The sequence below is a fragment of the Tenacibaculum sp. TB-53 genome (assembly GCF_059716285.2).
The window spans coordinates 1,731,885-1,789,555 of sequence record NZ_CM202790.1 but is presented as its reverse complement, the minus strand read 5'-3'; the positions used below and the strand labels follow the sequence as shown (position 1 = coordinate 1,789,555).

General features: G+C 33.5%; 57 protein-coding genes and 1 riboswitch (2 of these 58 cut by a window edge). Of the genes, 53 read left to right on the top strand and 4 right to left on the bottom strand.

Going from position 1 to position 57,671, the window contains the following annotated elements; translation table 11 throughout:
• From AC3VJB_RS08165 to AC3VJB_RS08155, 3 genes are all read right to left on the bottom strand, one after another.
• Nucleotides 1-845, bottom strand: partial view of a SusC/RagA family TonB-linked outer membrane protein gene (locus AC3VJB_RS08165; protein ID WP_281979671.1) — the 5' portion only. 2,437 nt of this gene lie to the left of the window's left edge; the window shows 845 of its 3,282 coding nt (coding positions 1-845); its start codon is at nucleotides 843-845; its stop codon lies off the left edge, out of view.
• A 130-nt stretch (nucleotides 846-975) separates the two neighbouring features.
• Entirely contained in the window at nucleotides 976-2,478 is a 1,503-nt protein-coding gene (locus AC3VJB_RS08160) for a SusD/RagB family nutrient-binding outer membrane lipoprotein (protein ID WP_073181433.1), read from the bottom strand.
• A gap of 12 nt (nucleotides 2,479-2,490) precedes the next feature.
• Complete coding sequence (locus AC3VJB_RS08155; protein ID WP_073181431.1) at nucleotides 2,491-5,718, bottom strand: SusC/RagA family TonB-linked outer membrane protein; 3,228 nt, start codon at nucleotides 5,716-5,718, stop codon at nucleotides 2,491-2,493.
• Nucleotides 5,719-6,059: 341 nt separating this feature from the next.
• Between AC3VJB_RS08155 and rpsL the strand changes: the two genes are divergently transcribed.
• From rpsL to AC3VJB_RS07975, 36 genes are all read left to right on the top strand, one after another.
• Complete coding sequence (gene rpsL / locus AC3VJB_RS08150) at nucleotides 6,060-6,440, top strand: 30S ribosomal protein S12 (protein ID WP_028890722.1); 381 nt, start codon at nucleotides 6,060-6,062, stop codon at nucleotides 6,438-6,440.
• Between the two features lie 32 nt (nucleotides 6,441-6,472).
• Nucleotides 6,473-6,949, top strand: coding sequence for a 30S ribosomal protein S7 (gene rpsG, locus AC3VJB_RS08145; protein ID WP_028890723.1), 477 nt, complete (start codon nucleotides 6,473-6,475; stop codon nucleotides 6,947-6,949).
• Between the two features lie 6 nt (nucleotides 6,950-6,955).
• Nucleotides 6,956-9,073 (top strand): elongation factor G, encoded by a 2,118-nt coding sequence (gene fusA / locus AC3VJB_RS08140; RefSeq protein WP_497667015.1) that lies wholly within the window; start codon nucleotides 6,956-6,958, stop codon nucleotides 9,071-9,073.
• A 5-nt stretch (nucleotides 9,074-9,078) separates the two neighbouring features.
• A complete protein-coding gene (rpsJ, locus tag AC3VJB_RS08135) occupies nucleotides 9,079-9,384 on the top strand; it encodes a 30S ribosomal protein S10 (RefSeq protein ID WP_024740605.1) in 306 nt (101 codons plus the stop codon).
• A 290-nt stretch (nucleotides 9,385-9,674) separates the two neighbouring features.
• Nucleotides 9,675-10,292, top strand: a complete 618-nt coding sequence (gene rplC, locus AC3VJB_RS08130; protein ID WP_047789835.1) for a 50S ribosomal protein L3 — start codon at nucleotides 9,675-9,677, stop codon at nucleotides 10,290-10,292.
• Nucleotides 10,292-10,921: a 50S ribosomal protein L4 gene (gene rplD, locus AC3VJB_RS08125; RefSeq protein WP_047789834.1), complete on the top strand. Its 630-nt coding sequence runs from the start codon at nucleotides 10,292-10,294 to the stop codon at nucleotides 10,919-10,921. Before rplC ends, rplD begins: the two co-directional genes overlap by 1 nt.
• Before the next feature lie 8 nt (nucleotides 10,922-10,929).
• The gene (gene rplW, locus AC3VJB_RS08120) at nucleotides 10,930-11,220 is read left to right on the top strand and encodes a 50S ribosomal protein L23 (RefSeq protein ID WP_125343660.1); all 291 of its coding nucleotides are present in this window, start codon (nucleotides 10,930-10,932) and stop codon (nucleotides 11,218-11,220) included.
• 11 nt (nucleotides 11,221-11,231) lie between these two features.
• A complete protein-coding gene (gene rplB, locus AC3VJB_RS08115; RefSeq protein WP_047789832.1) occupies nucleotides 11,232-12,056 on the top strand; it encodes a 50S ribosomal protein L2 in 825 nt (274 codons plus the stop codon).
• A 6-nt stretch (nucleotides 12,057-12,062) separates the two neighbouring features.
• The gene (rpsS, locus tag AC3VJB_RS08110) at nucleotides 12,063-12,341 is read left to right on the top strand and encodes a 30S ribosomal protein S19 (RefSeq protein WP_028890729.1); all 279 of its coding nucleotides are present in this window, start codon (nucleotides 12,063-12,065) and stop codon (nucleotides 12,339-12,341) included.
• 9 nt (nucleotides 12,342-12,350) lie between these two features.
• Nucleotides 12,351-12,755 carry a 50S ribosomal protein L22 gene (gene rplV, locus AC3VJB_RS08105; RefSeq protein ID WP_028890730.1) on the top strand — a complete coding sequence of 135 codons (405 nt, stop codon included), beginning with the start codon at nucleotides 12,351-12,353 and terminating at the stop codon, nucleotides 12,753-12,755.
• Between the two features lie 11 nt (nucleotides 12,756-12,766).
• A complete protein-coding gene (gene rpsC, locus AC3VJB_RS08100) occupies nucleotides 12,767-13,483 on the top strand; it encodes a 30S ribosomal protein S3 (RefSeq protein WP_047789831.1) in 717 nt (238 codons plus the stop codon).
• 19 nt (nucleotides 13,484-13,502) lie between these two features.
• Entirely contained in the window at nucleotides 13,503-13,934 is a 432-nt protein-coding gene (gene rplP / locus AC3VJB_RS08095; protein WP_047789830.1) for a 50S ribosomal protein L16, read from the top strand.
• Nucleotides 13,935-13,946: 12 nt separating this feature from the next.
• The gene (gene rpmC, locus AC3VJB_RS08090) at nucleotides 13,947-14,138 is read left to right on the top strand and encodes a 50S ribosomal protein L29 (protein WP_028890733.1); all 192 of its coding nucleotides are present in this window, start codon (nucleotides 13,947-13,949) and stop codon (nucleotides 14,136-14,138) included.
• A gap of 18 nt (nucleotides 14,139-14,156) precedes the next feature.
• Nucleotides 14,157-14,414, top strand: a complete 258-nt coding sequence (gene rpsQ / locus AC3VJB_RS08085; RefSeq protein ID WP_028890734.1) for a 30S ribosomal protein S17 — start codon at nucleotides 14,157-14,159, stop codon at nucleotides 14,412-14,414.
• Nucleotide 14,415: 1 nt separating this feature from the next.
• Nucleotides 14,416-14,784, top strand: a complete 369-nt coding sequence (gene rplN / locus AC3VJB_RS08080) for a 50S ribosomal protein L14 (RefSeq protein ID WP_047789829.1) — start codon at nucleotides 14,416-14,418, stop codon at nucleotides 14,782-14,784.
• Between the two features lie 14 nt (nucleotides 14,785-14,798).
• Nucleotides 14,799-15,113: a 50S ribosomal protein L24 gene (rplX, locus tag AC3VJB_RS08075; RefSeq protein ID WP_047789828.1), complete on the top strand. Its 315-nt coding sequence runs from the start codon at nucleotides 14,799-14,801 to the stop codon at nucleotides 15,111-15,113.
• Between the two features lie 2 nt (nucleotides 15,114-15,115).
• Entirely contained in the window at nucleotides 15,116-15,667 is a 552-nt protein-coding gene (gene rplE, locus AC3VJB_RS08070) for a 50S ribosomal protein L5 (RefSeq protein WP_047789827.1), read from the top strand.
• Nucleotides 15,668-15,671: 4 nt separating this feature from the next.
• Nucleotides 15,672-15,941, top strand: coding sequence for a 30S ribosomal protein S14 (rpsN, locus tag AC3VJB_RS08065; RefSeq protein WP_028890738.1), 270 nt, complete (start codon nucleotides 15,672-15,674; stop codon nucleotides 15,939-15,941).
• 367 nt (nucleotides 15,942-16,308) lie between these two features.
• On the top strand, nucleotides 16,309-16,707 hold the full coding sequence (gene rpsH / locus AC3VJB_RS08060; RefSeq protein ID WP_047789826.1) for a 30S ribosomal protein S8: 399 nt from the start codon (nucleotides 16,309-16,311) through the stop codon (nucleotides 16,705-16,707).
• A 15-nt stretch (nucleotides 16,708-16,722) separates the two neighbouring features.
• Complete coding sequence (gene rplF, locus AC3VJB_RS08055) at nucleotides 16,723-17,268, top strand: 50S ribosomal protein L6 (protein ID WP_047789825.1); 546 nt, start codon at nucleotides 16,723-16,725, stop codon at nucleotides 17,266-17,268.
• Nucleotides 17,269-17,286: 18 nt separating this feature from the next.
• On the top strand, nucleotides 17,287-17,637 hold the full coding sequence (gene rplR / locus AC3VJB_RS08050) for a 50S ribosomal protein L18 (protein ID WP_047789824.1): 351 nt from the start codon (nucleotides 17,287-17,289) through the stop codon (nucleotides 17,635-17,637).
• Nucleotides 17,638-17,645: 8 nt separating this feature from the next.
• Nucleotides 17,646-18,170 carry a 30S ribosomal protein S5 gene (rpsE, locus tag AC3VJB_RS08045; protein ID WP_125064354.1) on the top strand — a complete coding sequence of 175 codons (525 nt, stop codon included), beginning with the start codon at nucleotides 17,646-17,648 and terminating at the stop codon, nucleotides 18,168-18,170.
• Nucleotides 18,171-18,181: 11 nt separating this feature from the next.
• Complete coding sequence (rpmD, locus tag AC3VJB_RS08040) at nucleotides 18,182-18,364, top strand: 50S ribosomal protein L30 (RefSeq protein ID WP_047789822.1); 183 nt, start codon at nucleotides 18,182-18,184, stop codon at nucleotides 18,362-18,364.
• 12 nt (nucleotides 18,365-18,376) lie between these two features.
• Nucleotides 18,377-18,826 (top strand): 50S ribosomal protein L15, encoded by a 450-nt coding sequence (gene rplO / locus AC3VJB_RS08035; RefSeq protein WP_047789821.1) that lies wholly within the window; start codon nucleotides 18,377-18,379, stop codon nucleotides 18,824-18,826.
• A gap of 12 nt (nucleotides 18,827-18,838) precedes the next feature.
• A complete protein-coding gene (secY, locus tag AC3VJB_RS08030; RefSeq protein ID WP_047789820.1) occupies nucleotides 18,839-20,158 on the top strand; it encodes a preprotein translocase subunit SecY in 1,320 nt (439 codons plus the stop codon).
• 1 nt (nucleotide 20,159) lies between these two features.
• Nucleotides 20,160-20,375 carry a translation initiation factor IF-1 gene (gene infA, locus AC3VJB_RS08025; protein WP_024740627.1) on the top strand — a complete coding sequence of 72 codons (216 nt, stop codon included), beginning with the start codon at nucleotides 20,160-20,162 and terminating at the stop codon, nucleotides 20,373-20,375.
• 12 nt (nucleotides 20,376-20,387) lie between these two features.
• Entirely contained in the window at nucleotides 20,388-20,504 is a 117-nt protein-coding gene (ykgO, locus tag AC3VJB_RS08020) for a type B 50S ribosomal protein L36 (RefSeq protein ID WP_010181906.1), read from the top strand.
• A 2-nt stretch (nucleotides 20,505-20,506) separates the two neighbouring features.
• Nucleotides 20,507-20,872 carry a 30S ribosomal protein S13 gene (gene rpsM / locus AC3VJB_RS08015; protein ID WP_047789819.1) on the top strand — a complete coding sequence of 122 codons (366 nt, stop codon included), beginning with the start codon at nucleotides 20,507-20,509 and terminating at the stop codon, nucleotides 20,870-20,872.
• Nucleotides 20,873-20,905: 33 nt separating this feature from the next.
• On the top strand, nucleotides 20,906-21,292 hold the full coding sequence (gene rpsK / locus AC3VJB_RS08010; protein WP_047789818.1) for a 30S ribosomal protein S11: 387 nt from the start codon (nucleotides 20,906-20,908) through the stop codon (nucleotides 21,290-21,292).
• A gap of 136 nt (nucleotides 21,293-21,428) precedes the next feature.
• Nucleotides 21,429-22,034 carry a 30S ribosomal protein S4 gene (gene rpsD / locus AC3VJB_RS08005; protein WP_047789817.1) on the top strand — a complete coding sequence of 202 codons (606 nt, stop codon included), beginning with the start codon at nucleotides 21,429-21,431 and terminating at the stop codon, nucleotides 22,032-22,034.
• A 99-nt stretch (nucleotides 22,035-22,133) separates the two neighbouring features.
• Nucleotides 22,134-23,126, top strand: coding sequence for a DNA-directed RNA polymerase subunit alpha (locus tag AC3VJB_RS08000; RefSeq protein ID WP_047789816.1), 993 nt, complete (start codon nucleotides 22,134-22,136; stop codon nucleotides 23,124-23,126).
• A gap of 62 nt (nucleotides 23,127-23,188) precedes the next feature.
• Nucleotides 23,189-23,665: a 50S ribosomal protein L17 gene (gene rplQ, locus AC3VJB_RS07995; protein ID WP_047789815.1), complete on the top strand. Its 477-nt coding sequence runs from the start codon at nucleotides 23,189-23,191 to the stop codon at nucleotides 23,663-23,665.
• 97 nt (nucleotides 23,666-23,762) lie between these two features.
• A complete protein-coding gene (gene carA, locus AC3VJB_RS07990) occupies nucleotides 23,763-24,872 on the top strand; it encodes a glutamine-hydrolyzing carbamoyl-phosphate synthase small subunit (RefSeq protein ID WP_253055976.1) in 1,110 nt (369 codons plus the stop codon).
• Nucleotides 24,873-24,945: 73 nt separating this feature from the next.
• The gene (eno, locus tag AC3VJB_RS07985; protein ID WP_159490047.1) at nucleotides 24,946-26,235 is read left to right on the top strand and encodes a phosphopyruvate hydratase; all 1,290 of its coding nucleotides are present in this window, start codon (nucleotides 24,946-24,948) and stop codon (nucleotides 26,233-26,235) included.
• A gap of 154 nt (nucleotides 26,236-26,389) precedes the next feature.
• On the top strand, nucleotides 26,390-26,815 hold the full coding sequence (locus AC3VJB_RS07980; protein WP_253679803.1) for a hypothetical protein: 426 nt from the start codon (nucleotides 26,390-26,392) through the stop codon (nucleotides 26,813-26,815).
• A gap of 122 nt (nucleotides 26,816-26,937) precedes the next feature.
• Nucleotides 26,938-27,531, top strand: a complete 594-nt coding sequence (locus tag AC3VJB_RS07975; RefSeq protein ID WP_156167073.1) for a hypothetical protein — start codon at nucleotides 26,938-26,940, stop codon at nucleotides 27,529-27,531.
• A gap of 80 nt (nucleotides 27,532-27,611) precedes the next feature.
• On the opposite strand, the gene AC3VJB_RS07970 is transcribed toward AC3VJB_RS07975, so the two are convergent.
• A complete protein-coding gene (locus tag AC3VJB_RS07970) occupies nucleotides 27,612-28,466 on the bottom strand; it encodes a neutral zinc metallopeptidase (RefSeq protein WP_497667014.1) in 855 nt (284 codons plus the stop codon).
• 384 nt (nucleotides 28,467-28,850) lie between these two features.
• On the opposite strand from AC3VJB_RS07970, the gene AC3VJB_RS07965 reads away from it, so the two are divergent.
• From AC3VJB_RS07965 to AC3VJB_RS07885, 17 genes are all read left to right on the top strand, one after another.
• A complete protein-coding gene (locus tag AC3VJB_RS07965; RefSeq protein ID WP_073181419.1) occupies nucleotides 28,851-30,137 on the top strand; it encodes a citrate synthase in 1,287 nt (428 codons plus the stop codon).
• 59 nt (nucleotides 30,138-30,196) lie between these two features.
• Nucleotides 30,197-31,153 (top strand): arginase, encoded by a 957-nt coding sequence (locus AC3VJB_RS07960; protein ID WP_047789809.1) that lies wholly within the window; start codon nucleotides 30,197-30,199, stop codon nucleotides 31,151-31,153.
• A 97-nt stretch (nucleotides 31,154-31,250) separates the two neighbouring features.
• Nucleotides 31,251-31,345, top strand: a riboswitch (TPP riboswitch).
• A gap of 67 nt (nucleotides 31,346-31,412) precedes the next feature.
• Nucleotides 31,413-31,616 (top strand): sulfur carrier protein ThiS, encoded by a 204-nt coding sequence (gene thiS, locus AC3VJB_RS07955; protein WP_047789808.1) that lies wholly within the window; start codon nucleotides 31,413-31,415, stop codon nucleotides 31,614-31,616.
• 45 nt (nucleotides 31,617-31,661) lie between these two features.
• Nucleotides 31,662-33,521: a phosphomethylpyrimidine synthase ThiC gene (gene thiC, locus AC3VJB_RS07950; RefSeq protein ID WP_497667013.1), complete on the top strand. Its 1,860-nt coding sequence runs from the start codon at nucleotides 31,662-31,664 to the stop codon at nucleotides 33,519-33,521.
• A gap of 73 nt (nucleotides 33,522-33,594) precedes the next feature.
• Nucleotides 33,595-34,197, top strand: coding sequence for a thiamine phosphate synthase (locus AC3VJB_RS07945; protein ID WP_073181415.1), 603 nt, complete (start codon nucleotides 33,595-33,597; stop codon nucleotides 34,195-34,197).
• 33 nt (nucleotides 34,198-34,230) lie between these two features.
• Nucleotides 34,231-34,986 (top strand): hydroxymethylpyrimidine/phosphomethylpyrimidine kinase, encoded by a 756-nt coding sequence (locus AC3VJB_RS07940; RefSeq protein WP_167713432.1) that lies wholly within the window; start codon nucleotides 34,231-34,233, stop codon nucleotides 34,984-34,986.
• Nucleotides 34,983-35,630 (top strand): thiamine phosphate synthase, encoded by a 648-nt coding sequence (thiE, locus tag AC3VJB_RS07935; protein ID WP_167713434.1) that lies wholly within the window; start codon nucleotides 34,983-34,985, stop codon nucleotides 35,628-35,630. The genes AC3VJB_RS07940 and thiE overlap by 4 nt, the downstream gene beginning before the upstream one ends.
• Before the next feature lie 10 nt (nucleotides 35,631-35,640).
• The gene (locus tag AC3VJB_RS07930) at nucleotides 35,641-36,411 is read left to right on the top strand and encodes a thiazole synthase (RefSeq protein ID WP_047789803.1); all 771 of its coding nucleotides are present in this window, start codon (nucleotides 35,641-35,643) and stop codon (nucleotides 36,409-36,411) included.
• 106 nt (nucleotides 36,412-36,517) lie between these two features.
• Nucleotides 36,518-37,642 (top strand): 2-iminoacetate synthase ThiH, encoded by a 1,125-nt coding sequence (gene thiH / locus AC3VJB_RS07925; protein WP_497667012.1) that lies wholly within the window; start codon nucleotides 36,518-36,520, stop codon nucleotides 37,640-37,642.
• A 58-nt stretch (nucleotides 37,643-37,700) separates the two neighbouring features.
• Nucleotides 37,701-38,054, top strand: a complete 354-nt coding sequence (locus AC3VJB_RS07920) for a four helix bundle protein (RefSeq protein WP_167713438.1) — start codon at nucleotides 37,701-37,703, stop codon at nucleotides 38,052-38,054.
• A gap of 48 nt (nucleotides 38,055-38,102) precedes the next feature.
• Nucleotides 38,103-39,152: a molybdopterin-synthase adenylyltransferase MoeB gene (moeB, locus tag AC3VJB_RS07915; RefSeq protein ID WP_167713440.1), complete on the top strand. Its 1,050-nt coding sequence runs from the start codon at nucleotides 38,103-38,105 to the stop codon at nucleotides 39,150-39,152.
• Nucleotides 39,153-39,451: 299 nt separating this feature from the next.
• Complete coding sequence (locus tag AC3VJB_RS07910; RefSeq protein ID WP_497667011.1) at nucleotides 39,452-41,644, top strand: hypothetical protein; 2,193 nt, start codon at nucleotides 39,452-39,454, stop codon at nucleotides 41,642-41,644.
• Nucleotides 41,641-44,253: a hypothetical protein gene (locus AC3VJB_RS07905; protein WP_497667010.1), complete on the top strand. Its 2,613-nt coding sequence runs from the start codon at nucleotides 41,641-41,643 to the stop codon at nucleotides 44,251-44,253. Before AC3VJB_RS07910 ends, AC3VJB_RS07905 begins: the two co-directional genes overlap by 4 nt.
• Before the next feature lie 44 nt (nucleotides 44,254-44,297).
• Nucleotides 44,298-46,403 carry a fibronectin type III domain-containing protein gene (locus AC3VJB_RS07900; RefSeq protein WP_167713441.1) on the top strand — a complete coding sequence of 702 codons (2,106 nt, stop codon included), beginning with the start codon at nucleotides 44,298-44,300 and terminating at the stop codon, nucleotides 46,401-46,403.
• Nucleotides 46,404-46,406: 3 nt separating this feature from the next.
• Nucleotides 46,407-51,668, top strand: coding sequence for a T9SS type A sorting domain-containing protein (locus AC3VJB_RS07895; protein ID WP_437822907.1), 5,262 nt, complete (start codon nucleotides 46,407-46,409; stop codon nucleotides 51,666-51,668).
• A 3-nt stretch (nucleotides 51,669-51,671) separates the two neighbouring features.
• Nucleotides 51,672-53,036, top strand: coding sequence for a PKD domain-containing protein (locus AC3VJB_RS07890; RefSeq protein ID WP_437822905.1), 1,365 nt, complete (start codon nucleotides 51,672-51,674; stop codon nucleotides 53,034-53,036).
• A gap of 1 nt (nucleotide 53,037) precedes the next feature.
• Nucleotides 53,038-57,671, top strand: partial view of a fibronectin type III domain-containing protein gene (locus tag AC3VJB_RS07885; RefSeq protein WP_497667009.1) — the 5' portion only. The gene runs 463 nt beyond the window's last position; 4,634 of the gene's 5,097 nt are visible here — the first part of the coding sequence; the start codon lies at nucleotides 53,038-53,040; the stop codon falls past the right edge of the window.

Here is a 57,671-nt window from a genome sequence, read left to right as displayed (position 1 = left end):
GTACTACTATCGAGAACGCCCTCATTATAAATACCTTCCCATGTATAACCGATATATTCTTCAGGAGATGTTAGAACATCATATCTAGGTATAAGCTGTGTGTTGATACCTGTTTTAACATCAACCTCTATAGAGCTTCTTTCAGAGTTGTTGCTACCACTTTTTGTAGTTATAAGAATAACTCCATTTGCACCTCTAGAACCATAAATAGCTGTTGCTGTAGCGTCTTTTAGTACCGTAGTGTTTTTGATATCAGAAGGGTTGATTGAGTTCAAATCAAAATTTCCAGCAAAAGGGATTCCATCGACCACATATAATGGACTACGATTACCTAAAGGAGAACCATAACCACGAATACGTACAGTACCAATAGAACCTGGTTGCCCTGAAGTGTTAATTACTGTTACACCCGAAACCTCACCAGCTAATGCTTGAGATACGTTAGAAAAAGATTTAGCCTCAATGTTTTCAGCTTTAACCACAGATGCTGTACCAGCATAAGATTTTTTTGTAGTGGTACCATAACCTACAACAACTACTTCTTCTAATAAATTATCTGTTTCTAACACAACGCTAATTTGGTTAGAAGCTCCAACAGTTTTTTCAGTAGTTTTCATACCAACAAAACTGAAAACTAAAACATCTCCTGTTTTAGCTTGAATAGAGTAATTTCCATCAAAATCAGTTTCAGTACCTTGTGCAGTACCTTTTTTTAAGATCGTAACTCCCGGTAATGGACCAGATTCATCTGAAACAGTACCTGAAATCGTTCTTTCTTGTGCAAAGGATATTTGCACAATCAACGCTAGGAATAGCGTTAAAATTCCATTAAACTTTGTTCTCATTATGTAATTATTTGAATTAATTAATCGCTAAAATCATAAATATATCTTAAATAAACAATTTTTTAACATAAAAAAACGCCCTGATATCAGGGCGTTTTAATAAAAAGTGTTTGTTTTAGGTCGTAGTATATTAATTTACATCCCAAAACAATTTAGATATCATGGTGTCTCCATCAGAAAGACCTTGCCTAGCAGCATCCCAATTAGAATTATTCAATAATTGTTCTTTCTGTGGGTAGTTAACTCTGTTAGGTATCGTGTTTAATCCAGGTACTAAGGTAGTAAAGGTAGCAGAACCAAAAGTATCTCCAGGCACAGATAAAGTATTAGGGTATCCAGTTCTTCTATACTCAGTCCAAGCTTCCAGCCCGTCCATATATAAAGCAATATATTTTTGAGTCAAGACATTTTCTTCATTAGCAACAGGTAGCATTGCTACATAGTTATCAGCATCTGATGAAGGAACTCCCCATGACTGCATTGAAGCCTTAACGCCATTTTCATAATTTGTTTGGTTCCATCCGTTGAATTCAGATCTAATAAATTCCATTTCCGCGTAAGACAATAAAATCTGATTATAGTCTGGTTTGATTATTTCAGAGCTAGGTATGCTTTCATTTTCCACAGCTCGTGCAACAGCGTTACCAAACCCATAAGGAATACCAATAATTTCAGTTGTACCTAAAGGATCAAAATATTTAGTAACCCTAGGGTCTTCTTCTGTGATTGAAGAGAATGGTCCAACACGATTATATAGTAAGTCTGTAAAAGATAGGGCAGGACCAAAGTCTTTACGAGCTCCAACAGTAAAAGCGTTATGCCAAGGGCCTCCAGTTATATCATCAGTACCATATTCAAAAGTAGCATTATCCGCATTAGAAGTAAAAGCTTTGGTATTAGATTCATTATAAACTGTCATAGCCAATGCGTTATCATATTTATTAATATGAGTTGCTAGTCTAAGTCTTATAGAGTGAGCAAATTTAACCCATAAAGCAGGCTCTCCATTGTAAATATTATCTCCTGATGTGAATACAGTTTTAGAGGTATTCATTTTGTTAGCGGCATCAAGTAATTCAGCTAATAAGTCTTCATAAATAGTTTCAGCACTAGTATAAGCAGGACTATTAATACCTTCTTCTAGACGTAAAGCTTCAAAAGCAGTATTATCTCTTTGTCCATAACTCCAATAAGGAACATCTCCAAAAACATCAACTAATTTAGAAAAAGTGAATGCCATCATTATTCTTGAAGCTTGTATTTGATTGTTATTGTCGCCATAAGCAGACATTAAATTAGCAGTTTCAGGATTTTCATTTAATTCGATGACTTTTTTTAAGTCAGTTAAAATTAAATAAGGTTCCTGCCATAAATCATCTACTTGCGAAACTCTTAAGGCGTATCTATTTTCGTCAGTATAAAATTCATCAGCCCAGAATTGAGCAAATGCTAATGTTGCTCTCGCGCCAGTCCACTGATCATTTAATTCGTAAGCTAAATTAAATTGAGCACTAGTTACTAACTGAGTAGAAGGTGCTGTTTCAGGGTTGTCAGGGTCATTAATGTAATCTGTATCACATGCTAAAAAAGAACTTAGCAAAAGTGAAGCGAATATATATTTTATTTTTTTCATCTTATATTAGTTTTAGAAAGATAAGTTTAAGTTCATACCAAAAGATCTAACAGAAGGTTGTAAACCTCCTTCTAAACCTTGAATGTTACCTGAACCTGTTGATACTGTTTCAGGGTCAATTCCGTCGTAATCAAGCCCCCAGGTGTATAAATTTCTACCAAATAAACTAACTCTAGCGTTATCAAAAACTTTTAAAAATTCTCCTTTAAAAGTATATCCTAGAGAAACCTCTCTTATTTTGTAAAAGTCAGCATCAAATACATTTTGAGCATCTGGAGTTCCAAAACCACCGTAGTGTGAAGTACCGTAAGTTTGACCAGATATTTTAGTTGTGTTAGGAGCGGTATTAGTAACAGTGTAGCTTCCATCGTCATTATAAGTTACAGTACCAGTTACTCCAGGTAATACGATACCATCTTCTCTTATGTTATTGTTAACTGTTTCTTGCAGCATACCAGAGTACATTCCCCACATGTGTGATGTAGAAAAATACTTACCTCCTTTACTCATTTCTAGTAAAATTCCTAAGTCAAAGTTCTTGTATTTAAAACTATTTCTTAAACCAGCACTGAAGTCAGGGTTAGCAGAACCTAAAGCAACTAAATCATTAGTCGCTGCATATGTACCATCACTAGTAATTACTTTATTTCCTTGATCATCATAAATAAAGTCAGTACCCATGATTGAACCATAAGCTTTACCAACTGTTGCAGCTAGTTGAGCTTGGAAAGGAGCGTTTGTTAAAAGAATAGAGTTTAGCCCTTCTTTTAATTCAACCAATTCATTTTCGTTTTTAGCGAAATTCACATCAATGTTCCATGTGAAGTTTTCATTAACTATTGGTTTTAAGCCTAGTTGTATTTCTACCCCTTTATTAGTCATTTTACCCGCATTTATCCATTGAGAGCCATAACCTGTTCCATAAGAAAGGTCAACAGGTATGATTTGATCTGTTGTTTCGTTGCTGTAATATGTAACATCTAAATTTACTCTTCTATTTAAAAAGTTTAACTCTGTTCCAACTTCCCATGTAGTAGTTGTTTCGTTAACTAAGTTAGAGTTTAATAGGCTTGAAGGAGATGTAACTCTACCATCACCTTTAAAAGGAGTGTCTAAAGTTAAAGTGCTTATAACTCTGTATGGATCTGTATCATTTCCTACTTGTGCCCACCCAAATCTTAATTTACCATAGTTAAACCAGTTTGATTCAGGAAATAAAACATCGTTGAATACCCATGCAACAGAAGCAGAAGGATAGAAGTATGAGTTATTATCTTCTGGTAAAGTAGAAGACCAGTCATTTCTACCTGTTAAGTCAATGAATAATTGATTAGCAAAAGATAAGCTAACGCTTCCAAATAAACTATTCACTACTTTATCTATATTATCAACATTTTTCTCTAAAGGTCCCTTACCATTGTTAATGTTATAAATATTAGGTACTGATAAGCCACCAGTAGTTTGGTTGAAGCGATAATTTAAGGTGTGATTTCTTTTGTTAGCCCCAAACAAAGCGGATAGTTTAAAGTTTTCTGAAAAATCTTTTTTATAATTAGCAGTAAACTCATAGTTGTATTCCTTAAAATTGTAGGCTCTTTCTAAGAATTCAGATTGAGCTTGAGAACCTATAGCTTTTTGTTCTGTGTTTCTAAAGTTATATGTGTCAGCATATACACTACCTTTAATACTTAAGTCATCTGTTATTTGATAATTTAAACTAGCATTTCCGTATACACGAGTTCTTCTGTCGGTAGGTAGATTTTCGTTAATTGTCCAGTAAGGGTTGTCAGAGTATTTAGGTTTAGGATTGTTCCATGAATTTCTATTCCAGGTTCTTTGGGTTCCGTCATCATTTTTATACTTCTGTAACCTTTTATAGTCTAGTTGTCTTTGTCCCCATTGAAAAAACTTTTGGGTAACACTATTGTCGTCATAGCCAATAACAGGTCTAGAACCAGATGTTTGAACATAATTTATACTACTAACAGCGGTTAAATCATCAGATAGTTTTTGATTGATGCTAAACTTTGCAAAATGACGATTAACCTCTGTGTTTGGTACTATACCACTATTTTCTTGAATACCAGCAGAAAATAATACGCTACCTTTATCACTAGCTGAAGTTAGAGTTAAGGTGTTGTTTGTAGAAATACCTGTTTTGAAAAATGAGTCTACGTCGTTTTCAGGTGCTACCCAAGCTCTTGGTTTTAAATAATCATTAGGAAAACTAGCTTGATCAAAAGCATCCCAGTGTAATACTTTTAAATTAGGGTTGTATTTAGGTCCCCAACTTTCATCAGTGTTATATTGAACTAACATGTATTCAGCTCCACCAATGTTTTGTATAGCAAAACCATTACGACCTATTCTGTTACCTTTGTCATCAAAATCTGGAATTATAGAACCTCCACCATATTCTCTTTGAAGGTCAGGTAAGATAGCAACTTCAGAAAAAGTAATAGAAGAGTTAATACTTACACCTAGTTTTTTTGAATTTTTACCTGTCTTGGTAGTGATTAACACAACACCATTAGAGGCTCTAGACCCATACAAAGCTGCTGCTGCTCCTTTTAAAACAGTAACAGTTTCAATATTACTAGGGTCAATATCATTAATAGTACTACCAAAATCAACACCACCAGCACCTCTTTGGGCGTTAGAGCTGTTAAAATTTGAGTTATCCATAGGTATTCCATCGATAACGAATAAAGGTTGATTTTCACCAGTAACAGAATTAGATCCTCTAATTAGGATTCTTTGAGATCCCCCTATATTACCAGAAGGAGAATTGATTTTTAAACCAGCTACTTTTCCTGATAAAGCACTTATGGCATTGTCGTTCTGAGCAGCATTTAATTCAGCAGCTTTTACTTTAGGAGCTGCAAAGGCTAAAGCTCTTTCACTTCTTGATTGTCCAAGTGCGGTAACAACAACTTCATCAAGTACATTGTCAGTAGTCATTGTTAAATTAATTGTGTTAGAGCTTGTAACTGTTCTTTCGATAGTTTTCATACCAACAAAACTAAAAACAAGAACATCTCCAGTTTTAGCATTAATAGTGTATTTTCCGTCAAAATCAGTTTCTACACCTATCGTCGTACCTTTCTTTAATACATTAACTCCAGGCAGAGGTCCGGTTTCGTCAGAAACTGTTCCTGAAATTACTTTTTCTTGTGCAAAGGATATTTGCACAATTAACGCTAAGATTAGCGTTAAAATTCCATTAAACTTTGTTTTCATTATGTAATTATTTGAATTAATTGAGCCAAAAATCATAAATAAAACTTAAAAAAACAAGGTATTTGTTAAATAATTCTAAAATAAAGTGTTTGTTTTGGTGTGGAATGTAAGATTGTTGTTTGTTTTTTGAAATTGTTTGTTTTTTTTAACATATTGTTTGTTTTTTTTTATGTTTTAGAGAAGGTGTAAGAGGCGCTGTGAGTTTGAGTTTTTGAAGTTTTTTTTGAGGTTTGTTAAAAATAACTACTTGATATTTGAATAAATAGAAAATTGTCGTACATTTGCACACTCTTAAAATTAGAGTAATTTAAGTACAAATTAAAAACAAGTAATAATTTAGTATGCCAACTATTCAACAATTAGTTCGTAAAGGAAGAGCCAAAATAACTAAGAAGAGTAAATCGGCTGCTTTACAAGCATGTCCACAAAGACGTGGAGTTTGTACGCGTGTGTATACCACTACACCTAAGAAACCTAACTCAGCGATGCGTAAGGTTGCAAGGGTGCGTTTAACAAATGGTAATGAAATCAACGCGTATATTCCAGGTGAGGGACACAACTTGCAGGAGCACTCGATAGTATTAGTTAGAGGTGGAAGGGTAAAAGATTTACCAGGTGTTAAATATCACGTGGTACGTGGAGCATTAGATACTGCTGGAGTTGAGGGTAGAACCCAACGTAGATCTAAGTACGGTGCAAAACGCCCAAAAGACAAAAAGTAAAAATTAATTAGTAACTTTTTTAATGTAAAGACATGAGGAAAAGAAGAGCTAAAAAAAGAGTTTTGTTACCGGATCCAAGATTCAATGATCAATTAGTTACACGTTTTGTGAATAACTTAATGTGGGACGGTAAAAAATCTGTAGCGTTCAAAGTGTTTTACGATGCAATGGATATCGTAAACGAAAAGAAAACTGACGAAGAAAAGTCGGCTTTAGAAGTGTGGAAAGATGGTTTATCTAATGTGATGCCTCACGTAGAAGTTCGTTCTCGCCGTGTTGGTGGTGCAACTTTCCAAATTCCAATGCAAATTCGTCCAGACCGTAAGGTTTCTATGGCGATTAAATGGATGATTTCTTATGCGCGTAAGCGTAATGAAAAAACAATGGCACAACGTTTAGCTGCTGAGATTTTAGCTGCTGCTAAAGAAGAAGGTGCTGCTGTTAAGAAAAGAGTTGATACTCATAAGATGGCTGAAGCAAACAAAGCATTCTCACACTTTAGATTTTAATAAGAAATGGCAAGAGATTTAAAATATACAAGAAATATCGGTATTGCTGCTCATATTGATGCTGGTAAAACAACAACAACTGAGCGTATCCTTTTCTATACAGGGGTGTCTCACAAAATTGGAGAGGTTCACGATGGTGCTTCTACAATGGACTGGATGGAGCAAGAAGCTGAAAGAGGTATTACAATTACTTCTGCAGCTACTACTTGTACTTGGCAATTTCCAACCGAAAATGGACAGCCTACCGCTGATGCTAAGGGATACCATTTTAATATTATTGATACTCCAGGTCACGTTGATTTTACCGTAGAGGTAAACCGTTCGTTACGTGTATTAGATGGGTTAGTGTTCTTATTCTCTGCAGTAGACGGAGTTGAGCCACAATCTGAAACTAACTGGCGTTTAGCTGATAACTATAAAGTGCCACGTATCGGTTTCGTTAACAAAATGGACCGTCAAGGAGCAAACTTCTTAGCTGTATGTCAGCAAGTAAAAGACATGTTAAAGTCTAATGCAGTGCCAATCGTATTAAACATTGGTGATGAAGCAGATTTTAAAGGAATTGTTGATTTAGTTAAAAACCGTGCTATTGTATGGCATGATGACAACTACGGGTTAACTTTTGATGTTGTAGAAATTCCAGAAGAATTAAAAGAAGAAGCTCGTGAGTTACGTGGTAAGTTAATCGAAGAGGTTGCTGCTTATGACGAAAACTTATTAGAGAAGTACATGGAAGATGAGGATTCAATTACAGAAGAAGAAGTGCACGCTGCATTAAGAGCTGCTGTAATGGATATGTCTATTATTCCAATGGTATGTGGTTCATCATTCAAAAATAAAGGTGTTCAGTTTTTATTAGATGCTGTATGTCGTTATTTACCTTCGCCAGTAGATAGAGATAATATAGTAGGAACTAATCCTGATACTGGTGAGGAAGAAACACGTAAGCCAGATGCAAAAGCACCATTTTCAGCTTTAGCATTTAAAATTGCTACAGATCCTTTCGTAGGGCGTTTAGCATTCTTCCGTGCTTATTCTGGTCGTTTAGATGCAGGTTCTTATGTGTTGAACAACCGTTCAGGTAAAAAAGAACGTATTTCACGTATTTACCAAATGCATTCTAACAAGCAAAATGCTATCGACTTTATTGAAGCTGGAGATATTGGAGCTGCTGTAGGATTTAAAGATATTAAAACAGGAGATACCTTATCTGATGAAAAGAATCCAATTGTTTTAGAATCAATGGATTTCCCAGATCCAGTAATCGGTATTGCTGTTGAACCAAAAACTAAGGCTGACGTTGATAAGTTAGGTATGGCTTTAGGTAAATTAGCAGAGGAAGATCCAACATTTACTGTAAAAACAGATGATGCTTCAGGTCAAACTGTAATTTCTGGAATGGGTGAGTTACACTTAGATATTATTGTTGACCGTTTAAAGCGTGAGTTTAAGGTTGAAGTAAATCAAGGACAACCACAAGTAGAGTACAAAGAAGCTTTAACAGCTACTGCAGATCACAGAGAGGTTTATAAGAAACAATCTGGTGGACGTGGTAAGTTTGCTGATATTGTATTTACTATGGAGCCTGCTGATGAAGGTGTTACAGGGTTACAATTTGAGTCTATTATTAAAGGTGGTAACGTTCCTAAGGAATTTGTACCTTCAGTAGAGAAAGGATTCAAAGAGGCAATGAAGAATGGTCCTTTAGCTGGTTACGAAATGGATTCGATGAAGATTACTTTAAAGGATGGATCTTTCCACCCTGTAGATTCTGATCAATTATCATTCGAATTAGCTGCTAAGTTAGGTTATAAAGCTGCTGCAAAAGCTGCAAGAGCTGTAATCATGGAACCAATGATGAAATTAGAAGTGTTAACTCCAGAGGAGAACATGGGAGATATCGTTGGAGACTTAAACAGAAGAAGAGGACAAGTAAACGATATGAGCGATCGTGCTGGATCTAAAGTAGTAAAAGCAATCGTTCCTTTATCAGAAATGTTTGGATATGTTACTTCTTTAAGAACATTATCTTCAGGTAGAGCAACTTCTACTATGGAATTCTCTCACTATGCAGAAACTCCAAGTAACATTTCAGAAGAAGTAATCGCAAACGCTAAAGGTTAATTAAGATGAGTCAAAAAATTAGAATAAAGTTAAAATCTTACGATTATAATTTAGTAGACAAGTCTGCTGAGAAAATCGTAAAAACAGTAAAGAGTACTGGTGCTGTAGTAAACGGACCAATTCCTTTACCAACAAATAAAAAGATTTTTACAGTGTTACGTTCACCACACGTAAACAAAAAATCAAGAGAACAATTTCAATTATCTGCTTACAAAAGATTATTAGACATTTATAGTTCTTCTTCAAAAACTATTGATGCACTAATGAAACTTGAGTTACCAAGTGGAGTTGAAGTTGAGATCAAAGTATAAGTAAATCAATAACTTTCGGTTTAATTTTGTTAAGCCGAAAGTTTTTTATACTTTTGCACACCGAAATTTTAGTTTTCGGAGTGTGGAAATTTCTGAAAAGTATTCAGAAATGACATGTCCTGAGGGTTTCGCGAAGGAAAAACGGTAAAACAAATTCAAAGAGTGAAGATGTTTTTCGCTCTTTTTTTTTGAGAAATTCGAAGGAAAACAAGAAACATTTGTTTCAAAAAATTATTTTATTAATAGACGCGCTGGATAAATTAAAATCTATCGTCTGAAAATTAACAAATATGTCTGGGTTAATAGGAAGAAAAGTAGGAATGACCAGCTTATTCGATGAAAACGGGAAAAATATTCCTTGTACTGTAATCGAAGCAGGTCCTTGCGTTGTTACCCAAGTCAGAACCGAAGAGGTTGACGGCTATAACGCGTTACAACTTGGTTTCGATGACAAAAAAGCAAAAAGCTCTAACAAGGCTTTAGATGGTCACTTTAAAAAAGCTGGTACATCTGCTAAAAGAAAGGTCGTTGAGTTCCAAGGATTCGAAGGTGAGTACAAATTAGGTGACTCAATTACTGTTGAACACTTTGCTGAAGGAGAATTCGTTGATGTATCAGGAGTTTCTAAAGGTAAAGGTTTTCAAGGTGTTGTTAAACGTCATGGTTTTGGCGGGGTTGGACAAGCAACTCACGGTCAACATAACCGTTTAAGAGCTCCAGGTTCAATTGGTGCAGCATCATACCCTGCAAGAGTATTCAAAGGAATGCGTATGGCAGGTCGTATGGGTGGAGACAAAGTAAAAGTTCAAAATTTAAGAGTTTTAAAAGTGGTTGCAGATAAGAATCTTATCGTTGTAAAAGGAGCAATTCCTGGTCACAAAAACTCTTATGTAACTATCGAGAAATAATGAAAGTAGCAGTATTAGATATTACAGGAAAAGATACTGGTAGAAAAGTTGAACTTTCTAACGAGGTATTCGGAATTGAGCCAAATGATCATGCAATTTATTTAGATGTAAAGCAGTATTTGGCTAATCAAAGACAAGGTACTCATAAATCGAAAGAAAGAGCTGAGATTGCTGGTAGTACAAGAAAGATAAAAAAACAAAAAGGAACTGGTACAGCTCGTGCGGGTAGTATCAAGTCTGGTGTTTTTAGAGGTGGTGGACGTATGTTTGGTCCAAGACCTAGAAACTATTCTTTTAAGTTAAATAAAAACTTAAAGCGTTTAGCACGTAAGTCAGCTTTAAGTATTCAAGCAAAAGAAAACAATTTAGTGGTTGTTGAAGATTTCAATTTTGAAGCTCCAAAAACTAAAGAGTTTATCAATGTATTAAAAGCTTTAGAATTAGACGCTAAAAAGTCTTTATTCGTATTAGGTGAAGAAAGTAAGAATGTTTACTTATCATCTCGTAACTTAAAAGGTTCTAAAGTAGTAGATGCTTCAGGTATTAACACGTATAGCGTTTTAAATGCTAATAAAGTGGTTATTTCAGAAAGCTCTCTAGAAGGAATTGAGTCTAATTTAAGTAAATAGGGAACAAGATGAGTATTTTAATTAAACCTATTATTACAGAAAAAGCTACAAATGATAGCGAGTTAAACAACCGTTATACATTTGTTGTAAATAAAAAAGCTAACAAATTAGAAATCAAAGGAGCTGTAGAAGCTGCTTATGGTGTAGCGATTGAGTCTGTAAAAACAATGAATTATCCAGTACAAAGAAAAACTAAATACACTAAAAAAGGTTTAGTTACTGGATTAACAGGTGGATACAAAAAGGCAATCGTTCAGTTAGCTGAAGGAGAAACTATTGATTTTTATAACAATCTTTAAGAAAAGACAGAATGTCAGTTAGAAAATTAAAACCAATAACACCAGGTCAGCGTTTTAGAGTTGTAAATGGGTTCGACACCATTACTACTGATAAGCCGGAGAAATCTTTATTAGCTCCGAAAAAACGATCTGGAGGTCGAAACAACCAGGGTAGAATGACTACACGTAACATCGGTGGAGGTCATAAACAAAAATACCGTATTATCGATTTTAAAAGAGATAAGCAAGGTATTCCTGCAACAGTAAAAACTATTGAGTACGATCCAAACCGTACTGCATTTATTGCATTAGTTAGTTATGCTGATGGTGAAAAACGTTATGTGATTGCACAAAACGGATTAAAAGTAGGTCAAACAATCATTTCAGGAAAGGAAGTAGCTCCAGAAGTAGGTAACGCTATGTATTTAAGTGAAATTCCTTTAGGAACTACAATTTCTTGTATTGAGTTACACCCAGGTCAAGGAGCTGTTATGGCTCGTTCTGCTGGAGCTTTTGCTCAGTTAGTTGCAAAAGAAGGTAAATATGCAACAGTTAAATTACCTTCTGGAGAAACAAGATTTATCTTATTAACTTGTATGGCTACAATTGGAGTAGTGTCTAACTCAGACCACCAATTATTAGTTTCAGGTAAAGCAGGTAGAAGTAGATGGTTAGGAAGAAGACCAAGAACAAATGCAGTAAGAATGAACCCAGTTGATCACCCAATGGGAGGTGGTGAAGGACGTTCTTCTGGAGGGCATCCAAGATCTAGAAACGGTATTCCTGCTAAAGGATTTAAGACTAGATCAAAGACCAAAGCTAGTAATAAGTATATCGTAGAACGTAGAAAGAAATAATAAACCATGGCAAGATCATTAAAAAAAGGACCTTACGTTCACTATAAGTTAGAGAAAAAAGTGTTAGCTAACGTAGAAGCAGGTAGTAAGTCAGTTATCAAAACTTGGTCTAGAGCAAGTATGATTACTCCTGATTTCGTAGGGCAAACAATTGCAGTTCACAACGGACGTCAGTTTGTACCAGTTTACGTTACTGAAAACATGGTAGGTCATAAATTAGGCGAATTTTCACCAACACGCTCATTTAGAGGACATGCTGGTGCAAAAAATAAAGGTAAAAAATAGTAGGAAATTATGGGAAGTCGTAAACATAACATGGCAACACAGTTAAAAGAAGCTAGAAAGTCTAGAGCTTTCGCTAAATTAACTAATTGTCCTACATCACCAAGAAAAATGCGCTTGGTAGCAGATTTAGTAAGAGGAGTAGAAGTTGAAAAAGCTTTACAAATCTTAAAGTTCAGTCCAAAAGAAGCATCACGTAACTTAGAAAAGTTATTATTATCAGCTATTGCTAACTGGCAAGCTAAAAATGAAGATGCAAGCATTGAAGATGCTGGATTATACGTAAAATCAATTTGTGTTGATAGCGCAGGTATGTTAAAAAGGTTAAGACCAGCTCCGCAAGGTCGTGCACATAGAATTCGTAAGCGTTCTAATCACGTAACTTTAGAGTTAGGAACTAAAAATAATAGTAATTAATCAAAGTAGAAATGGGACAAAAGACAAATCCAATAGGAAATCGTTTAGGAATTATCAGAGGATGGGAATCTAACTGGTATGGTGGAAATGACTACGGAGATAAGATTGCTGAAGATGATAAGATAAGAAAGTATTTATATGCTAGATTATCTAAAGCAAGTGTATCAAGAATTATTATTGAGCGTACCTTAAAACTTGTAACCGTTACTATCACTACTGCACGTCCAGGTATCATTATTGGTAAAGGAGGTCAAGAGGTAGACAAGTTAAAAGAAGAGCTTAAGAAAATTACTGGTAAAGAAGTTCAAATTAATATTTTCGAAATTAAGCGTCCAGAATTAGATGCAAAATTAGTTGCTGCTAGTATCGCACGTCAAATTGAAAATAGAATTTCTTACAAGCGAGCTACTAAAATGGCAATCGCTGCTGCAATGAGAATGAATGCAGAAGGAATTAAAGTTCAATTATCAGGTCGTTTAAACGGAGCTGAAATGGCACGTTCTGAGCATTACAAAGAAGGAAGAATTCCTCTTTCTACCTTCAGAGCAGACATCGATTATGCACTTGTTGAATCACATACTACATACGGAAGAATCGGTGTGAAAGTATGGATTATGAAAGGTGAGGTTTATGGAAAACGTGAATTATCTCCATTAGTTGGACTATCTAAGCAAAAAGGTAGTGGAAACAAAGGTGGTGGTAAACGTCAACCTCGCAGAAGAAAATAATTTTTAAAAGAAATTAACAATGTTACAGCCAAAAAGAGTAAAATACCGTAAGGTACAGAAGGCGAAAGGAAATATGAAAGGTAACTCTGGTAGAGGTACTCAACTTTCTAACGGAATGTTTGGTATCAAATCATTAGACCAGAACTTACTTACCTCTCGTCAAATTGAGGCAGCTCGTATTGCGGCAACTCGTTATATGAAAAGAGAGGGGCAACTTTGGATTAAGATTTTCCCAGATAAACCAATAACAAAGAAACCGTTAGAGGTACGTATGGGTAAAGGTAAAGGTGCACCAGATCACTTTGTAGCAGTTGTAAAACCAGGTAGAATTTTGTTCGAAATTGGTGGAGTACCAATGGAAGTAGCAAAAGAAGCTTTACGTTTAGCAGCGCAAAAACTTCCTGTAAAAACGAAGTTTGTAATAGCAAGAGATTTTGATTATAACGCTTAATTCTATTAGATCATGAAACAATCAGAAATTAAAGAATTATCAACAGCTGACTTACAAGAAAAGCTAGGGGCGTTGAAGAAAAATTATACTGATCTTAAGATGGCTCACGCCATAACTCCATTGGAAAACCCATTAGAGTTACGTAGCTTAAGAAAAACTGTAGCAAGAATTGCTACAGAGTTAACTAAAAGAGAATTACAATAATTCTAGTCAGTTTTAAAGATGGAAAAAAGAAATCTTAGAAAAGAGAGAATCGGTGTAGTATCTAGCAACAAAATGGAGAAATCTATCGTAGTTAGCGAGGTAAAAAGAGTAAAGCACCCAATGTACGGAAAGTTCGTATTGAAGACTAAGAAGTACGTTGCACATGACGAGAATAACGATTGCAACGAAGGTGATACTGTAAGGATCATGGAAACACGTCCTATGAGTAAATCTAAGCGTTGGAGATTAGTAGAAATCCTAGAAAGAGCTAAATAATATGTTACAGACAGAATCAAGATTAAAAGTCGCAGATAACACTGGAGCAAAAGAAGTTTTAGTGATTAGAGTTTTAGGAGGAACAAAAAAGCGTTACGCTAGCGTTGGAGATAAAATTGTAGTTTCAGTAAAATCTGCAACTCCAAACGGAACTGTAAAGAAAGGTCAAGTATCTCGTGCAGTTGTTGTTCGTACTAAGAAAGAAGTTAGACGTAAAGACGGATCATATATCAGATTTGATGATAATGCTTGTGTACTTTTAAATCCTTCAGAGGAAATGAGAGGTACTCGTGTATTCGGACCTGTGGCTCGTGAATTACGTGAGAAACAATTTATGAAAATAGTATCATTAGCACCTGAGGTGTTATAAAATCAGATTTTAAAATGAAAAAATTTAAAATTAAATCAGGAGATACTGTTAAAGTTATAGCAGGGGATCATAAAGGATCTGAAGGAAAAGTTTTACAAATCCTTAAAGATAAGGATAGAGTAGTAGTAGAAGGTGTAAATATGGTGTCTAAACACACTAAACCTAGTGCTGCTAACCCTCAAGGAGGAATTGTAAAAAAGGAAGCTCCATTACATATATCGAATGTAGCCTTAATCGAAAACGGTGAAGCTGTTAGAGTAGGGTATGATTTTGATAAGGAAAGTGGAAAAAAGTTCAGAGTTTCAAAAAAATCAGATAAAGCAATATAACAATGAGTTACGTACCAAGATTAAGAGAAGAGTACAAGAGCAGAGTTATCAAAGCTCTTACTGATGAATTTGGTTATAGCAATGTAATGCAAGTGCCTAAATTACAAAAGATAGTTGTAAGTAAAGGTGTTGGTGCAGCTATAGCAGATAAGAAATTAATAGAATACGCTATTGATGAGTTAACTACTATTACTGGTCAAAAAGCAGTACCTACAATTTCTAAGAAAGACGTTGCAAACTTCAAATTACGTAAAGGAATGCCTATTGGAGCAAAAGTTACGTTAAGAGGAGATAAAATGTACGAATTTTTAGATAGATTAGTTACAGCTTCTTTACCACGTGTAAGAGACTTTAACGGTATCAAAGCAAATGGTTTTGATGGTAGAGGTAATTACAATTTAGGAATTACTGAGCAAATCATCTACCCAGAGATTAATATTGATCAAGTGAAAAAAATTAGTGGTATGGATATTACTTTTGTAACATCAGCAAGCACTGATAAGGAAGCTAAATCATTATTAGGAGAATTAGGATTACCATTTAAAAAGAATTAATAAGATGGCTAAAGAATCAATGAAAGCGCGTGAGCGCAAAAGAGCTAAAATGGTTGCTAAATATGCAGAAAAGAGAAAAGCCTTAAAAGAAGCTGGAGACTATGAAGCATTACAAAAGTTGCCAAAAAACGCATCACCAATTAGAATGCACAATCGTTGTAAACTAACTGGACGTCCAAAAGGATATATGCGTCAGTTCGGAATTTCACGTGTTACTTTCCGTGAAATGGCTAACCAAGGATTAATTCCAGGAGTAAAGAAAGCAAGCTGGTAAGAAGCTCTTCCATACAAAATAAAGGTGTATAACTAAACAAAGTTGTACACCTTTTTGCTTAACAAAAGGGTGTAATTAATACATACTTTAATTTCATTTTAAAATAAAAATACTCTTACAAAAACGTAATATTTTGATACTAAAAATGATAATCATCAAAAAGGTTTGATTTTCAAAAAGTTTATGTATATTTGCACTCTGTTTTTATGGGGTAAATTACGCCTTGTAAGTAAATACCACTTAAATGGTATAATGCTTATGAGATTTTACTCAAAAAACAAATAAATAAGTATTAACTGGTTTCAGGTTTAGTATTTGCGTTGATAAGATAATAATGCTAAAAACCAAAACCGAAAATTAATTAACTATGTATACAGATCCAATCGCGGATTTTCTTACTCGAGTGAGAAATGCTATTGCAGCAAATCACAGAGTAGTTGAAGTTCCTGCTTCAAAGTTGAAGAAGGAAATGACGAAGATTTTGTTCGATCAAGGTTACATTTTAAGTTATCAGTTCAATGACGATAAGGTTCAAGGAACGATTAAGATAGCTTTAAAATACGATCGTGACACGAAAGAATCAGTAATCAGAAAGATTCAAAGAATTTCAACACCAGGTTTACGTAGATACGTTGGCGCTAAAGAAATGCCAAGAGTATTGAACGGATTAGGTATTGCTATTGTTTCTACATCAAAAGGTGTAATGACAAACAAAAAAGCAAGACAAGAGAACGTTGGTGGTGAAGTATTATGTTACGTTTACTAAAAAACATTTTGTAAGATGAGTAGAATAGGAAAGAATCCAATCGCATTGCCACAAGGTGTTGAAGTAAAAGTAGACGGAAATGTGGTTACAGTAAAAGGGAAATTAGGAGAGTTAACTCAAGAAATTAAGTCTGATATTACTGTAAAAGTTGAAGATGGTACCATTACTTTAGAAAGACCATCAGAAAGTAAAGATCATAGAGCAGCACATGGTTTATACCGTGCTTTAATCAATAACATGGTTGAAGGTGTTAGCAAAGGATTTACTAAAGAGTTAGAGTTAGTAGGTGTTGGTTATAGAGCATCTAACCAAGGACAAAAATTAGATTTAGCCTTAGGTTTCTCTCACAATATTGTAATAGATTTAGCTCCAGAAGTTAAGGTTGAAACAGTATCTGAAAAAGGTAAGAACCCAATCGTAAAATTAACTTCACATGACAAGCAATTAGTTGGTCAAGTTGCAGCAAAAATTCGTTCATTCCGTAAGCCAGAACCTTACAAAGGAAAAGGAATTAAGTTTGTAGGAGAAGTATTAAGAAGAAAAGCAGGTAAATCTGCATAATAAATAAGAGAAATTATTATGGCATTATCAAAGCTTGAAAGAAGACAACGAATTAAGCATAGAATTAGAAAGATTGTTACAGGTACAGCTGAAAAACCAAGGTTATCAGTTTTTAGAAGTAACAAAGAAATCTATGCTCAGTTAATTGATGACGTTGCTGGTGTTACATTAGCATCTGCATCATCAAGAGATAAAGAAATTACATCTAGTTCTAAAGCAGAAGCGGCTACAGCTGTAGGTAAAGCTATTGCTGAAAAAGCTGTAAAGGCTGGTGTTGATACTGTTGCTTTTGACCGTAACGGATATTTATACCACGGAAGAGTTAAAGTATTAGCAGACGCTGCAAGAGAAGCTGGTTTAAAATTTTAAGAAATTATATTATGTTAGGATATAAAAACGTAGAAAGAGTAAAACCAAGCGGATTAGAGCTTGTAGATAAATTAGTTGGTGTACAACGTGTTACCAAAGTAACTAAAGGAGGTAGAGCATTTGGTTTCTCTGCAATCGTAGTAGTTGGAGATGGTAATGGAGTTGTAGGTCACGGATTAGGGAAATCTAAAGATGTTTCTTCTGCAATTGCAAAAGCAGTTGAAGATGCAAAGAAAAATTTAGTACGTATTCCTATTTTAGATGGAACATTACCACACGAACAAAAAGGTAAATTTGGTGGTGCAAAAGTATTCATCAAGCCTGCTTCACACGGTACCGGGGTTATTGCCGGAGGTGCTGTACGTTTAGTATTAGAAGCTGTAGGTATTAAAGACGTATTATCAAAATCTCAAGGATCATCAAACCCTCACAACGTAGTAAAAGCAACTTTTGATGCTTTATTACAATTACGTAGTGCTGCTACAATTGCTAAGCAAAGAGGTATATCTTTAGAGAAAGTTTTTAACGGTTAAAATTTAAGACGATGAGTAAAATTAGAGTTACACAAGTAAAAAGTCAAATCGGTCGCCTTAAAAATCAAAAAAGAACGTTAGAGGCGTTAGGTTTACGTAAAATGAACCAAACTGTAGAGCATGAAGCATCAGCTACAATTTTGGGTATGGTAAGTAAAGTTTCACACTTAGTTTCTGTAGAAGAAATTAAATAAGACAATATAAAGATGAGTTTACACAACTTAAAACCAGCAGCAGGATCTACAAAAAGCGGTAAAAGAATCGCTCGTGGAGAAGGTTCTGGTCACGGAGGTACCTCTACAAGAGGACATAAAGGAGCTAAATCTCGTTCTGGTTATTCTCGTAAAATAGGATTTGAAGGAGGGCAAATGCCACTTCAAAGACGTGTACCTAAATTTGGTTTCACTAACATTAATCGTAAAGAATATGTTGGTGTAAATTTAGACAAGTTACAATCATTAGTAGATAACGGAAAGATAACAGATACAGTTAATTTAGACGTTTTAGTAGAAAACAGATTAGCTCGTAAAAACGACTTAGTTAAAATATTAGGTGGTGGAGAGTTAAAAGCTAAATTAAATATAACTGTACATAAATTTACAGCATCAGCTAAAGCAGCTATTGAAGCAGCAGGAGGTGAAGCAGTAACATTATAAGAATTGTAAATGATGAATTTTATAAATACTTTAAAAGACATTTGGAAGATTGAAGAGTTAAAAGAAAAATTACTTTTAACCTTAGGTTTAATCGCTGTTTACCGTTTTATGGCAGCAGTTCCATTACCAGGAATTGACCCTACTCAGTTATCAGCATTAAAAGACAGTACTGACGGTGGACTTTTAGGTTTATTAAACGCATTTACAGGTGGGGCATTTGCTAGAGCGTCAGTTATGGCACTTGGTATAATGCCTTATATTTCTGCATCAATCGTGGTTCAGTTAATGGGTATTGCAGTACCGTATTTACAGAAATTACAAAAAGATGGAGAAAGTGGACGTAAGAAGATTACGCAAATAACAAGATGGCTTACGATTGCTATTACGTTGTTTCAAGCACCAACCTACATTGGAGTAATCCAAAACCAAATGGGTTTACCGCAAGAAGCATTCTTAGTAACAGGAGCAACATTTTGGGTATCATCTATCATTCTTTTAAGTGCAGGAACAATTTTTGCAATGTGGCTAGGAGAGCGTATTACTGATAAAGGAGTTGGTAATGGAATTTCATTATTAATTACCGTTGGTATTATCGCAAATTTCCCAGCAGCATTTATTCAAGAATTAGTTTCTAAGCAAACTGCAGGTGCTGGAGGAATTATGATGATTTTAATCGAATTAATAGTTTGGTTTGTAGTAATCTTGTTAACCGTATTATTAGTTACAGCAGTACGTAAAGTAGCCGTTCAATACGCACGTCGTACAGCAGTTACAAACATTAAAGATGTTGATGGCGCAAGACAGTACATTCCTTTAAAATTGAATGCAGCTGGAGTAATGCCAATTATTTTTGCACAGGCTATTATGTTTTTACCAATAGCATTAGGTCAAAAATATCCAGCATTAAACAGTTTAACTGATATTAACGGTTTATGGTATAACGTTATATTTGCTTTATTAATTATTGTCTTTAGTTACTTTTATACTGCTATTACTATTCCAACGAATAAAATGGCAGAAGACTTAAAGAGAAGTAATGGTTTTGTTCCAGGTTATAAACCAGGTGAAGAAACAGCTAACTTTTTAGATTCAGTATTGTCGAAAATTACATTACCAGGATCTATCTTCTTAGCAGCTTTATCTATTTTACCAGCAATCATTGTAAAGTTTGGAGTTACTCAAAACTGGGCAATGTTTTATGGAGGAACATCATTAATCATTATGGTAGGAGTTGCAATAGACACTATTCAGCAAATAAACTCGTATTTATTAAACAGTCGTTATGATGGTTTAATGAAAACAGGTAACAGTAACAGAAAATCATTAAAATAATATGGCTAAACAACCAGCAATTCAACAAGACGGAACTATTACAGAAGCATTATCGAATGCAATGTTTCGAGTAGAATTAGAGAACGGACATATTGTTACGGCTCACATTTCAGGAAAAATGCGTATGCATTATATAAAACTATTACCAGGAGATAAGGTAAAGTTAGAAATGAGCCCGTATGATTTATCAAAGGCAAGAATTACTTACAGATATTAAAAACACACACTGATGAAAGTAAGAGCATCATTAAAGAAAAGAAGTGCCGACTGCAAAATTGTACGCAGAAAAGGCAGATTATATGTAATTAACAAAAAGAATCCTAGATTTAAACAAAGACAAGGGTAGTTATGGCAAGAATCGCAGGTATAGATATTCCAAAGAATAAAAGAGGTGTTATCGCTTTAACTTACATCTTTGGTATAGGAAGAAGCAGAGCTAAAGAAGTTTTAGCTGCTGCCAATATAGATGAAAGTATCAAAGTTCAAGATTGGACTGATGATCAAATTGCAGCAATTCGTGAGCAAGTTGGAACTTACACTATTGAAGGTGAGTTACGTTCTGAGGTTCAATTAAGCATTAAACGTTTAATGGATATCGGATGTCAAAGAGGTATTCGTCACAGACTTGGTTTACCATTACGTGGACAAAGAACAAAGAATAACTCTCGTACAAGAAAAGGTAAGAGAAAAACTGTAGCTAACAAGAAAAAATAATCATTGATTATTTTTTACTAATAGTAAAGAATTATGGCAAAGTCTAAAGTAACAAAAAAACGTAAAGTTGTAATAGAGTCAGTTGGTGAAGCTCACGTAACTGCATCTTTCAACAATATTATTATTTCTTTAACAAACAAAAAAGGTGACGTTATTTCTTGGTCATCTGCAGGGAAAATGGGCTTCAGAGGTTCTAAAAAGAACACTCCTTACGCAGCTCAGTTAGCAGCAGAAGATTGTGCAAACGTTGCTAAAGAAGCAGGTTTACGTAAAGTAAAAGTGTATGTTAAAGGACCAGGTAACGGTAGAGAATCTGCAATCAGATCTATTCACAATTCAGGTATTGAGGTAACAGAAATTATTGATGTTACTCCGATTCCTCACAACGGATGTCGTCCACCTAAAAGAAGAAGAGTATAAGTTGAATTAATTTTCAACTTATACTTTATTTAGCGTACTTTTGTGCGTGAAAAATTAAGTATTTTAACACAGTAGGATTAAAAAGATTATCGAAGGAGTACGCCTTAATTCATAATCCCTACTAAACTAATTAGAAATGGCAAGATATACAGGACCAAAAACTAAGATTGCTCGTAAGTTTGGCGAAGCAATTTTCGGAGACGATAAAAACTTCGAAAAAAGAAATTACCCTCCAGGACAACATGGAGTAGGTAAAAGAAGAGGTAAAAAATCTGAATATGCAATCCAGTTAATGGAAAAGCAAAAAGCTAAATATACCTATGGTATTTTAGAACGTCAGTTCCGTAACCTTTTCAAAAAAGCATCAGCTTCTCAAGGAGTAACAGGTGAAATCTTATTACAATTATGTGAATCTCGTTTAGATAACGTAGTATACCGTTTAGGTGTTGCAAATTCACGTAGAGCTGCACGTCAGTTAGTATCTCATCGTCACATTACAGTTAACGGAGATATCGTTAACATTCCATCTTATAGATTAAAAGAGGGAGATGTAGTAGCAGTAAGAGAAAAATCTAAGTCGTTAGAAGCTATTGAAAACGCTTTAGCAGCTAATAGCAATGTTTACGAGTGGTTAACTTGGAATGCAGATCAAAAATCAGGAACATTTGTAAAAGCTCCAGAAAGATTACAAATTCCTGAAAACATTAAAGAGCAATTAATCGTAGAATTATACTCTAAGTAATAAATTAATCATATTGGTATTTAGCCAAAGGGTTTATTCGTATTTCTTCACACTTATAAACCGCGCAACTAAATAACAATTAAAACGAAGAAAAATAATATGGCAATTTTAAATTTTCAAAAGCCTGATAAAGTAATAATGATTGAATCTACTGATTTTTCAGGAAGATTCGAATTTAGACCTCTTGAACCAGGTTTTGGATTAACAGTTGGTAATGCATTACGAAGAGTATTATTATCATCTCTTGAAGGATTCGCTATTACATCATTACGTATCGACGGAGTTGATCATGAGTTTTCAACTATTCAAGGTGTTGTAGAAGATGTAACAGAAATTATCTTAAACTTAAAGCAAGTACGTTTTAAGAAGCAGATTGAAGAATCAGATAGAGAAACAGTTTCTATTGCAATATCAGGGCAAGAGCAATTAACAGCTGGTGACTTACAAAAGTTCATTTCAGGTTTTCAAGTACTAAATCCAGATTTAGTAATTTGTAACATGGATAAATCAGTAACGTTAAATGCTGAAATTACCATTGAAAAAGGTAGAGGTTTTGTACCAGCAGAAGAAAATAAAAGAGCTGGTGCGCCTTTAGGAACAATTTTTACAGATTCTATTTACACTCCAATAAAGAATGTAAAATATGCTGTTGAAAATTTTCGTGTAGAGCAAAAGACCGATTACGAAAAATTAGTTTTCGATATCGATACTGATGGATCTATCAATCCTAAAGATGCCTTAACAGAAGCAGCTAAGATTTTAATCCACCACTTTATGTTATTCTCTGATGAGCGTATCACCTTAGAGGCAGATGAAATTGCACAAACTGAAACTTATGATGAAGAATCATTACATATGCGTCAGTTATTAAAGACGAAACTAGTTGATATGGATTTATCAGTTCGTGCTTTAAATTGTTTAAAAGCTGCAGAAGTAGATACTTTAGGAGACTTAGTATCATTTAACAAAAGCGATTTAATGAAGTTCAGAAACTTTGGTAAAAAATCATTAACAGAATTGGATGAGTTAGTGGCTAACAAAGGTTTAAATTTCGGAATGGATTTAAGCAAATACAAATTAGATAAAGATTAACCTTTCATATTTTGCTCCTCTAAATTAGAGTAGTAGCAAGATGAGAGCTAAAACCAAATGTCATGAGACACGGAAAGAAATTTAATCACTTAGGTAGAAAAACAGCGCATAGAAAAGCGATGTTATCTAATATGGCTTGTTCTTTAATAGAGCACAAGCGAATCAATACTACTGAAGCTAAAGCGAAAGCTTTACGTAAGTTTGTTGAGCCTTTAATTACAAAATCTAAAGACGATACAACGCACAACCGTCGTGTAGTATTTAGTTACTTGCGTAGCAAAGAAGCTGTTACAGAATTATTCAAAGAAATTTCTGTAAAAGTAGCAGACAGACCAGGAGGATACGTTCGTATAATCAAATTAGGAAACCGTCAAGGAGATAACGCTCCAATGGCGATGGTTGAATTAGTTGACTACAACGAGTTATACAATCCAAAAGGAAACAAAGCTAAAAAGAGTACTCGTCGTAGCCGTCGTGGTGGAGCGAAGAAAACTGAAGCTGCAGCTGTTGAAACTCAAACTTCACAAGAAGAAGAATAAAAATGAGAATTTTTATAAATTATATCAAAGGGATAAACATTTAATGTTTGTCCCTTTTTTTATATATTTTTGCAAACAAATTACACAACACCACTAAATGAAATATCAAACACGTAAAAAAGCATTAGTTCTATTAGCAGATGGGACTATTTTCTACGGTAAATCTATTGGGATAGAAGGAACCGCAACAGGAGAAATTTGTTTTAATACAGGTATGACAGGATACCAAGAAATTTTTACAGATCCTTCTTACTTCGGACAATTAATGGTAACGACCAATGCTCATATTGGTAATTATGGAGTTAATAATGAAGAAGTAGAATCAGAAGGAATTAAAATTTCAGGCTTAATTTGTCGTAACTTCAGTTTTACACACTCTCGTGTAGATTCAGATGGGAATCTATTCGATTGGTTCGAAAAGCACAATTTAGTAGCTATTTCAGATGTTGATACACGTGCGTTAGTATCTTACATTAGAGAAAATGGAGCTATGAACGCTGTTATTTCAACTGAAATAGATAAAATAGACGAATTAAAGAAGCAATTAGCTGAAATTCCTAACATGGAAGGATTAGAATTAGCTTCTAAGGTATCAACCAAAGAACCTTATTTCGTAGGTGATGAAAATGCCCCAATAAAAATATCAGCTTTAGATATAGGTATAAAGAAAAATATTTTAAGAAACTTAGCTAAAAGAGGCGCTTATATTAAAGTGTACCCTTACAATGCTAGTTTTGAACAAATGAGTGATTTTAATCCTGATGGATACTTTATTTCTAATGGACCTGGAGACCCAGAGCCTTTAGTAGAAGCTCAAAAGACTGCTAAAGAAATAATAGAAAAAGATTTGCCTTTATTTGGAATCTGTTTAGGGCACCAAGTAATTGCATTAGCTAATGGAATTTCTACTTATAAAATGCATAATGGTCATAGAGGTATTAATCATCCTGTTAAAAATTTATTGACAGGAAAAGGAGAAATTACTTCTCAAAATCATGGTTTTGCTATTAATAGAGAAGAAACAGAATCGCATCCAGATGTGGAAATAACACATGTACATTTAAACGATAATACTGTAGCAGGTATTAGAATGAAGTCTAAAAATGTATTTTCTGTACAATACCATCCAGAAGCTAGTCCTGGACCGCATGACGCTGAATACTTATTTGATCAGTTCATTGAGAACATTAAAAAAGTAAAAGCATAAATTTTTAAAAAGTATAATAAATAAATTCCCGTGAATTAACAATCACGGGAATCTATATTAAAAGTAAATAACTATGAGTATCATAATAAACATTCATGCACGTCAAATTTTTGATTCAAGAGGAAATCCAACAGTGGAAGTAGATGTAACTACAGAAAATGGAATCGTAGGTAGAGCAGCAGTACCATCTGGTGCTTCTACAGGAGAACACGAAGCTGTTGAATTACGTGATGGAGGTGACAATTATATGGGTAAAGGTGTTTTAAAAGCGGTTGAAAATGTTAACACAGTTATTGCCCAAGAGTTATTAGGAGTATCTGTATTTGAGCAAAACATGATCGATCAATTGATGATTGATTTAGATGGAACTCCTAACAAATCAGTTTTAGGAGCGAATGCTATTTTAGGTGTTTCTTTAGCAGCAGCAAAAGCAGCAGCCAATGAATTAGGATTACCATTATATCGTTATGTAGGCGGAGTTTCAGCAAATACTTTACCTGTTCCTATGATGAATATCATTAATGGAGGTTCACATTCAGATGCACCAATTGCATTCCAAGAATTTATGGTTATGCCAGTAAAAGCTCAAAACTTTACAGAAGCAATGCAAGTAGGGTCTGAAATATTTCACAACTTAAAGAAAGTATTGCATGATCGTAATTTATCTACAGCAGTAGGTGATGAAGGTGGATTTGCTCCAACGCTTGAAGGAACAGAAGACGCTATTGAAACAATTGCCTTAGCAACTAAGAATGCTGGATACAAATTTGGAGAAGAAGTGATGATTGCATTAGATTGTGCTTCAGCTGAGTTTTATATAGATGGACAGTATGATTATACTAAGTTTGAAGGAGATAAAGGTGCTGTAAGAACTTCAGAAGAACAAGCTACTTATTTAGCTGAATTATGTGAAAAATACCCTATTATATCTATTGAAGATGGAATGGATGAGAACGATTGGGATGGATGGAAGATGTTAACAGAAAAAGTAGGAGATAGAGTTCAGTTAGTTGGAGATGATTTATTTGTAACAAACGTTGAGCGTTTATCAAAAGGAATTGAGAATGGAATTGCAAATTCAATCTTAATTAAAGTAAATCAAATAGGTACATTAACAGAAACAATTGCAGCGGTAAACATGGCGCATAATGCAGGATATACTTCTGTAATGAGTCATCGTTCTGGAGAAACTGAAGATAATACGATTGCAGATTTAGCTGTAGCTTTAAACTGTGGACAAATCAAAACAGGTTCTGCTTCACGTTCTGATCGTATGGCAAAATACAATCAATTATTACGTATTGAAGAACAATTGGCAGATGTAGCTTATTATCCGAAAGAAAAAGCGTTTAAAATAAAATAATTTTTTAATAAACTTTAAAGCCCGTACTTAAGTACGGGCTTTTTTAGTTAAGTATAGTATTGTTTTTTGATAAATAGTTTAAATATAAGAAGTAAAAGTAGGGTAAAACACTTCTAACTTTTTATATAGTTGTTTATGAACTAAAAAAATAATTATGAAAAAATCATTCCTGCTTATTTGTAGCTTATTTGTTGCAACAGTATTTTCTCAAGAACAACTAACGCAGCGTGTTTGGAGAGTAAATTTTTTAAACCCAGGGATTGAATATGAAATGCCTATTGGAAATAACTCAACTCTTTCTATAGGGGTAGGAATAGGATATAGTGGAAGTTATCCACACTCTTCAGCTTCTGGTGTAGATACAGGGTTAGTATATGCCATAAACCCTTTTTTAGACCTGCAACAGAGATGGTTTTATAATTTTGATAAACGTAAAACTAAAGGTTTGAATATAACCAACAATTCAGCAAATTTTATATCAGCTCGTATTTTAACAAGAGGTAAAACTCTTTTTGGAGATGATGTAGTAACTGATAATTTAGATTTTGCTGTCGGGACCTACTTGGGGTATCCAACGTAAATATGGTAAAAACTTTCACTTTTTATTTGATATGGGACCTATTTATTATTTTGATGTAAATGGAGGTCATGGTTTTTTCCCCTTAATGTTACAACTAAATTTAGGGTTTGATTTATAGAAATATGAAATACTTATACATATTACTTGCTGTTATTGTAATTACGTCTTGTAATTTGGTAAAATACACTCATTCTGGAGATGTAAATTCACGATTAGATTTCAGAAAAGGAAAGTGGTTGTTAAATGATGTTACTTCTTTTAAAAACATTAGAAAAGATGGTTTAACTGAAATGGCAAATGAACGATTTTCTGAACTTATAGGTAATAGACTTTTGGTAGTTAGCAACATGAAAGGACTATTAATTCCTAGTAATATTTCACCTAGTCTTGATAAATCTATTTTAAAAGATATAAAATACGGCACAGGTTATGATTACTTTATTGATATTAGAACTAAAAATATATCCAATGAAGTAGGTGTTTTAGGGGCAAGTAATTCTCTAACTGATCCTTCAAAAAACATAGGTGAGGTGACACTTAGTATCTACGATTTAAACATATTTAAAATAATATACAGTCAAACAGTAGTTGGTAAATTAGTTGTTTCTGAAAAAGATAATGATTATGCGCTTTCAAAAAACTCAAACCTTATTATTCATAGTGCTTTGAAAAGAATTATGAAGAAGATAAAGAAAAACCAAATCAAGGCTAAATAGTATAAAAAACAAAGGCTGTTTTAAATTATAAAACAGCCTTTGAAATTCAATTCAATTCGTTTATTTTAGTCGATTATATTTTAATTTAAGTTTAAGAATTCTTCTTCAGAAATTTCTCCTGAAGCAATTTTTTGTAACTCTTCTAAGTGTGCTACAATATGCTCGTGCTGACTTTGTTCGATAGTAGCAGGCTTAACTAATTCTAACTTTAATCTACCATCTTTTACATAATAGTCATAGTAGTAAAAAAAGTTTGCATCAAAGTTTCTGTTAGAATAGGTACCGTTATCTCCTAATAAGTAACCTAACCTAAAAGCAGATCTTCTTTGTGCAGCTGTACCATGAGAACTTCCATTAGGACCAGCTAATGTTTGTGAGAAGTTGTAAGCACCCGCTGCAGTATTCCAATCACTAGTATAAGTTCTACGGATAAAATATCCTCCAAAACCATCAGCTTCTAATTCAGTAGCACTAACATGATTGCCGCTAGGAATGGTATTGTCTCTAAACTGTACTTGATGTGCCATTTCATGAGCAGCAACATAAGCAATAGCAACATTACCATAATTTAAAGCACTAGCTAGCAATTCTTCTCCCCATACTACATAACCATTAGAATAAGAAAGAGCATTGAAAGTTCCGTCTCCACCTGCTAAGTATAAAGGTACATTACCCATTCCAAAAAAACTAGCTGCTTCGTTGTGTTCAGCCTTTAAAAAATTGGTAGTAGATTGATTAACGATGACATCAGCCCAATAAGAGTTTGGTCCAAAACCGTCAACAGTGTAACACTCAGCATTGTTAATTTCTAGCATGCTTGGAGAGTTAATCCCCATAGGGGCGTTGTCGCTTGTTAAATTATTGTCTTCTTTGGTACATTGTACGGCAAGAATTGATATGCATAATAATGCAATAATAAATTTAATTTTTTTCATTGTGAAAGGGTTTTATGAATTGAATTAATTTTTTCTAAAAATATATGTTGTTTTGTTAACGGAGTTAAATAAAAGATATTGTGTATTTGATTTGTTATCAAGAAAAAAATACACACTCTAAAAGAATACGGAATTTGGTATGCTTAAATAAGTTTGTAAGGTCTGAAAAAATAAGAGAATTAAGATTAAATCAATTTTATAAGAGAAATTAATTATGTCTTTCTTCTAGGTAAGGCGTTGTATTATAAGTAAGATTAGATTTGTTTTTTTTAATAAAATAAACTGATTTTTACATATTAAAAATCTATCAATTCTAACTTTTAAAATAATTCAAAAAATGGTATCTTCGCAACTCACTTCAATCATAAAAAATTATAGTAAAAAATGTCAGATATAGCAAAATTACAAATTGGCGAAAATACGTATGAGTTTCCTTTAATAAAAGGAACAGAAAATGAAACTGCAATTGATATTAAAGCCTTAAGAGGAGCCACGGGTGGAGTTATAACTATTGACCCAGGATACAAGAATACAGGTTCATGCCAAAGTGCTATAACATTTTTAAACGGTGAAGAAGGTATCTTAAGATACCGTGGATATTCAATTGAAGAATTGGCAGAAAAAGCAGATTTCTTAGAAGTGGCTTATGCGTTAATTTTTGGAGAATTACCAACTAAAGAACAATTAGATAAATTTTATGGAGACATCTTAGATGAAGCTATTGTTGATGATGACATCAAAAAAATTATTGATGCCTTTCCAAAGAATGCACATCCAATGGGGGTATTATCGTCGTTAACGTCTGCATTAACAGCTTTTAATCCATCTTCTGTTAATGTTGACTCAGAAGAAGATATGTATAAAGCTATTGTTAAAATAATGGGGAAATTCCCAGTATTGGTAGCTTGGACTTTACGTAAGAAACAAGGATTGCCATTAAATTACGGTTCACGTAAGTTAGGTTATGTTGAGAATATTTTAACAATGATGTTTCAAAAACCTAATGACGAGTATGAATTAAATCCAATAGTTAAAGATGCCCTAGATAAGTTATTAATCTTACATGCAGACCATGAACAAAACTGTTCTACATCTACAGTACGTATTGTAGGTTCTTCTCATGCAGGATTATTTGCATCGCTATCAGCAGGAATTTCAGCTTTATGGGGACCTTTACATGGTGGAGCAAATCAAGCAGTACTTGAAATGTTAGAAGCAATTAAAGAAGATGGGGGAGATACTAAAAAGTACATGGCAAAAGCTAAAGATAAAAATGATCCTTTCCGTTTAATGGGATTCGGACATCGTGTATATAAAAACTTCGACCCGAGAGCAAGAATCATTAAAAAAGCTGCTGATGAAGTGTTAAACGACTTAGGAGTTGAAGATCCAATCTTAGATATCGCAAAAGGATTAGAACAAGAAGCTTTAAATGATCCATATTTTGTAGATAGAAAACTATATCCAAATGTAGATTTCTACTCAGGAATAATATATAGAGCTATGGGAATTCCTGTAGAAATGTTTACAGTAATGTTTGCTCTAGGGCGCTTGCCAGGATGGATTGCTCAATGGAGAGAAATGCGTTTAAACAAAGAACCAATTGGTCGTCCACGTCAAGTTTACGTTGGAGAGAACTTAAGGGAATTCGTAGAATTAGACAAGAGATAAACTATTTAAAAAGTGTCATTTAAAATAATTAAATGGCATTTTTTTATGTAAAATAACTCATGATGAAAGAAATTAAAATTATCAAAAACAGATCAGACATTGGAGCAGGAACTCGTGGGTCTGACATGGGAGTAGATGCGATTGAAATTGCAGCGATAAATAAAAAAAGTAATTATTTCGATTCTTTTGATTTTGAAGATGTAATCACTGAAAACGAATCTATTTATAACAAGGTAAATAATTCGTTTGCAAAACGAATTGATAGCGTTTTTAATCAATGTAAACGATTAAGTAACCACGTGAAAGTAAATTTACAAGAAGGGAAGTTTCCTATAGTTTTGTCTGGAGACCATTCTTCAGCGTTAGGAACTATCAGTGGAATAAAAGCAGCTAACCCTAATAAAAGAGTAGGAGTAGTTTGGATTGATGCTCATGGAGATTTACATTCTCCTTATACATCACCATCAGGAAATATTCACGGAATGCCTTTATCTGCCGCTATTTCAGATGATAATTTAGACTGCCAAATTAATGATGTAGACAGAGAAACATCAGAGTTGTGGGAACGTATGAAAAACATAGGTACTCCAGGGCAAAAAGTTTTACCTGAAGACATCATTTTCTTTGGTGTTCGTGATACAGAAGAACCAGAAGACAAACAAATGGAAAAATATGGTATTAAAAACTATATGGTTGCTGAAGTTCGTTACCGTGGATTAGATGTTTGTGTAAACGAAGCTTTAGATAAATTATCTGTTTGTGATGTAATATATGTGTCGTTTGATGTAGATTCAATGGATTGTGATATGATATCTTATGGTACAGGAACACCAGTACCTAAAGGATTTGATCAACATGAAATCATTGATATAATTAACGGATTGTTAGCAAGTAATAAAGTAGCTTGTTTGGAGTTTGTTGAAGTAAACCCATTACTAGACTTTAAAGGAAATAAAATGGCTGAAACGGCGTTTGAAGTTCTTGAAGAAGTAACTAAAAAGGTAAAGAGTTTATAGTATTATAATAATTTTTGTAAAAAGCGAACTTTTAAAAGTTCGCTTTTTTATTTTTATAGAGGTCGTTTTAGAAAAAATAAACGTTTATATTTGTTGCAGTAAACTTTAGGAGTAGCTAGTTCGCTAGTTTGAGAAAGATCCTTTGAACCTGATATGGTTAACACCAGCGTAGGGAAAAGTTATAAAATCTTATTTAGGTATTGTTCATAATAAAACAATTCTGAATTTCTTCTACAGTTTACTTTAAATATATGTTAGTATGATAACGATAAAAGTAAACAATAATCAACAAGAGTTTTTAAGCCCATTAGTATTGCAAGAATTAGTAGATAAACTACAAATTAAAACCAATGGAATTGCTATTGCTGTTAACAGTAGTGTGGTAAAAAAAACAGATTGGTCTTCAAAACTACTCCAAAACAATGATGAAGTTTTAATCATTAAATCTACACAAGGAGGATAATATTTTCAGCAAACAAAATTCAAATTATAAACAAACAACCTTAAAATGAAGAAAAAAGATACAGCTCCAAAACAAGATGGTGTAACAAGACAACCATTTCCGAACTCCAAAAAAATATATGTTCAAGGAAAAATTCATCCACAGATAAAAGTAGCAATGCGCGAAATTGAATTGAGTGATACTGTGGATTCGATGACTAAAAAAAGAACACCTAATGAGCCAGTTACAGTATACGATACTTCAGGTCCTTATACAGACCCCAATAAAGAGATTAATATTCATAATGGATTAGAACGTATTCGAGAAGAATGGATTATAGAGAGAGGAGATGTAGAAGAATTAAATGAATTTACTTCGAATTATTGTAACGAACGTTTAAATGATAAAAGTTTAGACCATTTACGATTTAACTTAAAGCATAAACCTAAGAGAGCTAAAAAAGGACAAAATGTAACTCAGTTACATTATGCAAAAAAAGGAATTATTACCCCCGAGATGGAATATATTGCCATTCGTGAAAACCAGCGAATAGATGAAATGACACGTTTGTCTAAACAACATCCAGGGGAAGATTTCGGAGCAAGTATTCCTACAAAAATTACTCCTGAATTTGTTCGAGAGGAAGTAGCAAGAGGGCGCGCAGTTATTCCTTCAAACATCAACCATCCAGAAGCAGAACCTATGATTTTAGGTCGTAATTTCTTGGTGAAAATCAATGCGAATATTGGAAATTCAGCTACCACTTCTTCCATAGAAGAAGAAGTAGAAAAAGCAGTTTGGGCATGTCGTTGGGGTGCTGATAATATTATGGATTTATCTACAGGTAAAAACATCCATGAAACTCGTGAATGGATTATTCGTAATTCACCTGTACCTGTAGGAACCGTACCTATTTATCAAGCTTTAGAAAAAGTAAATGGAATTGCTGAAGACTTAACCTGGGAGATTTTTAAAGACACTCTAATTGAACAAGCTGAGCAAGGAGTAGATTACTTTACGATTCACGCTGGTGTTCGTTTACGTTATGTACCAATGACGGCAAAACGTATTACAGGGATTGTATCTAGAGGAGGTTCTATCATGGCAAAATGGTGTTTAGCCCATCATAAAGAGAGCTTTTTATACACACATTTTGAAGAGATTTGTGAAATCATGAAAGCTTATGATGTTGCCTTTTCCTTAGGAGATGGTTTACGTCCTGGTTGTATTGCCGACGCGAATGACGAAGCACAGTTTGCAGAATTAGAAACTTTAGGAGAGTTGACTAAAATAGCACGTAAGCATGAAGTACAATGTTTCATTGAAGGACCGGGTCATGTACCAATGCACATGATTAAAGCGAACATGGATAAGCAATTGGAAGCTTGTGATGAAGCTCCGTTTTATACTTTAGGACCTTTAACTACGGATATTGCTCCAGGATACGATCATATAACTTCAGGAATCGGAGCAGCGATGATTGGTTGGTATGGTTGTGCCATGTTGTGTTATGTAACTCCAAAAGAACATTTAGGGTTACCAAATAAAGAAGATGTTCGTACAGGGGTGGTTACCTATAAATTAGCAGCCCATGCAGCTGATTTAGCAAAAGGACATCCAGGTGCACAACACAGAGACGATGCTTTGAGTAAAGCACGTTTCGAGTTCCGTTGGGAAGATCAATTCAATTTAGGATTGGACCCAGAATTAGCTAGAGAATATCACGATGAGACCTTACCAGCAGAAGGAGCTAAAATTGCACATTTTTGCTCTATGTGTGGGCCAAAATTCTGTTCTATGAAAATATCGCAGGAAGTACGTGACTTTGCAGCAGAAAATAAAGTGGAAGGAGACGAAGTATTTGCAAAAGGAATGGAGGAAAAATCTAAAGAGTTTAAAGACAAAGGTTCAGAAGTTTATCTATAAAACCTAAACTTAGAATTATGAATTACGAGTTGACAATTTCTAAATTCGTAATTCATAATTTAAAATTCACTATATGATTGTTTTAATAGCTCCAGAAAAAGATATTCCAAATGAGATTGAAATCCTTCAACAATTATTTAAAGAAGGATTGGAATATTATCATTTCAGAAAACCTGATAAGAATTACGAGGAGCATGTAGCTTATTTGAATAAGATAGATGAAAAGTATCATGATAGAATAGTTACTCATTATTTTCATAAACTCATTAATGAATTCAACCTAAAAGGAATTCATTTTCAAGAGCAAAAAAGAATTGATGCTTTAGAGAATGGAAGCGAATATTTTATAGGATTAAACATGATAGGAAAAACGATGAGTAGCTCTTTTCATGAACCTTCAGTTCTAGCGAATTGCGACATCGAATTTGATTACCATTTATTAAGTCCTGTTTTCTCTTCTATTTCAAAGAAAGGATACGAAGGAAGAGGTTTTGATGTAAATCATATTGATAAAACCATTATAGGTATGGGCGGAATTAATACTGATACCATTCAAAAAACCTTAGAGTTAGGTTTTCAAGGAATAGGTGTGTTAGGAGGAGTTTGGAATACAGAAACCCCAGTTGAAAGCTTTAAAAATATCAAGCGTCATTACGAGAAGTATATGAAGAAGTAATCTTTTTATCAAAAGAAAGCATATTAATAAAAAATGAAACAACAAGCTTACATACTAACGATTGCAGGATTTGATCCGTCAAGTGGAGCAGGATTGACTTCGGATATTAAAACTTTTGAAGCACATGGGTTATATGGATTATCGGTATGTACAGCAGTTACAGTTCAAAATGACATCGATTTTAAAGACTGTGTTTGGGTTGATAAAGAAACCATCATCAATCAAGTAGAAACTTTATTTGAACGCTTTGAAATATCAGTAGCAAAAATAGGAATCATCCAATCTTGGAATGTATTATTGGAGGTTGTTCAAACACTAAAAAAATACAATTCATCCATAAAAATAGTATTGGATCCTATTTTAAAAGCCAGTGCTGGATTTGATTTTCATTCCGAAGAGAATATAAAGGTGTTTGAAGAAGTATTGCAACATTGTGATTTTATCACTCCAAATTATGATGAAATCAAAGTTTTGTTTTCTAATAAATCGATTGAAGAAACCATTGAATTCATTTCAGAAAAGACCAATATCTATTTAAAAGGAGGACATAGAGAAGATAAAAAAGGATGGGATGAAGTATATCACAGTAAGATAGTACAATTGAATATTCCACCGAAAGCTACATCCGTTTTTGAAAAGCATGGAAGCGGTTGTGTGTTGTCTTCAGCTTTAGCTTCAAACATAGCCAAACAACTTTCTTTAGAAGATGCATGTACAAATGCCAAATGGTATACAGAACAATTTTTAAACTCTAATAAAACGCTCTTAGGAGAGCACAACTATACATGATAAGTAAATTACACTATATAACTCAAGGGAAAACTCCAGAAGAACACTTAGAAAATGTTCAAAGAGCTTGTGCTTCTGGAGCAGAGTGGGTACAACTCCGATTAAAGAATCTGGATCCGAAAACTATTTTAAAAACAGCTCAAAAAGCGAGAGAAATTACGAGTCATTTTCAAACTCGTTTAATCATAAACGATTATTACAAAGTAGCTAAAGAAATCAAAGCAGATGGAGTTCATTTAGGAAAAACAGATACGTGTCCGTTAAAAGCAAAAGAGTATTTAGGTGATTTATATATCGTAGGAGGAACAGCAAATACTTTAGAAGATTGTAAAATGCTACTAGAGAAAAAAGTAGATTATATTGGTTTAGGTCCTTATCAGTTTACTGAAACTAAAAAGAATTTGAGTCCAGTTTTAGGGACTACTGGCTACCAGATGCTTTTAGAAGAGTTGAAAACAACCACTCCAATAATAGCCATTGGAGGAATTACTATAGAAGACGTATCTGAAGTTATAAACACAGGAGTATATGGAGTCGCTGTTTCAGGAGCAATTACACAAAATTTCAACTCGATTCCTACATTTCATAAAATTTTAAAAGCTCCAAGTACCAATGAACAAGTGTACAAAATAGGAGCGCAATAAATTAGCAATAATGAATACCAACTTAACAATAGCCGATAAAACATTTACCTCACGATTATTTACAGGAACAGGAAAATTCAGTTCCTCACAATTAATGAAAGAGGCTTTGCTAGCATCAGAAAGTGAATTGATAACAGTTGCTTTAAAAAGAGTAGATGTTCAAAATGAAGATGATGATATCTTATCACATTTAAGCCACTCAAGAATCAATTTATTACCAAACACTTCGGGAGTTCGTACAGCAAAAGAAGCAGTGTTTGCAGCTGAATTGTCTAGAGAAGCTTTGGAAACGAATTGGGTAAAATTAGAAATACATCCAGACCCAAGATATTTATTACCTGATCCTATCGAAACCTTAAAAGCTGCGGAAGAATTGGTGAAAAAAGGTTTTGTAGTGATGCCTTACATTCATGCAGATCCGGTTTTATGTAAGCGATTAGAAGAAGTAGGAACACAATGTGTAATGCCTTTAGGAGCGCCCATTGGAAGTAATAAAGGATTGAAGACGTTGGAGTTTTTAGAAATCATTATAGAACAATCTAATGTTCCAGTAGTTGTAGATGCTGGTATTGGAGCACCCTCGCATGCGGCATATGCTATGGAATTAGGAGCTGATGCTGTTTTAGTAAACACAGCTATTGCGGTATCACAAAATCCGGTAGCGATGGCACAAGCTTTTAAGATGGCAGTTGAAGCAGGAAGAATGGCATATGAAGCAAAATTAGCTCCCGTAAGAAAACAAGCAGAAGCAAGTAGCCCATTAACGAGTTTTTTAAGTTAGTATAACGTCATTACGAGGAGAAAAGGACGAAGTAATCTGTTTGCTGAGAACCTAAAAAAATAAAGATTTCTTCGCTTCGCTTACGATGACGAATAAAAATTAAAAGATGTGTAAAACATTTACAACCATATTTAATCAATACAATTGGGATGAAACTTTACAAAGCATTTTCAATAAAACATCCGTTGATGTTGAAAGTGTTTTATCTAAGGATAAACTCGATTTGGAAGATTTTAAAGCGCTCATTTCTCCTGCAGCAAAACCATTTTTAGAGCAAATGGCGCAAAGGAGTCGCATGCTTACTAAAAAGCGATTTGGAAATACCATTCAAATGTATGCTCCAATGTATTTGAGTAACGAGTGTCAGAATATATGTACGTATTGCGGATTCAGTTTTACAAACAAAATTCCGAGAAGAACATTAACCGACGATGAAATATTAAAAGAAGTTGCTTTTTTAAAGAAAAAAGGCTACGATCATATTTTGTTAGTTACTGGGGAAGCTAACAGAACAGTGGGAGTTGATTATATCAAAAACGCGATTCAGCTCATTCGTTCACAATTTTCAAATATTACTATTGAAGTTCAACCTTTAGATCAAGATGAATATGAATTGTTAATTGAGAATGGGTTGTATGCCGTATTGGTATATCAAGAAACCTATCATAAACAAGAGTATAAAAAACATCATCCGAAAGGGAAAAAATCAAACTTTGAGTATCGTTTAGAAACCCCTGATAGATTGGGGAAAGCAGGTGTTCATAAAATAGGATTAGGAGCTTTATTTGGACTGGAAGATTGGCGAGCTGATAGCTTTTTTACAGCATTACACTTAAAATATTTACAAAAAACCTACTGGAAAACGAAGTATTCTATTTCATTTCCACGCTTGAGACCACATTCAGGAGGATTAGAACCCAAAGTAGAAATGACGGATGCAGATTTGGTACAATTAATCTGTGCGTTTAGATTATTAGATGAAGATGTAGAACTGTCAATGTCTACCCGAGAAAGTGAAGTTTTTAGGAATAATATTGTTAATTTAGGGGCAACCTCAATAAGTGCAGAGTCAAAGACAAATCCTGGAGGATATAGTGTTGAACCACAATCGTTAGAGCAATTTGAAATTTCAGACGAACGAAGTACAGAAGAAATTGTACAGATGCTAAAAGGTCAAGGGTTAGAAGTGGTTTGGAAAGATTGGGAGCAGTTTGGAAAGATTGGCTTTTAGCTGTTAGCACTTGGTTTTTTGAGGTAATGATTAAGATTGAAAAACAAATAAAAAAGCTATGAGAAATTATCGAAAGTTTGAAGTGTGGAAAAAATCACATGAGCTAGCATTAAAAGTGTACGAGTTAACTAAAGGCTTTCCTAAAGAAGAAATATATGGAATAACCTCACAATTAAGAAGAGCTTCATTATCAGTTCCAACGAATATTGTTGAAGGAGTTAGTAGAAATACAGAAAAAGAATTTGCTTATTTTGTTAATATAGCATCAGGTTCATCAGCTGAGGTTGAGTACCTTCTAGAATTTGCAAGTGAATTGAATTATTTGTCGTACGAAGACAATGAAAATTTAAATAGAGAAATAATTTCAATAAGAAAAATGTTAAATGTATTATACTCAAGGTTAAGAAAATAAAGTTGTAAAATAAATACTAATAGCCAAAAGCGAATAGCTAATAACCAAATGCTAACAAAAGAAGAACAAAAACAATACAACCGTCATTTAATTCTCGATAAAATAGGGGAAGAAGGACAATTAAAACTAAAACAAGCCAAGATATTAGTTATAGGGGCTGGTGGATTAGGATGTCCTGTATTACAATATTTAACGGCAGCAGGTATTGGGACGATTGGAATTATTGATGATGATATAGTAGATCAAAGTAATTTACAGCGTCAAGTTTTATATACGATAGATGATATAGGAAAGTCTAAAGCGGAAACAGCAGCAAATCGTTTATCTAAATTGAACCCTTTTGTTCAATTTCATGTGTATAAAGAAAAATTAACAAATCAGAATGCTATTTCATTATTTGAGAAATATGATGTAATTGTAGATGGTAGCGATAATTTTGAAACACGCTATTTAACCAACGATGCAGCGGTATTAACACAAAAGCCATTGGTGTATGGGGCTATTTTTAAGTTTGAAGGACAAGTAAGTGTGTTTAATTATCAAGGAAGTGCTACTTACCGATGTTTATATCCAACACCACCCAAACCAGAAGAATCACCCAATTGTTCAGAAATTGGTGTAATAGGTGTGTTACCTGGAGTTATAGGAAGTTTACAAGCAAATGAAGTTATTAAGATTATTTGTGGAATAGGGGAGGTGTTAGCTAATAAATTATTGATGTATGATACATTAAGCATGCGTCAAATGATATTAAAGTTTGAAAGAACTGATAAAGCTGAGGTAACAGAGTTAGATAACGATTATGAATTCTTTTGTGGAATTAAAACAGCGACCCACGAAATAACTTTAGAGGAGTTACAAAATAATCTAACATTCTATAATTTATTAGATGTTCGTGAAGATTGGGAACGAGAGCACCACCATATTGGAGGACAACATATCCCTTTAGGAGAGCTTGCTCAACGATATGATGAAATAAATACCGAAAAACCTGTAATAGTGTACTGTAAATCAGGAGTACGTAGCCAACGTGCAATTGATTTTTTAGAACAGCAATTTGACACCGTTACTTTTATAAACTTAAAGGGAGGAGTATAAATTTTAGTGTGCATAGTTTATCACAATTAGCGGGCTTTTTTTAGAAGGATTTGTATTGCTATTGTATAAATGTTTTTGCTTGTCAAGCAAAGTTTATTATAGTATAGAGAATTCTTTTTTTAAGACTTAAAATTCTTTATACATAAATTTAATTTGTTAATAAAAATTAACAGTATTTTAAGTGGTTTTTATATAAAAAAGTATTATAAGGTAAAAAAGCTTTGTTGTGATTACATTTTTCACTTAATTTGCAGACTATTAAAGGGGAATAAAAGATTAAGTCTACTATATAAAAAACTATGTTAAAGAAAATTGCTATTTTCTTTCTTTTGTGGTTGTTTACTGTTCAGATAACGATTGCATCAGAAGGCTATAATGCTGTTAAAGAAACAATAAAAGATAGCTTAAAAGTTAAGCCAATAAACTCTTTTTCTAATTCTTTATTAAAAGAAACTTATGAAATAGAGACTTCACCAAAGGCAAAAGAATTTTCTTGGCCCAATATTAAAAAATGGTATCCAGCTTCTTCGCTTGTAGTTAATGATAGAGATAAAGCGCTAGCTTCATTTGAACAAATTGAAAAGCATGAGTCTTGGGTAGACAATTTTTCAAATGAAGATATAAAAGAACTTCCAGTTGGTGTTAAGCATACTAGAGAGAATATTCAATATGCCATAGGGATAACACAAGCTAACATTTACAAAGACTATACAGAGTTAACTGTTTTTGCAAGGGTACGTTTGCCGCAAACTAATGAAAACGGTTATCCTGTAGAGCTGTTTTTTGGAGCTAATAATGTTAAGTTATCGCATGATGGAGGTATTATCGGAGATGCTAACTTAGTATTGTTAGGAGATATGCATATACCTTTTAATGGAGGCAAATGGATGTTAACTTTAAAAGGAGGGTTTGATTATAGAACAGGTGTAACGCAAAATAAAACATATGTAACCATTAATTGTGATGGTGTTAAAGAGTTAGGGATAGAAGGAGAAGTTGAGTTTTCAAGAGAATTGATTGTACCTTTAGAAGAAAATGGAGAAGTAAATGAAGGAAAAACAAAAGTTCCTTATAAAGTAGAAACAGAAAACGGAACGCAAACGCTCCAAGTACCTTATCGTGTAAAAGGAGCTTTTAAAGCTATTGCTTCAGATTGGAACGATTTATTGGTCGGAATAAGTCTACAACCTTTTGTTTTAGCTAAAAAGAGAAATAAAAAAGATTATGATGGTAATTTTCAATTCTATTTAAATGAAGCTGTTCTAGATTTTAGTGACCTACGAAACTCTCCTAGTGTTAAATTCCCCGAACATTATCATAAAAACGGATTATTACTACCAAATCAAAATATTTGGAGAGGAGTTTATGTAAACACGTTAGATGTAAAACTACCTAAAGAGTTTAAAACTTCAAAAACTATTTCTAAAGGAGGTAAGAGAATAGCTTTCGGAGCTCATAACTTATTAATTGACGGTCATGGAGTTTCAGGTTCTTTTTATGCAGAAAACATTTTTCCATTAAATGAAGGGAGAACCAATAAAGAAAAAGCTTGGGCATATTCTTTAGATAAAATAGAAGTGTCATTAGCAGCAAATAAATTAATTGGGGCATCTTTTGATGGACGTATTCAGTTACCTATTTCAAAATCTGAAAAGAAAAATGAAAAACTAGGTTTAAGATATACAGGTATTATCTCAGAAGAAGAATATTTGTTGAATGTACGTAATGATTCTATTATTGATTTTAATATATGGAAAGCTAAAGGAGAACTATTGCCTAATAGTGCTATTGAATTAAAAGTTAAGGAAGGTAAATTCAAACCTAAAGCAACGTTACATGGTCGTTTGGCAATTAGTGCAAATCAAGTAAAAAGTTTAGAAAACGAAGGAGATTCGCTAGTAGATAATTCAGGTAAAAAGAAATTAGTTGAATTTAAAGGAATTGTTTTTCAAAACTTAGTTTTACAGACTGAAAGTCCAGTTTTTTCGGTTGATTATATGGGGTATCGTGATAAGGTAGCTCTAGCTGGATTTCCAGTTTCTATAGAAAATATAGGGATTACAGCAAATAAAACGAATGCAAATTTATATTTTGACTTAGGGATTAACCTAATGGGAGAAAATAATGGTTTTGCGGCAAAAACTAGTTTAGGTATTATAGGAGCTTATGAGGAAGAAAACTACAGGCAAAAGTGGAAGTTTCAGGAAATAGAGCTTAATGCTATAGCCTTAAAAGCTGACTTAGGAGGTTTTTCTATGGAGGGAAACTTAACATTAATGAATGACGATCCAGAGTATGGTAACGGTTTTGCAGCTAATTTGAAGGCTGAGTTTAAGTCAGGAAATGGAATTAAGGTAGAAGCTAAAGGGGTTTTCGGGAAAACTACTTTTAGGTATTGGCAATTTGAAGCTATGGTGGATAATTTACCTCCAGGAACAGGGTCAGGAATATTGAATTTAGAAGGTTTTTCGGGGGGGCTTCTTATCGAATGAAGCGTACAGATTTTTCATCTTCTTTTTCACCTTCAGGTATAGGCTATGTTCCAGATAGTAAGGTTGGGTTAGGAGTTAAAGCTATGGTAATGTTTAATGCTGTTAAGAAAGAATTAGTAAAAGGAGGAGCGGGATTCGAAATAGTTTTTAACAGTAAAGGAGGTGTTGACTTTTTAGGCTTTTATGGGCAAGCAACACTTATGGGGGTGGAAATTCCAGGAATGGGAAAAGTAAGTGAGTTAATGTCAAAACTGAAGGAAAATACTGTAGCCAAAGAAAAATTTTTAGGGGTAACTAAAGAGAATATAGATAATTCTTGGACAGGAAGAAACCTCTTAAATAAAGCTTCTGGAGATTTTCCACAAACACCAACAGGTAAGATGGCTATTAGTGCCAAAGTTGGAATTACCTATGACTTTCAAAATGATGTGCTTCACGGTGAGTTAGATGCTTATGTAAATGTAGCTGGTGGTTTTGTTGAAGGTAGAGGAACAGGAGGTAGAGCAGGTTGGGCGGTGTTGCACTTTTCACCAGAAGATTGGTATATATATATAGGTACACCAGAAGATCGTTTAGGGTTGCGTATAGGTGTTGGTCCTGTAAGTGTAGAATCAGGAGGGTATTTTATGGTAGGATCTAAACTACCGGGGTCACCACCACCTCCACCTATAGTTGCTGAAATTTTAGGAGTTGATGTCAATGAACTTGATTATATGCGAGATGAAAATAGTTTAAGTAATGGGGGAGGATTTGCTTTTGGAGCAGATATCTCTATCGATACAGGAGACTTACGTTTTTTAATTTTTTATGCTCGTTTTCAAGCAGGGGCTGGTTTTGATATTATGTTGAAAGATTATGGGGAGGCAAAATGTTCAAATACAGGAGATCAAGTAGGAATTAATGGATGGTATGCTAACGGACAGGCGTATGTGTACTTACAAGGGGAGTTAGGGATTCATGTTAAATTATTTTTTATAAGTAAAAAAATACCGATTATAAAAGCTGGCGCAGCAGTATTGTTGCAAGCAAAAGCTCCAAACCCTGTATGGATGAGAGGTTATGTTGGAGGGCATTTTAACGTTTTAGGAGGATTGATTAAAGGGAGATTTAGGTTTAAATTAACATTAGGAGAAGAATGTGTATTTGAAGATGCATCACCACTTGGAGGACTGAAAATAATAACAGACGTTACTCCAGATGATGGAGGTAAAGATGTAGATGTATTTGCTATACCTCAGGCTACTTTTAGTATGAAAGTAGGAGAACCTATTATAATACCGGAAGATGAAGGAGATAAAACATACAAGATTATTCTTGAAAAATATAGAATACTACATAAAGGGAAAGAAATAGAAGGAAATATTGAGTGGTCTAATTATAAAGATAGAGCCAACTTTATTTCTACTGATATTTTACCGCCGAATGAAGAATTAACCGTTGAGGTAGAAGTAAGTTTTAAAGAAAAAGTAAAAGGAGTCTTTAAAACAATAATGATAGATGGAAAAAAAGCTATTGAAAAAGAAGAAAGAACTTTTGTAACAGGAGGAGCACCAACAGTAATTCCATTACATAATATAACCTATGCATACCCTGTTTTAGATCAAAAATATTTTTTAGAGAAAGAATATGATAAGGGATATATTCAACTAAAAAGAGGGCAAGATTACCTATTCGATGATGCACAATGGAATAGTTATTTAATTTATGAAAAAGAAGGCGAGCTACCTTCTAAATATGAGTTTAATTACAATACATCAGATAATGTACTTGTGTATGATTTACCTAATGTAGTGCAATCATCTAATTATCATTTAAGTATTGTAAGTAAACCAAAAACAAAGAATAATGTAAGTAATGATAACAGTACTTATCAAAATGTGGATTTAGGAAATGATAGTGAAGATAACTCTGTGAAGGTACAGCAAAATAAAGCGGAGAATATTTCTAAAGATGGAGAAATAGAAAGGTTAGCTTACGATTTTAGTACTTCAAAATATAAAACCTTTAGAAATAAAATAAACTCAATAAAAACAACCAATTATAATTGGGGTAAAATTTATTCAGATGTTATTTATTTAAGCAATAGAATAGAGAATCATGAGCCGTTTGATATAGTAGAACTGTTAGGAACAAGCTACACAGATAATGTTCCTTTAGTAAATATAGAAGCAACTTTACAAGACGATTATTTTGAAAAAGATATAAATCCACCATTGTATGCAAAATATCCATTAGGAGGTTACCGAGTAAAAAGACGTGACGAAAATGAGTTGGGAGCACCTCCAAAATATGCACTTCCATTGTTAAATACTTATATAAGTAACGCAGAGTACGAAGTAAATAAAAATATGTTAGAAACGACATTCCCTTTCAGGTATAATTTAGGGTATGTATACAAACAAGATTGGATAGATATACAATCACAAATAGTAAATGATTATAGTGATGGAATTATCGATGATGGGAATCCAGTATTGGAGTTTTTAGATAAGAATTACTTATTTATGAGGTATGGGGATTATAAAACTGAATTGTTTTACACGTTACCAAGTGGAATAAAAGGAACCAGCGTTATATATAAATTTAAAAACCCTAATAAGTTTAGGTAGTAATTTAAAATATTAATTAGAGGTTTAAAAAAAGATAAAAGAACATGAAAAAACAGTTTATTGTCTGTAAGATATTGTTTTTCGTAGCTATGAGTTTTTTGCTTCCTATGAGTTCTTTAGCTCAAAGAAATGAAATTATAAATGACCCAAATATACAAATACTTGCTAGGGTACAAGAAGATAAAATTTTATTACGTTGGGCTGCAACTACAGCAAATGCTTGGAAAAAGACAAACAAAAGTGGTTTTACATTAGAAAAATACGTGCTTTCTCGTGATGGAAAACGATTACCAAGTTTAGAAAAAGTATGGGCAAAAAAGATACAAGCAGACCCTATTGAAACTTGGCAAGAAATTGTAGAGAAAGATAACAATGCAGCTATTATTGCACAAGCATTATTTGGTGAAAGTTTTTTTATAGAAGGAGGAAGCGAAGGGCAACTAGCAGATATTTATAATCTAGTGAATGAGAATGAACAACGTTTTTCATTCTCTTTATTAGCGGCTGATATGAGTTTTGAAGCAGCAAAAAAAGCAGGATGGGGTTTTGAAGATACAGATGTAAAACTCCATGAAAAGTATGTGTATAAAATTAAACCTACAATTATAGAGAATACTTCAGAAACTGTTAAAATAAAAGGAACTGCTACCATAGCTAGTATTAAAGAATACGAGCCATTACCGGCTCCGATAGATTTTCAAGGGATTTTTGGAGATAAAAATGTAATTCTAACATGGGAGTATCAATTGTTTAAAACAATATATACTTCTTATAATTTAGAACGTTCAGAGGATGGTATAAACTTTACATCGTTAAGCAAAGAGCCTTTGGTCAATTTGAACGATAAACCTGAAGCCCCAGCTAAACGTATGTTTTATATTGATTCCTTAGCGAACAATACGAAGACGTATTATTATAGAGTTAACGGAATCTCTCCATTTGGAGAAAAAGGGTTGTATTCTACAATAATTTCAGGAGTAGGAAAACCTATTTTACCTTATACACCAAGAGTTTACGATGTAGAACTTACCAAAAACACCAATGAAGCAATAATTACTTGGGAGTTTCCTAAAAAGGGAGAAACACTGTTAGAAAAATTTCAACTACTCATAGCTCCAGTTGATAAAGGCCCATATGTTGTGGCTGTAGATAACATTTCTCCGCAACAACGTAAGCTTACGTATTCCAAATTACAAGCATCAAATTATGTTAAAATTAAGGCTATAGGAAAAGACCCAAAACAAGAAAAAACATCGTTTTCAAAATTGATACAACCTTTAGATAGGATTCCTCCGGCTATACCTACAGAATTAAAGGGGGAAATAGATAGTTTAGGTGTAGTTCATATCACTTGGAAACAAAATATAGAACCTGATTTTTTAGGATATCGAGTTTTTAGAGGTTTTTTAAAAGATGAAGAACCTTCACAAATAACAGTATCACCTATAAGCCAAAATAGTTTTATAGATACCGTAACAGTAAAAAATTTAAATGCTGAGGTATTTTATAGTATAGTAGCTGTTGATAAGCGTCACAATCATTCCGAAAAATCAGAAGTGTTGGTATTAGAAAAACCAGATGTAATTCCTCCAACTGCTCCTGTTTTTTCAGGATATAAAATAAAAGAAGGAAAAATCATAATAGAATGGATACCTTCTTCAGAAGAAAATGCAACACATATTTTGTTACGAGAGAATCTTACCGAAAAGAAGGAGTTAGAAACTGTATTTAGTACTTATGATACAATACATCAATATATAGATACTCAATTAGAAACAAATAATAGGTATCGATATCATATCAAAGCGATTGATAAAAGTGGATTGACTTCGCTTCCTTCAACTCCCTTAACTATTGAGATGGTCAACTTAGCTCCAAAAGAATATATAAAGGGATTGGATTATGTGGTGAATAGAGAAACAAATCATATAGAACTTTTTTGGAGAGCGAATAAAGATGAAATAGCTGAGTATACTATTTACAAGCAACTGAAAGAAAAACAACCAAGTACTTGGCGTATTTTACCAGCTAACATAAGAACAGTTATAGATAAAGAAGTAAGCCCTAACGAAATATATATATATCATATACGTGCTACACTAAAAAAAGGAGGCTATGCTAAAGTAAAAACTATTGAAATAAAATTTTAGAAAATGAAAAAGATTATAGTTCTTTTTTTATTGATACTAACTACCAGTAGAATATTTTCTCAAATAAATCTTGGAGGAGAAGCTAAATACGAGTTAACAATTAGTGGATATGCACTGATAGATCGTAAAGCATGTGGAGATATTTTTGGATTACGAAGTATTAAAGTAAAGTATAAGGATGGAAGAATACAGACTGTATGGAGTGGAAGAAGATATAGAGATTCTTTTACCCATGTAGTAGAATACAGTAAAAGTAATGTTATAACAGAAGTGCTTTTTCATGAAATAAATAGATGGAAAACAACTTTTGGTTGTAATGGTGGCCCAAGAGATATAAACACATCCATCTCTATAAATAATACTTGTTTTAATGGTTTTGCAAATGATTTAGGGCATCAACTTAAAAGAGTTTCAATAAATTCAAGACCAATAACGGTTATTGAAGAAAAAGGAACTCCATTGTATTTAGATGAAACAAGTTTTTTAACAATTGACTTGCCAAACACATTGAATAATGAGCATTACAATTGGAAGTATAAAGTAGGGAATGGAGCTACTAAGTCGATTCCTAGCTCATTTAATAATACAAATATTTTAAACTTAAAAGGAGAAGACTTTTTAACAAATTCAGATTTTGGAAAAACGATATCAGTTTGGGCAGAAACAAAGTGTGATATAGGAGCACAGCTAGCAAGTCATATAGCAGCTAGAGATGCTTACTCTGAAGCTGCTAATATCTTCTATAGATGTTCTAGAAATTTTATTCTATGGAAAAAATGTTATAATCAATTAAATAAAAATGCAACTAAATTCTATGACAAATATTATACACAAGAATTGATTGATACATATGATAATAACACCTCAAATGTTATCCAATTTACATATTTAAAGGGGGCACCTCATATAATGTCAGTAGAACCTATGGATATCAGTTGTTATGAAGAGGAAGATGGTAGTGTAAAAATAAATTTTGACAGAGCTATATTACCTAATGAGCTTCTAAGTATTAATATTGTAGATTTAAATAACCAAATAGATGTAGATAAAGATGGTAACCCTATTTATGAAAATGTTGATTCATATTCCAACATAGGCGAAGGGGATTTAGAGACTGATAATTCGTTTACGTTTAGTTCTAAAATAGGGAAAGGGCTACCCAGTGGTAATTTTCGTGTAGAGTTGACAGGATATATTAATGGAGCTTCCACTTATACAGGAGGAAATACACATGAAAAAGATTTTGCCATAGATGAACCCAATCCCATAGAGTTCTCAGTCACTGCAACTGAAGCATGGTGTCATGGAGGTAGTGACGGTGCCATTACTATTAAAGTTAGTGGCGGGCAAGACAGAAAAAAGTATAAATATTTATTACGAGAGGAAGGAGATACAAGTCCTGTTTTAGATAGTGATTGGATTGAATTTAAAAACTTAGCAACTTATACAGGAACCTTTCCAAACGTAAAACGAGAAGCTACAGAAGTTATCACAGGAAAATCAGCTGGAGATTATATTGTTCAAATAAAAGATGCTAATAATTGTATCGCTAAAGTGCCCGTAAGAGATGGAGCAGGAAACATTATAGGCTTAGGAGAAGAAAAAAAAGCCCCTGTAATAGTTAATGAACCCAATTCACCTGTAAAAATAAATTTTGTACATGAAGAACAACCAACAGCTTTTGGGTTTTCAGATGGAAGAATCCGTGCCGAAATCACAGGAGGAACTCCATTACCTAATGGGAAGTACAATTATACGTGGAAACATGAAAATGGTACCACATGGAATACTTTTAGCGATATAGTAAATGCAGATGGTTGGTACCTAACGTTGGAAAATGCAATTGCAGGAAAATATAGACTAACTATAACAGATGCAAATTACAATAATGCTACAAATAAAGAAGGATGTACGATAGTTAATGCTGAATATATCTTACAGCAACCACCGAAATTAAAATTAAAAATAGAAGAAACGAATTCCATTTCTTGTAATAGTAGTAATACTTATGGAGATCCATCTAGTGATGGAGAACTTACAGCTATAGCTTCAGGAGGAGTTCCTTTTAGCCCACTTATACAAGGTGAGTATAAGTATAAATACACATGGAAAAAGAAAGATGCGTCTGGTGTTTATCAAATCATACCTGGAGAAACAGGAAATGTACTTGAAAATAGAGGAGCAGGAGAATATGCAGTTAATATTGAAGATGCTAATGGAATAATTATAGGAAGTTATAACAATAATACATTAGTGACTCCAACAGATAAAGAATACGAGCTACAACAGCCAGAATTATTAAAAATAACATACACTAAACAAGATGTATTTTGTCATCAAGGGACAGATGGAGCTATAAACACTACAATAACAGGAGGAACGGGGAACTACACCATCTCTTGGAGTACAGGAGAAACTACAGAAGATATATCAAACTTAGTAGCTGGTAATTATACTATTGAGGTAACCGACGAAAAAGGATGTCAAGCTCAAGAAACAATAACAATTGAAGAACCTCAGAATCCTATTAATATAAATTATAACTTTTTTGAACCAACATTCGCTGGTGCTACAAATGGGTGGATTAAAGCTACAATAACAGGAGGGACTCCTTTAAACGATGGTTCTTATACATATAAATGGCAAGATGCGAATGGAAATAATTTAAATACTCAGGTAACTTCAAGTTCTAATACGGGGAGTTATGAATTAACCTTAAATAGTATAGGAGAGGGAACATATAAGCTAACAATTCAAGATAAAAACTACCCTTTGGCAATTGATAAAAAGGGGTGTACTGTAATTGAAAGTGAATATTATATTGATGACCCCGAACCGTTAAAAGCAAGTATTGAATTAAGAAAACCAATTTCATGTAATAGTAGTAATAGTTACGGAGATCCTTTTTCTGATGGTGTTTTAGAAATAATAGCTGAAGGAGGGATAAAACTACAACCCAATGAAAATAATGGTTTACCTTATTACTATACTTGGAAAAAAGAAACAAGTCCAGGGGTTTGGACAATATTGACTACACAAACCTCAAATATAGCAAGTGGATTAGACGCAGGAAATTATGCAGTAAATATAGAAGATGCTAATGGTATTATTTTAGGTGTATATAAAAACAATGTATTAGAAACCCCAACAGATGTAATTTATAATTTTGAAGAACCACCATTGCTGGAATTAACTTTTGAAAAGCAAGATGTGTATTGTTACGAAGGTAGTGATGGTTGGGCAAAAGCAATTATTAAAGGAGGAATATCTCCATATAACATCGAGTGGGAAAGAGGAAACAAAGTAGCACAAATAAATTCCCTAACAAAAGGAGAGTATAGCGTTACGGTTACAGATGCAAGAGGCTGTCAAGTAACAGGAAGTATTTTAATAAATCAACCAAAAAACCCTATAAGTATAAATTATACTTCTTTTGCTACACCTTCTACAGGAGGAGCATCTGATGGTTGGATACAAGCCGAAATAGAAGGAGGAACCTCTTTTGCTGACGATAGTTATACTTATTATTGGCAGGATGAAAAGGGAACAATATTGAATGGGCAAACGGAAACAAGTATTGTAAATGGTAAATTTCAAATAAAAATAAACAATATCCCCAAAGGGTTATATCACTTAACGATTGAAGATGCAAATTATGTTTCAGCTACTACAAAACAAGGGTGTACCCATATAGAAGAAGAGTTTATTTTATACGATCCTATAGAAGCTACTATTAGCATTGAAAAGCCAATTTCATGTAATCAGAATAATACATTTAATAATCCTTATGCGGATGGTGCTTTAAAGGCGAGCGTAACTGGAGGGTTACCTTTTAGTACAGGGCAATCGTATATATATTATTGGAAAAAGAAAAACAGTAATGGAATATATGAGGATTTGAATCAAAACAACCCAATAGCCACTGATTTATCGACAGGGGAATATGCTTTAAATGTAGAAGATAGTAGGGGTGTTGTAATAGGTATTTATGAAAGTTTACAATTAATCAACCCAACTGATGTATTGTTTAACTTTGAAGAGCCAGAATTACTTACATTATCGTTATCCGCAACTGAAATTTCTTGCGATGCAGGAAATGATGGAACTGCAACTGTGGCTATTTCTGGAGGAATCCCACCATACAACATTCAGTGGTCTAATGGAGCAACCACTACCATGGCAGAAAACTTAATAGCGGGAAACTATTTGGTGTTTGTTACCGATGCTAGAGGGTGCGAAGCAACAGGGAATATTACAATCGGACAACCAGGAGGGTTAAAGATTGAAGTAAATAAAAAGAATCCTACTTGTTATGGTGCAAATGATGGAGCCATTTCTTTAGATATTTCAGGAGGAGAAGCACCTTATACTTATAAATGGGAAACAGGAGAAAAAGCTACAAGCTTACTGAATTTGGTAGAAGGAACTTATAAGTTTTCATTAATAGATGCTAATGGATGTAAAGCTTTTACAGAAGTAAAGTTAGAAAACCCTGAAAAATTAATTATAGACTTGGGAAGTGATAAAACCTTGTGTATAGATCAAACCTATGTTTTAGATGCTAGTATTGCTGATAAAAATGCAACATACAGTTGGGTATCAAATAAAGGATTTGGCTCAAAAGAAGCATCAATAACTATAACAGAAGGAGGGATATATACTGTAACAGCAACATCTTCATTAGGTTGTGTAGCTACTGACACTATAACAATTAATTACAGGAACCAAGAAATAAACGCTGAGTTTTTACTATCGTCCCAAGCATATATTAATGAAGAAGTAGTTGTATTCCACACAAGTAACCCTGCCCCTGAATCTTTTGAATGGGTGTTGCCCAAGGAAGCTGAATTAGTAGAAGAGAAAGAAAATACAGTAGTTCTTAGCTTTTCTAAAGCAGGAACCTACGAAGTTGGATTATTAACAAAAGTTGGTGACTGTGTACAAGAAGTATACAAAAAAGTAGTAGTTGAAGAAGAAAGTGGATTAGTCGACCCAGGAGATACAGAAACCCCATTTATTGAGGCGTTTAGTATTTCTCCAAATCCAAATAAAGGAAGCTTTGAGGTTAGTATAGATTTAGTAGAAGTAACCCCTATTTCTCTTCGTATTTTTAACGCACAAGGGCAATTTATAACAAAACATATACCCAATGAGACATTAGAAGAATATAGTATTCCGTTTACAGTGAATTTAGCTTCAGGAATGTATGTAGTAGTGCTAGAAACAGCAAAGCAAACACAGGTAAAAAGAATGATTGTAGATTAAAAAATGAAGAAAACTTATAACTATACATATATTTTACTAGCAGTAATTTTTGTGATGACTGCATGTTATAAAGAGACCCCAATGTTTATAAAAGCGGATTTTGAAACTTCTTTTGTTAATGATGATGAATCTGTACCTGTACAAATAAGTATTCGAAACAAAACAGAAGGGGCAGATACTTACGAATGGACTTTTGAAGGAGCCACAGTTACTTCATCAACAGATAAAAATCCAGGAGGTATTGAATATACGAAAGCAGGAACATATACAATAACATTAAAAGTCTCCAATGTTGATGGTTTGGAAGAGACCTTAACAAAAGAGATTACAGTTGTAGAAGGAATAGACATACAGTTCTCAACAGAAACAATTAAAAGTAATTACCCACCGGTAGAAGTTAAATTAACAAATAATACAGTTGGAGAAAACTTAACCTATCAATGGACTTTTGAAGGAGGAAAACCAGCAAAGTCAACAGATAAAAACCCTACAAATATAGTATTTGAAGAACCAGGAAAACACCGTATACAAGTTGCGGTGTCAAACGGTTTTGAAACAATAACCAAAGAAGAAATCATAACAGTTTTACCTGATATAGATATAGACTTTGATTGGGAAGTCGATTTTTTTGATGATGATTATCAAGCTCCAGTAACTATTACCTTACAAAATAAAACAACCGATGCTATAAGTTATCAATGGACTTTTGAAGGAGGAGCACCTAGTAAAAGTATAGAAGAGAATCCAGAGGTTACTTTTCAAAATATAGGGACATATACAATCAAGTTGATTGCTTCTAATGGGAAGACAGAAAAAGTAACAACAAAAACTATACAGGTAAAACCAAATACTAATTTAAGAACATTTACAGATGTTAAGTTAGGAATCAACTCTGCTCATAGTAACAATAATGTGGGAGCCTTTTTTTCAACAGAATTAAGAAAAATAGTTACTGCAAATGAAGTTACTACAGAAAATGGATATAAAATAGATCTCGTTTTTCTGGGACTTAGTAATGGTTTTACTTATAATAAATTTCTGTCACCAACTGAAGCAGGTTCCAATGGTTTTGTATCAATACCTAATGCACAACAAACTAAATTAATTAACTCTCAAGAAAGTTGTAGCTGTGGGGTAAGTTTTAGTGTTGCTCAATTTGATGCAATGAAGAATGACACTCCTTTACAAACTATAACAATTACGGAAACTTCAAACGGATTATTACATTTTGATAATACTATGAAACCAAGAATTGTACTGTTTCAAACTGTTGATGGAAGAAAAGGAGCTATAAAAATAAAGGAGTTTGTAGATAACGGAAGTAATTCATACATCCTTTGTGATATTAAAGTTCAAAAATTGCCTTAGAATGAATGTATCGAAATTAAAATATAGATTAAAACAATCATTGTTTTTTTATTGCTTATTGCTAGTTGTAGGAGTATATGCGCAACGTTATCCAGTACAAGTAACGCAAACCATTATTCCACCATATTCAACAAAATTAAGTGATTATGCAACGGCAAGCGATGTTAAGTTTCGTTTAAACTTGCTATTAACCGATGTGGTAGCTAATAACAAGCAAGTACGATTAAAGCTACATATCAAAGGGAATGGTTTTGATATTCAGTCAACAGATTTTGTTACGGGAGCTTCACAAGTGATTTTGAATGGGGGAGTGCTACAGCAGTTTACAAATATCGATTTAGCGGCTTATTTTCAACCTAATAATTTAATAGGCATTTCGCCTCAACAGTATAACAAACCTTTACCAGAAGGAATGTATTCTTTTTGTTGGGAAGTGTATGATGCGTATACAAATCAACAATTAAATCATCCTACAGCAGGTTGTTCCAATGTTTATTTATTGTTAAACGATCCACCGTTTTTAAATTTACCTTATAAAGGAGATCAAATTGTGGCGCAAGATCCTATGAATATTATTTTTCAATGGACGCCAAGACACACCAATGCTACCAATGTATCCTATGAGTTTGAATTACGAGAATTATGGGATACGCAAGTAGATCCGCAAGCAGCTTTTTTAGCGTCACCTAATTATTATTCAGAAACTACCTATACAACAACGCTGTTATATAATACAGGAAAACCTACCTTATTACCTAATAGAAGATATGGTTGGCGAGTAAAAGCTAAATCTACTACAGGAGTTAGTGAAAATTCCATTTTTAAAAACGATGGGTATAGTGAAATTTATTATTTTACCTATACCAATGCCTGTTATTCACCAACTTTTGTATTGTCGGAGGTAGTAGCCAAAGATCGTATTAAACTTACTTGGCAAGGACACCCAGACCATAAAAAGTACCATGTACAATATAAAAGGGCAGACATACCTGATGCCGAATGGTTTGAGATATATACTTATAATACACAAGCACAGATAAGTAATTTACGTACAGGGAAAACGTATATGTTCCGAGTAGGAGGAACTTGTAATGAATTGACAGATTTTGACCAAAACTATTCGTACAGTCATATGAGTCAGTTTACCATGCCTGCTAAAGATGAAATGGGGAGTAGTTATAACTGCGGAATTATTCCAGAAATACAAATAGATAATAACGATCCACTAAAAAATATAGGAATCAATGAAACCTTCACTGCAGGTGATTTCCCTGTAACTGTGAAACAGATACAAGGAGGAAACGGAACCTTTACAGGAGTAGGATACATTGTAGTTCCTTATTTGGGCGACACTAAAATAGCGGTAACCTTTGATGCTATAAGTATCAATACCGACTATCAATTGATAGAAGGTGTGGTAAAAACGACTTACGACCCAACTTGGGGAGATGTAGAAGATACCAATGACTGGACTCAAGGTGGAACTGGAAACTCAGAATCAACCGAGGTAGATTTTCCAGTTTCAGATGTCCAGATAGATCCGAATGGAGATATATTAGTTATAGGAGAAAACGGAGAAGTAGTAGAGCTACCGGGAGGTGAAGATATTGTAATAACTGATAGTAACGGACAAGTTTGGGCGGTTGATGAAGAAGGTAATGTAACTCCACAAGGAACACAAGCGGAAGGGGGAGCTAGCAATCCAGAAAATACCAATGGTGTTAATACCAATGGTCAAGCTACTGCGATATCAGCCAAAGGAGTAATAGTAACCTTTAAAAAAGCATCCAATAGTAAATATGGGTTTGATAGCTACGAAAGTAACTATAGTGCTACGAAAGATTTATACAAAAAATTAGGTAACAATTATTATGTTCCTTATAAAGCTGTTGCAAAAAACGATACAGAAACTATTGTAGCGAATTTAGCTATTACAGATAGCAAAATTAAACCTCAAGATATTGTTTTTAAAACAAAAGACGGAGTAGCTATTACAAAAATAGATAGTACAGCTACTTCTTATACCTTAGAATTAAAAGGTGTTTTTGACGATGCTGAAATAGAAACACAAGCCTTAGTAAAACAAGGAACTAAATATGAGGTTGCAGGTGCATTTATACAATACCAAGCAACTCCTAAAAACGTAAAAGTAGTAGTAGTAAACACCTCTAATACTAGTGCACGTACAATAAAAGAATCGTTACAAAACATATATCAACAAGCAATGGTAAACCTTACCATTACTGAAATTAACGATTTTAAAAACGATTTAGAAGCCTTAACTCCAGATGGAACCATACAAAGTGGAGAAAGTGGTTTTGCAGCACAATATACCGAACAACAACGTCAAATAAACAATAAGCTAAAACAACACTCACAATACCAGCAAGATGCTTATTATTTGATTGTAACAGATAAAACACCTTCTTTTGCTAGCGAAAAAGGTTTAATGCCTTTAGGTAGGCAGTTTGGGTATGTGTATACTACCAACTGTTCAACTGCAGACTGTGTAGCATTAACTGCTGCTCACGAATTAGGACATGGAGCTTTCCAATTAAAGCACCCGTTCTCTTCACAGAGTTATCAATATGCACAAAAAGCTACTAATTGGTTACTAGATTATAAAGACGGAACAAAACTTCCTTTTGTACATTGGCAAACCATACACAACCCTAAATTACGTATTGGGGTTTTTGATAGAGATAGTGAGGGGGAATATACAGATGCAGAATATTTTGAAAAATTGTTACAACAAATACGCTGTGCTTATATAGATGGCAAGAATTCTATTCCTCTTCCTAGTAAGTTTAAAAATAAAGCAAAAGATGGTGAAGTATTTAAATTTAGCTACGGAGCTTCAGTTGAAAAAGGAGTTATAAATGGAGATAAAATTTCACTAGCAAGTGTAAAAACAGAAAACAAAGAGATTATTTCTAACATAATTTCTCCTAAGTTTATCAATAATTCTCAAATAGAATTTGGAGGTATTACACTAAAATTTACTACACCTTCTTATGCAATAAATAATGGAATAACTCCTTGGGAGCATTTAACAAAATATTTATTTCCTAAAGATGAGCAAGTTGTAAAAGAAGAATATCAAGAAGTATTAAACCAGTTGTTAAATAAAACTACGTTTACTGATAATGATATTAAATCTCTTAAGAGAATTGCTAGTTGTGGAGCTAGGTATTTTTCAACGAAAAATAAATATCGTATTATAAAAAAGATTGTAGAGTTTAGCACTTTTGAATATTACGAAGATTTAGTACTAGATTTAATTGAAAATTATGATGGTGATGTAACTACTTATTCTAACGAACTATTATCTTATTTAGACAACGATTCATTTTTGTTAAAAGTTCTATTTAATAAAATAGATGATAAAAAGTTTTGGAAAGGAAACGAAGATAATTTTACACGATTTTTAGAGGTGTTACACGGGCTATGGGTAGGAAGTAAATATGCTAAAAAAGACAATTATTCTTATGTAGATATAGGAGATACTTTTGATGCAACCAAATTAAGTCCAGAATTTATTTCGTATGATGGTAGTTCTTGGTTTCCTAAGGTATCTTACTCAAATACATCTTTTCAAAAAGGAAAATTTACCATGTCAACCGAAACTATATATGGTAAGCATGGTCAATTAGAATATGAGTATTTTCAACCAGTATATTTAGGATTTATAAAGGGTAACAATATAAAACTAACAAAGGTTGAAGTACCCGCTATTTACTTTGCTGGTACAGTAAAGAAAGATAACCTTGAAAAAAGTCTTGATCAAATAGGACTAACATTAGATGTTGCCTTAACACTTTCTGCAATAGGGAATGTAGCAAAATTACGTCACCTAACTACCTTACAAAAAATAGGAAGAATTACCATAGCATCAGTAGAAGTTACTAGTGGTTTTGCCGATATTATGGTACGTTATTCAGACCTTTGCCAAGGTAACGAAGCATTTTGTAAAACCTTTCAAGAATACAATACTTATTTACAATTAGGGTTACTAGGTTCAGGGTTAATACGAGCTAAATTTAGTAGTGTTCGTAACAATGCAAAAGAGGAATATATAAAGCATAGAGAAACGCTTGTAGATAAATACGGAGAATCAGATGTTTCTATAAATGAATTAGATGGACATTTTGGATTGGTTAACGAGGGGGATGGGGTGTTAGCTAGTCTTAAAGGTAAATTAAAACTATCAGAAGCTCAATGGAAAAAGTTTGAAACTGATTTTAAAAACAATACAACTGCTCTTAAGAAATTTGAAGAAAACCCAAAACTAGCCAAATCTTGGGAGGTATTATTGACTAGCACACGAAGAAGTGATCTTAAATGGGTAGATCAAATGGATAAATGGTTAGATTTAGGAGTTCAATCTGAAGTAATTGATAATATAATTCATTTTACGGCTCCTAATGGGTTTAAGTTTGCTAAAATAAAAGGAAATAAATTATACTATAATTATGATGGGTTTGGAGGAGATATATTGGTGACCCCGGATAAAGTAACAACTGTTTTGGGTAAATTTTTCGATCCCCCTAAATTTGGAACATCAGTATATTTAGATAAAACAAAAACAGGTTTAGAAAATGGTATAATTAGTAGGGTGGTTAATAAACGTCCTCC

Bases quoted from the DNA above. Each gene is read 5' to 3' on its own strand.
- rpsK (WP_047789818.1), top strand. From the start codon at position 20,906: ATGGCAAAGTCTAAAGTAACAAAAAAACGTAAAGTTGTAATAGAGTCA.
- rplF (WP_047789825.1), top strand. From the start codon at position 16,723: ATGAGTAGAATAGGAAAGAATCCAATCGCATTGCCACAAGGTGTTGAA.
- rplX (WP_047789828.1), top strand. From the start codon at position 14,799: ATGAAAAAATTTAAAATTAAATCAGGAGATACTGTTAAAGTTATAGCA.
- rpsG (WP_028890723.1), top strand. From the start codon at position 6,473: ATGAGGAAAAGAAGAGCTAAAAAAAGAGTTTTGTTACCGGATCCAAGA.
- AC3VJB_RS08160 (WP_073181433.1), bottom strand. From the start codon at position 2,478: ATGAAAAAAATAAAATATATATTCGCTTCACTTTTGCTAAGTTCTTTT.
- fusA (WP_497667015.1), top strand. From the start codon at position 6,956: ATGGCAAGAGATTTAAAATATACAAGAAATATCGGTATTGCTGCTCAT.
- AC3VJB_RS07910 (WP_497667011.1), top strand. From the start codon at position 39,452: ATGTTAAAGAAAATTGCTATTTTCTTTCTTTTGTGGTTGTTTACTGTT.
- AC3VJB_RS07940 (WP_167713432.1), top strand. From the start codon at position 34,231: ATGAAACAACAAGCTTACATACTAACGATTGCAGGATTTGATCCGTCA.
- rpmD (WP_047789822.1), top strand. From the start codon at position 18,182: ATGAGTAAAATTAGAGTTACACAAGTAAAAAGTCAAATCGGTCGCCTT.
- thiH (WP_497667012.1), top strand. From the start codon at position 36,518: ATGTGTAAAACATTTACAACCATATTTAATCAATACAATTGGGATGAA.
- thiS (WP_047789808.1), top strand. From the start codon at position 31,413: ATGATAACGATAAAAGTAAACAATAATCAACAAGAGTTTTTAAGCCCA.
- rpsC (WP_047789831.1), top strand. From the start codon at position 12,767: ATGGGACAAAAGACAAATCCAATAGGAAATCGTTTAGGAATTATCAGA.
- rplB (WP_047789832.1), top strand. From the start codon at position 11,232: ATGTCAGTTAGAAAATTAAAACCAATAACACCAGGTCAGCGTTTTAGA.
- thiC (WP_497667013.1), top strand. From the start codon at position 31,662: ATGAAGAAAAAAGATACAGCTCCAAAACAAGATGGTGTAACAAGACAA.
- rplP (WP_047789830.1), top strand. From the start codon at position 13,503: ATGTTACAGCCAAAAAGAGTAAAATACCGTAAGGTACAGAAGGCGAAA.
- rplW (WP_125343660.1), top strand. From the start codon at position 10,930: ATGAGTATTTTAATTAAACCTATTATTACAGAAAAAGCTACAAATGAT.
- AC3VJB_RS07890 (WP_437822905.1), top strand. From the start codon at position 51,672: ATGAAGAAAACTTATAACTATACATATATTTTACTAGCAGTAATTTTT.
- rpsN (WP_028890738.1), top strand. From the start codon at position 15,672: ATGGCTAAAGAATCAATGAAAGCGCGTGAGCGCAAAAGAGCTAAAATG.
- rpmC (WP_028890733.1), top strand. From the start codon at position 13,947: ATGAAACAATCAGAAATTAAAGAATTATCAACAGCTGACTTACAAGAA.
- rpsL (WP_028890722.1), top strand. From the start codon at position 6,060: ATGCCAACTATTCAACAATTAGTTCGTAAAGGAAGAGCCAAAATAACT.
- AC3VJB_RS07895 (WP_437822907.1), top strand. From the start codon at position 46,407: ATGAAAAAGATTATAGTTCTTTTTTTATTGATACTAACTACCAGTAGA.
- rplV (WP_028890730.1), top strand. From the start codon at position 12,351: ATGGGAAGTCGTAAACATAACATGGCAACACAGTTAAAAGAAGCTAGA.
- moeB (WP_167713440.1), top strand. From the start codon at position 38,103: ATGCTAACAAAAGAAGAACAAAAACAATACAACCGTCATTTAATTCTC.
- eno (WP_159490047.1), top strand. From the start codon at position 24,946: ATGAGTATCATAATAAACATTCATGCACGTCAAATTTTTGATTCAAGA.
- rplR (WP_047789824.1), top strand. From the start codon at position 17,287: ATGGCATTATCAAAGCTTGAAAGAAGACAACGAATTAAGCATAGAATT.
- rplQ (WP_047789815.1), top strand. From the start codon at position 23,189: ATGAGACACGGAAAGAAATTTAATCACTTAGGTAGAAAAACAGCGCAT.
- rpsD (WP_047789817.1), top strand. From the start codon at position 21,429: ATGGCAAGATATACAGGACCAAAAACTAAGATTGCTCGTAAGTTTGGC.
- ykgO (WP_010181906.1), top strand. From the start codon at position 20,388: ATGAAAGTAAGAGCATCATTAAAGAAAAGAAGTGCCGACTGCAAAATT.
- rpsH (WP_047789826.1), top strand. From the start codon at position 16,309: ATGTATACAGATCCAATCGCGGATTTTCTTACTCGAGTGAGAAATGCT.
- AC3VJB_RS08000 (WP_047789816.1), top strand. From the start codon at position 22,134: ATGGCAATTTTAAATTTTCAAAAGCCTGATAAAGTAATAATGATTGAA.
- rplE (WP_047789827.1), top strand. From the start codon at position 15,116: ATGAGTTACGTACCAAGATTAAGAGAAGAGTACAAGAGCAGAGTTATC.
- AC3VJB_RS07970 (WP_497667014.1), bottom strand. From the start codon at position 28,466: ATGAAAAAAATTAAATTTATTATTGCATTATTATGCATATCAATTCTT.
- AC3VJB_RS07980 (WP_253679803.1), top strand. From the start codon at position 26,390: ATGAAAAAATCATTCCTGCTTATTTGTAGCTTATTTGTTGCAACAGTA.
- rpsJ (WP_024740605.1), top strand. From the start codon at position 9,079: ATGAGTCAAAAAATTAGAATAAAGTTAAAATCTTACGATTATAATTTA.
- AC3VJB_RS07945 (WP_073181415.1), top strand. From the start codon at position 33,595: ATGATTGTTTTAATAGCTCCAGAAAAAGATATTCCAAATGAGATTGAA.
- thiE (WP_167713434.1), top strand. From the start codon at position 34,983: ATGATAAGTAAATTACACTATATAACTCAAGGGAAAACTCCAGAAGAA.
- rplO (WP_047789821.1), top strand. From the start codon at position 18,377: ATGAGTTTACACAACTTAAAACCAGCAGCAGGATCTACAAAAAGCGGT.
- rplN (WP_047789829.1), top strand. From the start codon at position 14,416: ATGTTACAGACAGAATCAAGATTAAAAGTCGCAGATAACACTGGAGCA.
- AC3VJB_RS07900 (WP_167713441.1), top strand. From the start codon at position 44,298: ATGAAAAAACAGTTTATTGTCTGTAAGATATTGTTTTTCGTAGCTATG.
- AC3VJB_RS07920 (WP_167713438.1), top strand. From the start codon at position 37,701: ATGAGAAATTATCGAAAGTTTGAAGTGTGGAAAAAATCACATGAGCTA.
- secY (WP_047789820.1), top strand. From the start codon at position 18,839: ATGAATTTTATAAATACTTTAAAAGACATTTGGAAGATTGAAGAGTTA.
- rplD (WP_047789834.1), top strand. From the start codon at position 10,292: ATGAAAGTAGCAGTATTAGATATTACAGGAAAAGATACTGGTAGAAAA.
- rplC (WP_047789835.1), top strand. From the start codon at position 9,675: ATGTCTGGGTTAATAGGAAGAAAAGTAGGAATGACCAGCTTATTCGAT.
- carA (WP_253055976.1), top strand. From the start codon at position 23,763: ATGAAATATCAAACACGTAAAAAAGCATTAGTTCTATTAGCAGATGGG.
- AC3VJB_RS07930 (WP_047789803.1), top strand. From the start codon at position 35,641: ATGAATACCAACTTAACAATAGCCGATAAAACATTTACCTCACGATTA.
- AC3VJB_RS07965 (WP_073181419.1), top strand. From the start codon at position 28,851: ATGTCAGATATAGCAAAATTACAAATTGGCGAAAATACGTATGAGTTT.
- rpsQ (WP_028890734.1), top strand. From the start codon at position 14,157: ATGGAAAAAAGAAATCTTAGAAAAGAGAGAATCGGTGTAGTATCTAGC.
- AC3VJB_RS07905 (WP_497667010.1), top strand. From the start codon at position 41,641: ATGAAGCGTACAGATTTTTCATCTTCTTTTTCACCTTCAGGTATAGGC.
- AC3VJB_RS07960 (WP_047789809.1), top strand. From the start codon at position 30,197: ATGATGAAAGAAATTAAAATTATCAAAAACAGATCAGACATTGGAGCA.
- AC3VJB_RS07975 (WP_156167073.1), top strand. From the start codon at position 26,938: ATGAAATACTTATACATATTACTTGCTGTTATTGTAATTACGTCTTGT.
- infA (WP_024740627.1), top strand. From the start codon at position 20,160: ATGGCTAAACAACCAGCAATTCAACAAGACGGAACTATTACAGAAGCA.
- rpsM (WP_047789819.1), top strand. From the start codon at position 20,507: ATGGCAAGAATCGCAGGTATAGATATTCCAAAGAATAAAAGAGGTGTT.
- rpsS (WP_028890729.1), top strand. From the start codon at position 12,063: ATGGCAAGATCATTAAAAAAAGGACCTTACGTTCACTATAAGTTAGAG.
- AC3VJB_RS08155 (WP_073181431.1), bottom strand. From the start codon at position 5,718: ATGAAAACAAAGTTTAATGGAATTTTAACGCTAATCTTAGCGTTAATT.